The organism is Kordiimonas laminariae, assembly GCF_023008165.1.
GTDB lineage: Bacteria > Pseudomonadota > Alphaproteobacteria > Sphingomonadales > Kordiimonadaceae > Kordiimonas > Kordiimonas laminariae.
On sequence record NZ_JAKQZA010000006.1, the window covers coordinates 1 to 57,671 of the forward strand.

The window sequence follows — 57,671 nt, forward strand, 5'->3', positions numbered from 1 at the left end:
TGGTGCGGGTGGAGGGACTTGAACCCCCACGTCCGAAGGACACCAGAACCTAAATCTGGCGCGTCTACCAATTTCGCCACACCCGCAAACCAAACAATGACCAATGCCTTCGGATGCATATAAACAGGTCATCTATGTAAGTAACAACAAACGTTGTCGTGCCGCGCTCGGCGGCTGTGAGGGGGCTTATAAGCAGCCCTTCAAAAGAGCACAAGTATTTTTTTTAATTATTTCGTAAAAAAGCATAGCTCTTTTCTCGAAACCGCGGAAAACCTTTAAGGTAGCGCAGCGGATAAAAATTTGAGGAGGTCAGAAGCAATCATACCGCGCCCCGCTTTGTTAGCGGCCTCACCGTGAATCCATACGCCCGCCGCAGCTGCTTCGAAAGCCGGCATGCCCTGAACTACAAGGCTGGCGATAATCCCCGAAAGTACATCTCCTGTCCCCCCCACAGAAAGATAAGCCGGCGCATTTGATGTAATGGCCACACGCCCATCTGGCGCAGCAATAAGCGTTGAAACCCCTTTAAGAACAACAACTGCGTTAATTCGCTTAGATGCTGCCCTTACCGCCGCTATTCTATCTACCATAATATCCAGATCCGGGAACAACCGTGCAAATTCACCATCGTGAGGGGTCAACACCTTCTGACAATCATAATCTGCCAATATTTCTGCTCGCCCCTGCAAGCTGGTAAGCGCATCTGCATCCAACACCATATGGCGTTCTTTTTCCCCCGCGTGTTGGATAAGCTCGATAGTCTTCTCACCCACACCTGCGCCGGGACCTAAAAGAACAGTGGTTATTCTTGCGTCAGACATAACCCCAACAAAACCAAAAACAGAATCAAACCTACGCACCATTACATCTGTAAGCACACTTGCTTGAATTGAATAGGTCTCAGATGGAGCAGCTAGAGTAACAAGTCCTGCCCCAGCCCTCAACGCACTAATGCTGGCAAGCCGGGAAGCCCCCAAAGTAGGCTCTCTACCGCCAAGTACTAATAAATGACCACGGTCATATTTATGCGTTGCGGGCCCCATACACGGGTAACATGCGCTCCAAAGCCCCGGTTCGTTTGCAAAATGATTCGAATCGATTGAGTCGTAAACAGCTTTTCCAATGCCGATATCAGCTACATGGACGTTATCAACACCACCGCATAAAAAACGGCCCGGTGCAATCATATGACCAGGTTTTTTACTTGAAAACGTTACAGTAGCATCCGCCGAGAAGCACAACCCAAACGGAATGCCATTTTCTGCATTCAACCCGCTTGGCACATCAATAGCAAACCGAAATGCATCAACTGTATTTGCAGTTTCGATAACATCAACGACAGCACCTTCAAGTGGCCGATCTTGCCCTGTTCCGAATAATGCATCCACAATAACAGACGCTTTACTGCAATCTACGGAAGCCATTGAAATAGTTGGGCCTTCCCAACGCTTAAGGGCCACCGCAGCATCTCCCTTAAGATTAGTTTCAGCACACGAAAGAGCTACTTTTACCGGGTAGCCCCAATCATCTAGATGCCGCGCAATAACAAAACCATCGCCACCATTATTGCCTGGACCACACAAAATGAGTATCTCGCCACCGGCCTCAATTGGGGTGCCAATATATTCTACTAGAATATCAGCGGCAGCTCTACCCGCCGCCTCCATCAGGGACCAACCACTGGTACCATTTTGGATAGCCCATTCATCAGCTTCTCGCGCTTCAGCTGGCGTTAATAAAATATGATCGTGTGGTGACTGTATCACTGTATTTGTTCCCCCTTGGAATCGGGGGCAGTGTACCAAAAGAAAAAAGCCCCGAAAGGGGCTTCTTAAAAAAAACTTTCAGAGTGGGGCGAGTAACCGGATTTGAACCGGCGGCCCCCAGAATCACAATCTGGTGCTCTAACCAACTGAGCTATACCCGCCACGTCTCTGAGAGTGGGCGCTTATGTATTCCCTACTCTCTTATTCGTCAAGCAAGAAATCACACCTTTTTTTATATTTTTTCATTTTTAGCAGAAACCTTGCGTGAGTGAAAGATTACAGTTTTTTGCTCACCCCGTAATCACATGCACATTTTTTAGGCACTTAAATGCACAAACTTTCATAATTCGTTATTAAAAAATCAGTGAAACAAGCCACATCTTATGCATATGATAGTTGGCACATTCCCTGCTAAAGCATTCACTAAATCTGTTAATGGTAAGTAAAATGAAAAAAATCGAAGCTATTATTAAGCCATTCAAATTGGACGAAGTCAAAGAAGCTCTCCACGATATTGGCATTTCAGGCATCACAGTAATTGAAGCAAAGGGATTCGGACGCCAAAAAGGCCATACCGAGTTATACCGCGGTGCTGAATATGTTGTTGATTTTGTCCCGAAAGTAAAAATCGAAGTTGTTATTGAAGATGATCAGGCTGAACGCGCTGTAGAAGCAATTAAAAACGCCGCCCACACAGGCCGCATTGGCGATGGCAAAATCTTCGTTAGCCATATCGAAGAAGCAATTCGCATTCGTACCGGTGAAACCGGCAATGACGCAGTATAATTAACAAGCCCAAAGCTGTATGATAATTAATGTAAGGGAATAAAGCATGTCTAAGTATAGTAATTTAAGTAACGAAGAGTTTCTCGCTCTTGTAAAAGAAACAAATGCAGAATGGGTTGATCTACGTTTTACCGATCCAAAAGGCAAATGGCAGCACCTTACAATGGATGCTGACGTTGTTGACGAAGACATGCTTGAAGAAGGTGTAATGTTCGATGGTTCATCAATCGCTGGCTGGAAAGCTATCAATGAATCCGACATGATCCTGAAACCAGATCTTTCAGCGGTAACACTTGATCCCTTCACAGCAGACGTAACAATCGTTGTATTCTGTGACATCGTAGAACCAGCAACGGGTCAAGGCTATGGTCGTGATCCACGCTCTACAGCAAAGCGAGCTGAAGAATACCTTAAGTTCACTGGTGTTGGTGACACAGCTTACTTTGGTTCTGAGCCAGAGTTCTTCGTATTTGATGATGTGAAATTCCGCGTTGGCTATAATGGTGCATCATACGAAATTGACGATGTAGAAGGCCCATATAATTCCGCTCGTTCATATGATGAAGGCAACTATGGCCACCGTCCACGCGCTAAAGGTGGTTATTTCCCTGTAGCTCCAGTTGATAGCTGTGTTGATCTCCGGGGTGAAATGGTGAAGGTCCTCAAAGAAATGGGCCTTCAAATGGATAAGCACCACCATGAAGTTGCCGCTTCTCAACACGAGCTTGGCATGATGTTCTCTACGCTCGTAGAAACTGCTGATAACGTTCAGATCTATAAGTACGGCGTTCACCAGGTTGCTCACACATACGGTAAAACAGCGACTTTCATGCCTAAGCCTGTAGCTGAAGATAATGGTTCAGGTATGCACGTTCACCAATCAATCTGGAAAGATGGTGATCCAACATTTGCGGGGGGTAGCTATGCTGATCTTTCCGAAACAGCCCTTTATTACATTGGCGGTATCATTAAGCACGCCAAAGCAATCAATGCTTTCACTAATCCAAGCACAAACAGCTACAAACGTTTGGTGCCGGGCTTTGAAGCACCAGTGCTTCTAGCCTATTCTGCACGTAACCGTTCAGCTTCTTGCCGTATTCCTTACGGCTCCAGCCCGAAAGCAAAACGTGTTGAAGTTCGCTTCCCTGATGCAACAGCGAACCCATATTATGCATTTGCAGCGATGATGATGGCTGGCCTAGACGGTATCCAGAACAAGATTCACCCAGGTGAAGCGATGGACAAAGATCTGTATGCCCTTCCACCAGAAGAGCTTAAAGGCGTTCCAACAGTTGCAAGCTCGCTTGATGAAGCGTTAAACGCACTAGACGCTGACCGTGAGTTCCTTAAGAAAGGTGACGTGTTCACAGATGATCAGATCGACGCTTACATTGATCTGAAGCGTGAAGAAGTTGATCGCTTGAACCTCACTCCACATCCGGTAGAGTTTGATATGTACTACAGTGCATAAACGATAAAAATTTCGCGATTAAGGCTCTGATTTCGATCAGGGCCTTATTTTTTTACATTCCGCTAACCATTTCTGGTGTTTACTTATTGCTATCAGAAAAATATAAGCTCGTTGTTTGGGGGAACGAGTAGTTAAGAGCTGTTCCTTGTTAAGGCATATAATTGATGCAACTTGAGTATAACGCAGATCAAAAAGCGCTTCAGCCAGAATTGGTCGCAGCCAATATCAACCCAGAAAGCTTTCTGGCGACAGACTATCTGAACCATTTCAATGAAATTGTTATGCTTCTGGAGATGATTCCAGATATGCCAGATATTGTAGAAGAAGCAGCTGAATGGGAACCCAAAAGCTACCCTCAGCACTTTGAAGATAGCGGTTTTCAGGCCAAACAACTTGCTATAAAAGCATTCGAGATCGCCCCTACTCCAATTCGAAAAGCATTTGACCGGAACAAAACTGAACTGGATCAATTGCTCAGCTCTACAATTGCGGGCCTTATGTCTTTGAACGTAATAGAGCGTGGCTTAGCGCCTGCGGCAGCCGAACTTATCAGAACTCGCATTCAACAGGCCCAAGACCTGCTATTGAAGCTTAATCAGGTGATTCACGGGAAACTTGATGAAGAAATCGAGTATGACGATACTATGCCAATTGAAGAGCATGATGCTGAAGAAGTTCAGTCACAGGCTGATATTGATAAGCTGTTCGATTAATCAAACAGACAAGAACACTTAAAGGCTCTATTGCAGAGCCTTTACAAAACCTTCTTTTTTTCGAAGTACGGAGAGAGACACAGTTTTTGTGAGCTCTGGGTAATCCTCTCTCGCTAAACTGATAAGCGGAAACTCACTCATGTCAACATCACTGATCCGCTTCACCACCCATATAGAAACACCACCTTCTGTCTCAAGATAACGGTCACCAACCTCAATATCGAACACCGACTTTTCCTGAAGAGCTGTATCAAAAGCCCTGCGTATTAAGCTAGCTGGATGGAAACTATTCATGAATTGCCTTTCACGTTCGTTTTCTGCCCAACACATTAGCAGGAAAAGTGTTTAAATAAGGTTTACAGAATGCTGCTAAACTTCAAATTAACAGGCAGCATACACCATATATATTACATTTATATATTAAAAACACAATATATAGACCTTCTTGACGTAACTGCCTAGCTAGTTTACCTCCTAGTTTAAGCATTAATTTTAGGGTGGGTTTATGAGCGATCTGTTTGAAGTACAGCAAACAAAAACAGACTATTCTGCTAAGGACATTGAAGTCCTTGAAGGTCTAGAACCGGTAAGACAAAGACCGGGCATGTATATTGGCGGTACAGACGAACGCGCACTCCATCACCTATTTGCAGAAATTCTTGATAACTCAATGGATGAAGCAGTTGCTGGCCATGCAAGCCGCATCAATGTAACGCTTCACGAGAACGGTTCGGTATCCATTGCTGATAATGGCCGCGGTATCCCAACAGACCCGCACCCCAAATACCCAGGAAAATCTGCTCTAGAGGTGATTCTAACTACCCTTCACTCAGGCGGTAAGTTTAATTCCGACGCTTATGCAACATCAGGCGGTCTTCACGGCGTAGGTATTTCTGTTGTGAACGCTCTTTCCTCTGAAATGAGCATTGAAGTAGCGCGAGATAAGAAACTTTGGAAGCAGACATACTCTCGCGGTAAAACAACCTCTGGCCTAGAAGATATGGGTTCCGTGAGTAACCGCCGCGGCACAAAAATTAACTTCCTGCCGGATACAGAGATTTTTGGTGAAAAAGCCGCCCTTAAGCCTGCTCGTATTTATAAGATGACACGCTCAAAGGCGTATCTTTTCCGGGGCGTTGAAATTAAATTCAAGTGCGATGCTGCACTGCTTCAAGAAGGCGATGAAACACCACAGGAAGCAACACTGCACTTCCCCGGTGGTTTATCTGACTTCCTATCAGAAACGCTGAAGAAGCGTTCATGTGTGACTGAAGAACCTTTTGCGGGATTCGTTAAATTCCCCGATGAAGCGGGGCAGGTAGAATGGGCCGTTCAGTGGCCAGAGTTTGGCGATGGTTTCTCCAGCAGCTACTGTAATACTATTCCTACCCCTCAAGGCGGCACCCACGAAAACGGTATGCGCGGCGCTTTACTTAAGGGCCTTAAAGCTTACGCCGATATCGCAGGTCAGAAAAAAGCTGCACAGCTTACCTCTGAAGATATAACAGGTTCTTCATGTGGTATGCTTTCTGTTTTCATTCGCGATCCGCAATTCCAAGGCCAGACAAAAGATAAGCTTTCAACACCTGATGCGCAGCGTTTAACAGAAAACGCTATTCGTGATGCGTTCGATAACTGGCTTGCAGAGAACCCTGATAGAGCCAACAGCTTGCTTACTTGGGCGCTTGAACGCCTTGAAGAACGCCTCCGCCGCAAGCAGGAACGTGAGATCAAACGTAAGACGGCTGTTGGCAAGCGTAAACTTCGCCTACCGGGTAAACTAACTGATTGCTCAAGCGAAGATCCTGAAGGCACTGAAATTTACATCGTGGAAGGTGATTCTGCGGGCGGTTCCGCCAAGCAGGCGCGTAACCGTAAAACCCAAGCCATTCTTCCCATCCGTGGTAAGATCCTCAATGTTGCAAGCGCTACGCGAGATAAGATTGCAGCCAACCAGGAAGTAAGAGACCTTATCCAGGCTCTTGGTTGCGGTACGCGTGAACATTATGATGGTGATGCACTTCGCTACGAAAAAGTCATCATCATGACTGATGCGGACGTGGATGGTGCCCATATTGCTACACTTTTGATGACCTTCTTCTTCCAGGAAATGCCTGGCATGGTGAAAGAAGGTCGCCTATTCCTTGCCCAACCACCACTTTACCGCTTAGCTAAAGGCGGAAAAGTCCTTTATGCTCGTGATGACGAACATAAAGATGAACTGATGGCTTCTGAATTCAGCGGTAAAGGCAAGGTTGAGATCAGCCGATTTAAAGGTCTGGGTGAAATGCCGCCTGCCCAACTTAAAGAAACCACCATGGAAGTAAAAAACCGTACACTGCTGCGTGTAACACTTCCTCCAGAATATGGTGAACGTGCTGATGTAAACCGCCTCGTTGATGATTTGATGGGTAAGAAACCGGAAAAACGCTTTGAATTCATACGTGACAACGCGGCTGACATTGATCAGCTAGATATCTAAACCAAAGGCAGCTATTCAGCTGCCTTTTTCATTAGCATTTCTTTGGCAGCCGGTGAAAACCGCGAAGTTAATTCCTCTCTTGGAATAACGTCACCCTCAGTATTTCTGATGCCTTGATAAGGTATAGATATACCACTTCTTTTATCTAGCAGTTCAAGTGGCGGTCCACTTTCATGTGGCTCCCACTTGTCACCCCACTGCATCAATGCAACGAGCACAGGCTGCAGGTCCCAGCCCTTTTCTGTAAGAATATACTCACTGTACTTCGACCCATTCCTGTCCGGGATTTTTTTCATGATTCCAGCTTCCGTAAGGTCCTTCAGACGGGCAGATAAAATATTCTTAGCGATACCCAAACTTTCCTGAAACTCGCGAAATCGTGTTTGTCCGTAAAAAGCATTACGTACAATCATGAATGACCACCAGTGTCCCACATGATCAAGCGTTCTAGCTACAGAACACGGCATTTCTGAAAAGGACGTGCGTTTCACACATTGCTCCACTATAACTGGTTGCATTATTAAACAAGAATCAGTACGATCCATTTAGTTTCATTATAAAACCACACTGATCATACTTTGATCCATTGGTTTTATCAATGTGTAGCTTCAAATGACGCTACGTTACGCTTGGGGAATTAAAATGGTAGAAAAAGTTGCCTTAATTATAGGCGCCGGCGATGCAATCGGTAGCGCAATAGTGAGAAAGTTTGCCGCTAAAGGCTTAACCGTATGCGCAGCCCGTAGAAACGGCGACAAACTCACCCCACTTATTCAAGAATTAAATGAAGCTGGCATGAAAGCTCATGCCTTCAGCTGCGATGCTCGCAAGGAAGAAGAAATTACCAACCTCTTCCAACATATTGAAGAAAACATTGGCGAACTGGACGCAGTTATCTTCAATGTAGGTGCCAATGTGCCGATGAGCATTCTTGCAACCGATAGCCGGAAATTCTTTAAGATATGGGAAATGGCATGTTTTGCTGGTTTCCTGAGCGGTAGAGAAGCCGCACGCTACATGACCAAGCGCAAACAAGGAACAATCATCTTTACTGGTGCAACCGCCAGCATGCGTGGTGCTGCGGGCTTTGCAGCATTCGCAAGCGCTAAGCACGGACTTAGAGCGCTTGCCCAAAGCATGGCACGCGAACTTGGCCCTCAGAACATACATGTAGCGCACGTAGTTATTGATGCCGCAGTAGATACAGAATGGATACAAGGCTTCTTGCCGGACTATGCCGATAAGAAAGCAAATGAAGGCATCGTCGAACCATCTGATTTAGCTAAGAATTATATCCACCTATATGAACAGCCGAAAAATGCCTGGACGTTTGAACTGGATGTTCGGCCCTATATGGAAAAATGGTAAGGGAATTTAACATGACAGAACTTGATTTTTACTTTGATTTTGGTAGCCCAACAGCCTTTCTTGCATACAAGCGCCTTCAGCAGTTAAAAAAGCAGTACGACCTGAACATCACATATAAGCCCATGCTTTTGGGTGGCGTCTTTAAAGCTACAGGAAATAGTTCTCCAGCCTTTATCCCCGCTAAAGGTCAATATATGATGATGCATGACCTACCCCGTTTTCAGAAACGCTATGGTGTGAACTTTAATCACAACCCCAATTTTCCAATCAATACACTACCTTTGATGCGTGCAGCTCTGGCAGCAGAACAACTTGGCTGCTTTGATAGCTTTATTGAAGCAACGTTCAATGCCATGTGGATTGATGAAAAAAATATGGGAGATTTAGAGGTAATCAGCTCCGTCCTTTCAGAAGCTGGCCTTGATACCGCGGCCATTTTTGAAGCATCACAGTCACCTGATGTTAAATCAGGCCTGATCAAAGCAACAGAAGCAGCTGTTGAACGCGGAGTGTTTGGTGCTCCAACCATGTTTATTGGTGATGAAATGTTCTTCGGACAAGACCGCCTGGATTTTGTAGAAGATCAACTTAAATAGCGTTAATTAAGAATTACCGCTCTCTCTGAGTGGTAATTCGCACACCCTTTCCTTCTAAAACCTCACTTTTACCCCATATTTCGCACGAAATTGCTTTCATTGATTGACATTCGGATGCGGAAACCTATTCTGCCGCCAAACTGGTTTTGAGAAATGGTAGATTACATGGGTTTTGATCTCTTAGGATTAAGTGAACCAACTTTAGCAGCGGTTTCAGAAGCGGGCTATGATAAGCCTACTCCTATTCAGGCGCAGGCTATTCCGCAATGCCTGATGGGCCGTGATGTTCTAGGGATCGCCCAAACAGGTACAGGTAAAACTGCATCTTTCACTCTTCCAATGATTGATATCCTTACAGAAGGCCGCGCCCGCGCCCGTATGCCGCGCTCTCTCATTCTTGAACCTACCCGGGAATTAGCTGCTCAGGTAGCGGAGAGCTTTGAGAAATACGGTAAGAACCACAAACTATCCATGGCGCTTCTGATTGGCGGTGTAAACTTTGCTGATCAAGAAAAGGCACTAGACCGCGGTGTAGATGTTCTTATCGCGACACCAGGGCGTCTGCTTGATCACTTTGAACGCGGTAAACTGCTTCTTAACGGTATTGATATTCTCGTAATTGATGAAGCAGACCGTATGCTTGATATGGGCTTCATCCCTGACGTGGAAAAAATCTGCGAACGCATTACGAAGAAGCACCAAACACTGTTTTTCTCGGCCACAATGGCAAAGCCAATCCAGAAACTTACAGACCGTTTTCTTGATGATCCTAAAAAGATTGAAGTCGCTCGTGCATCTTCAACTGCCCAAACCATTGAGCAATCCGTTGTAACAGTACATTACCGCGAAAAACGTAAAGCACTCCGCAAGCTGCTTAAGGAAGAGAATATCACTAACGGTATTATCTTTTGTAACCGCAAGCGTGATGTGAAAGATGTATACGATTCACTGCACCGGCACGGCTTCAGCGTAGGTCAATTACATGGCGATATGGCACAAAGTGAGCGCCTGGAAGTTCTTCAAGGCTTTAAAGACAATAAAATTCAAACACTTGTAGCTTCTGATGTTGCGGCTCGCGGTCTTGATGTTGCCGATTTGAGCCACGTATTCAATTTTGATGTGCCAAACCATGCTGAAGATTATGTACACCGTATTGGTCGTACGGGCCGTGCAGGTAAAAAAGGTAAAGCCATCACCTTCTCAACAGGCGGCAAGGACGACACTCGGTACCTTAAGGCGATCGAAGACCTAACAGGAAAGAAAATTCCTGATGGCGGTAAGATTGATCTTACACCGCCAAAACCAAAGCTTGCCTCAGATGATATGCCTAAAGAGCCATTTGTTGGCTTTGGCCCAGCTACTCCTGCCTTTTTCCATACTGAAATAGCTGCATCTAAATAACATTTAGCTTGCCCACAAAGCATGTTGTTCTAGTTCATCTTTTCAGAACGACATGCTCAGGTGGGAGGAACAAGCAAATGTCAAATTATGAAAATATCCTGTTTGATATCAGTGATGGCCTAGCAACTATCACATTAAATCGCCCTGACCGTTTGAATGCATTAAGCAACGGTATGAAAGCAGATATGCTTGATGCCGTCCGTAAAATCGCTCTCCCTGATAGCGGCGTACGCGCCCTTCTGATCACAGGGAATGGTCGAGGTTTCTGCGCAGGAGCAGATTTGGCAGAGGGAGGCCTCGGCGCAGGCACAGCAGACCCTGGTGCCAACTTGATGGAAACCTACCATCCTCTTCTTCTGGAGCTCTCAGAACTTAATATACCTGTTGTTTCAGCTGTAAACGGTGTAGCCGCTGGCGCAGGTATGAGTATTGCTATTTCCGCAGATATCGTACTGGCCTCAACATCCGCATACTTCCTTCAAGCCTTTGTGAATATTGGCCTCATACCAGATGCTGGCAGCACATACATTCTTCCTCGTCTCATTGGTAACGCAAAAGCCAAAGCAATGATGATGCTTGGGGAGAAAGTCCCTGCTGAAACAGCACTTGAATGGGGTATGATTTATGACGTTGTCGAAGATGAAAAACTAACTGACACAGCTTCCACTCTCGCTAGGAAACTGGCATCAGGCCCAACACAGGCTCTCAATGGGATTAAACAATTAATCAAAGGCAGCATGAACAATAGCTATGCAGAACAACTGCAAGCAGAAGCAATGACACAGCGCGGGGCTGGCAGAACAACAGACTGTGTTGAAGGTGTAACAGCCTTCCTTCAAAAACGCGAAGCGAACTTTACTGGCCGTTAAATTGCCACTTTTCCTGTTGACTAAAGGTCAGCTAGGTGCGACTAGCGTTTAGAACATATAGGAAACAAACGGGCATTTTAGTGAATAATCCTCTCGCTACAGTAGGCAGTATCATCTTAGGGGCGCTAGCTGAACTTGGTCGGCTAGCCTCATTTGCAGGCAACAGCATCAGCCATATCGTGCGCCCCCCAATTTATTGGCGTCTTATTGCGCAGCAAATGTGGCTAATTGGGTATAACAGCCTGCCTGTTGTGGGCCTGACAGCCCTTTTCACAGGTGCTGCACTCGCACAGCAAATTTATGTAGGCGGTAGCAGATTTAATGCTGAATCTGTGGTACCCGGCGTTGTAGTGATCGCGATTGTACGAGAGCTTGGCCCTGTACTTGGTGGCTTAATGGTAGCTGGCCGAGTTTCAAGTGCAATGGCAGCTGAGCTCGGCACTATGCGTGTAACCGAGCAAATTGACGCTCTTGTCACCTTATCAACCGACCCGTTCAAATATCTAATTGCCCCGCGTCTTCTGGCAGCAGTTATTACACTGCCAATTCTTGTTCTTATCGCGAATATCATCGGTGTTCTCGGTGGTTACTTGATCGGTACAGAACGTTTAGATCTTAACGCCGCAACTTATATTACAGTAACGGTTGATTTCCTTGAGCAAGCAGATGTCGTTTCTTCACTGGTAAAGGCTGCAGTTTTCGGATTCTTCATTGCACTAATGGGCAGCTATCACGGCTATAACAGCAGAGGCGGCGCCCAAGGCGTTGGTAAAGCAACCACTAATGCTGTAGTCTCTGCCTTTATTGCTATCCTTCTAGCTAACCTCATCATCACAGTAATTGTGTTCGGAGGTGCTGCATAATGTCTTCTATGATCAAACTAGAAAATGTGAAAAAGTCATTTGGAAACAAACACATCCTGCAAGGGGTAAACCTTGAGGTTCAGAAAGGTCAATCGCTTGTTATCATTGGTGGTTCAGGCACTGGTAAGTCAGTAACGCTTAAATGTGTGCTAGGCCTATTGCAGCCGGATAGTGGTGCCATTTATGTAGACGGTAAAGAGGTAACCTCTGCCAGTAATAGCGAGCGAAAAAAAGCACTTCATAAATTTGGCATGCTTTTTCAGGGTGCTGCGCTCTTTGATAGTATCAAAGTTTGGGAAAATGTGGCTTTCGGTCTTATCCAAGGCAAAGGTCTCAACAAAAAAGATGCTAAAGAAATCGCAATTGAGAAACTACGCCGTGTTGGCCTCTCCCCTGATGTAGGCGAACTATCGCCTGCAGAACTCTCAGGAGGCATGCAAAAACGTGTTGGTCTTGCCCGTGCTATTGCAACCGAGCCAGAGATCATCTTTTTTGATGAACCGACGACTGGTCTAGATCCTATTATGGCCGATGTTATCAATGATTTGATTGTTGAATGCGTGAAAGATCTTGGTGCCACCACCATGACTATTACCCATGATATGGCCAGTGCCCGCAAGATAGCAGACCGCATTGCAATGCTTTATAAAGGCGAGATCATCTGGGAAGGCAATAAAGACCAGATCGATAATTCCGGCAATGCATATGTTCAACAATTCATTACAGGCAGTGCCCATGGCCCTATTGAAATGGAGCTTTTGAAACCATAATGGCTAAAGTTCTTAAATCATACGTATGTGGCAGTTGTGGTGCAGCTTACCGAAAATGGCAAGGTAAGTGCGATGAATGCAATGAATGGAACACCATTGAAGAAGAGAAAGCTGCGGTTTCAGGCGCGCCTAAAGGCCTGAGCGGCAAAAAAGGCAGCCATGTAAATCTGGTTTCCCTTGACGAACCAATTGAAGAAGCCCCTCGCCTCCTTACAGGAATTAGCGAGCTTGATCGGGCCCTCGGCGGTGGCCTTGTGCCCGGGAGCGCCATTCTTATTGGTGGCGACCCAGGCATTGGTAAGTCTACCCTGCTTTTGCAGGCTATGGGAGAGCTAGCTAATAAAGGTGAGGACTGCATCTATATCTCTGGTGAGGAAGCAACTGCGCAAGTACAGATGCGCGCAAACCGCCTTGGCCTTAAAGGTGCGCCTCTCAAGTTGGGCTGTGAAACCAGCCTTAGGGATATCCTTACGACACTTGATGAAGGCAAGCCTCCCAAAGTAGTGGTAATCGATTCTATCCAGACCCTTTTCGCAGACCATGTAGAATCAGCCCCTGGTACCGTAAGTCAGGTACGCGTTTGTGCTCACGAACTCATTAGTTTCGCAAAACGCCGTGGTACAGTTGTCTTAATCGTAGGTCACGTAACAAAAGACGGCCAGATTGCAGGGCCACGCGTACTTGAACATATGGTGGATACAGTTCTCTATTTTGAAGGTGATCGTGGCCACCAGTTCCGTATCCTTCGAGCAGTAAAGAACCGTTTTGGTGGCACCGATGAAATCGGCGTCTTTGAAATGACAGGCGGCGGCCTGAATGTGGTGACAAACCCATCAGCCCTATTCCTTGCTGATCATAATAGCCGTGAACCCGGCTCTGCAGTATTCGCAGGCATTGAGGGCTCACGCCCAGTTCTTGTGGAAATTCAGGCGCTCGTTGCTCGATCAAGCGCTGCCAATCCCCGCCGAGCGGTCGTCGGTTGGGACAGTGGTCGTTTGGCCATGGTTCTCGCTGTTCTTGATGCCCGCGCGGGCTTAGGCCTTGCAGGCTGCGATGTATATCTAAACGTAGCTGGAGGCCTAAAGGTTACAGAGCCTGCTGCAGACGCCGCCGTTGCTGCAGCACTTATCTCCAGCCTCTCACAAGTCGCACTTCCCGAAGAAACGGTAGTGTTTGGCGAAATCGCCCTATCAGGCGATATTCGCGCTGTTTCACAAACAGAAGCGCGCCTCAAAGAATCAGCTAAACTAGGTTTTTCTCGTGCAATGTTGCCATCCAGCAAAAAAGCTGATGTAAACGCTATTCAACAACAAGGCATGGCCCGTGTGGGAGACTTGGTTGCACACTTCTTCCCTGAAGGTATAGAATAAGACGAACAGGAGCATATTATGGAAGTTTCAAGCTTAACTGCTTTTGATGTCGGTGTTCTCGCGATTGTTGGCCTCTCTACAATTATGGCCTTTGGGCGCGGCTTTGCCACTGTTGCACTATCTTTTGCAGCATGGGCAGGAGCTCTACTTGCTACCATTTTTGGTACCCAACTTATTCTTCCCTATGCTTCGGAATATATCCAACCTAAGGAACTAGCCGATATTATCAGCTATGTTGGCGTTTTCTTTGTTAGCTTATTCGTTCTTAAGTTTTTAGGGAGCAGTATTGGTTCTGCGATCAAAGACAGCCCTGTTGGCTTCTTAGACCGTTCCCTTGGTGCACTTTTTGGGCTTCTTAGGGGTATGGTCATTGTTTCCATTCTCTATCTAGGTTTCATAAAAATCTTCCCAAATGAGGAGCAACCAGAATGGATGGAACAAGCTCGACTTAAACCTCTTGTGGCCTGGGGCGCTGAAATGCTTGAAGGTTATGCCGCCGAGGCGCTTGGAAAAGACCCTAAAAAAGTGGGTGAAGATTATTTGGAAGCTGCAAGCGATGCGGTGGAAAGCCAGTTCATTGAAGAGGCTCGCGAAAGGCTTGCCAAAGAATACAAAGACTTAGACCGGGAAAAGCTTGATGAGCTTCTCAAAGATGTTGTCGAAGAGAAGAAGAAAAAAGACGGCTCAACGTAATATTTCTGCAAAAGTGCAAAATTGCATCTAGTCATTTCAAGCATCAGCGGATATACGGTGCGGGCGGCAAAGAGCCGCGGGTGAAGGTAACTGCAGGACTAATTTCATGGCGAATCAGCTCCCCCTTTCCACCAACCCGTTTGATGATGACAAGCTGCGGGAAGAATGCGGCGTCTTCGGCATCTACGGTACACCAGACGCTACGGCGCACTGTACTCTCGGGTTACACGCACTTCAACACCGAGGGCAGGAAGCTGCCGGCATTACCGCTTTGGATGGAGAAACTTTCCATACCAAGCGCGTTCTTGGTCATGTTGCTGATAATTTTACCAGTCAGGATGTGATCGATAGTTTACCGGGCAATGCCGCCATTGGTCACGTCCGTTATTCCACCACTGGTGATACAATTTTAAGAAACTGTCAGCCGCTCTTTGCAGAATTTGCATCGGGCGGTTTTGCTATTGCGCACAATGGCAACCTGACAAACGCGACGCATCTCCGTAAATCACTGGTGCAGCGCGGCTCCATTTTCCAGAGCACATCTGATACGGAAACAATCATTCACCTGATTGCGACCAGCAAGTTCAGAACTCTGATTGACCGTTTCGTGGATGCTATTGGCCAGATCGAGGGTGCTTACGCGCTTGTCAGTCTTACAAAAGAAGGTCTAATTGGTTTCCGTGATCCACTTGGCGTTCGTCCTCTTGTGCTTGGTAAACTCGATAACTCATACATCATGTGCTCAGAAACCTGCGCACTGGATATTATTGGTGCTGAATATGTACGCGATGTTGAACCAGGCGAGCTGATCATCATCACAGATGAAGGTCTATCAAGCCATAAACCATTTCCTGAAGAGAATGCTCGCCCTTGTATTTTTGAGCATGTTTATTTCTCTCGCCCGGATAGCCTGACTGACGGTATGAGCGTTTATGAAGCTCGTAAAAACATCGGTGCTGAACTAGCACGGGAATTCCCCGTTGATGCGGATATGGTTATACCTGTGCCGGACTCTGGTGTACCTGCTGCTATTGGATATGCGCAGGAAAGCTCTATCCCATTTGAACTTGGTATTATCCGTAACCATTATGTTGGCCGGACATTTATTGAACCAAGTGACCAGATCCGTCACCTCGGTGTAAAACTGAAGCTAAATGCCAATAGTAACCAGATCAAAGGCAAGAAAATTGTCTTGATTGATGATTCTATCGTGCGCGGTACAACATCGATGAAAATCGTAACCATGATGCGTGAAGCAGGCGCTGCTGAAGTACACATGCGTATTGCTTCTCCTCCAACAGCACATAGCTGCTTCTACGGCGTTGATACACCAGAACGGAAAAAGCTACTTGCCGCTCGTATGGATGTGGATGCGATGAAAGAGCACATTAAAGCTGATTCCCTTGCATTTGTGTCCATTGACGGGCTATATCGCGCAGTGAACCACAAAGAAGGCCGGAATAGCAAATGCCCGGCTTATTGTGATGCATGTTTTACAGGTGAGTATCCAACTTTCCTTACTGATCAAAACCAAAAAGATCAGGGTGAAGATCAATTGGATATGATTGCCTCTACAGGATCGTAAGGAATGAGTAAAACTCTAGAAGGCCGCTTGGCACTTGTGACAGGCGCATCTCGCGGTATTGGTCGTGAAGTCGCTCTTGAACTCGCAAGACAAGGCGCTGATATCATCGCTATCGCTCGCAACCGCTCTCAAGGTGCCCTTGAAGAGTTGGATGATGAAATACAGGCATTAGGCAGCAATTGTACTATTGCACCAATGGATATCCGTGATGGTGATGCGATTGACCGTTTAGGTGCCGCTATCTACGAGCGCTGGGGCAAATTGGATATTATGGTGGCTAATGCTGCTGTACTTGGCCCTATTTCCCCAATTGGCCATATCGGGGTAAAAGACTGGGCTGAACTTGTTGAAGTGAATATAACAAGTAATTTCCGCCTTATTCGTTCGATGGATCTTCTCCTCAAGAAATCTGATGCAGGCCGTGCAATCTTCGTAACATCCGCTGCAGCTGGTAAACACCGTGCTTACTGGGGTGGTTATGCAGCAACAAAAGCAGCTGTTGAAGAGCTTGCGCTGACATACGCAGCAGAATGCGGAATTACATCAATTCGTACGAATGTTATTGACCCGGGGCCAATCCGTACACACATGCGCGCACTTGCCGTTCCTGGTGAAGATCCAAATACTCTGCCAACGCCAGATCAAATTGCGCCGCTCTTTGCTGAATTGGCATCACCAGAATGCGATAAGAATGGCGAAGTAGTTAAATTCTATGATTGGGCGGGTATCAAACGCGCTTAATTAAGAATGAGATAGAGTATAAAAGCCCGGCCAGTTAGCCGGGCTTTTTATTTGGAACTATATAGGGCTAGTAATTTTTCAGTAGCAGTCGACACTGTTGTTTTTCCGTCTTTCACTGCCGCTTCGATACTTTCCCAGTTTCCTGCAACATCTTCAGATGCATAAAAGCTATCCAACAACCTGTCCTGGATTTGGCTTTTGAGCCAATAAAGTCTCTGTTGCTCACGGCGTTGCTGCCTTTCACCAGATGCATCCATTAACTTCCGGTGCTTCTCGACCCGGGCCCATAGTTCCGGCACACCAGTACCAGTAAGGCCAGCACATGCAACAACAGGAGGGTGCCAAGTTGGACTTGCGTCTGTCATGATATGGAGCGCGGATTTATATTCCCGCATCGCTTGCTTGAGTTTCTGCTCAAAGATATCGGCTTTATTGACAGCTACCATATCCGCTAGTTCAAGGATGCCTTTTTTAATCCCCTGTAACTCGTCCCCTGCTCCCGGAAGCATAAGCACAAGGAAGAAATCTACCATATCGGCAACCATGGTTTCCGATTGACCTGTACCAACAGTCTCCACCAGCACGGTATCATACCCAGCAGCCTCAAGGATCACCATCGTTTCGCGGGTTGCTCGAGCGACACCACCCAGCACACCAGCACTTGGACTTGGCCTGATAAAAGCATTTTCATCGGCAGAAAGAAGATCCATCCGAGTTTTATCACCAAGGATTGAACCTCCGGTTCGGGAGCTAGACGGATCTACCGCTAACACCGCTACCTTATGGCCTTCACCTGTGAGCCAACAGCCCAGGTTTTCAATAAAAGTAGACTTTCCAACCCCCGGCACGCCAGAAATACCAACCCTCTGCGCTTTACCCGCGAATGGAAGAAGTTTGTGTAAAAGCTCTTGTGCTTTTTCTTGATGCTTTGCGTTGCGGCTTTCAACAAGTGTAATCGCACGACCAATCATCGCGCGATCACCTGTTCTTACCGCTTCAAAAAGCGTCTCTACTGAAAGCTGGTTAATAGAAACCACGTAGCATTTTCCTATGCTTTATTCGCTATAACCAAGCTTATCACTAAGCTTACCAAGAAGTTCTTCTGCAGCTGCCGTAATAACGGTACCTGGCGGGAAAATAGCTTCCGCGCCAGCTTCATAAAGCGCATCATAATCCTGCGGCGGGATAACGCCGCCTGCAATTACCATAATGTCTTCACGGCCAAGCTTTGCAAGCTCTGCTTTAAGTTCAGGCACAAGTGTTAGATGACCAGCCGCAAGGGATGAAGCACCAATCACGTGCACATCATTTTCAACGCCTTGACGTGCCACTTCAGCTGGTGTCTGGAACAGTGGTCCGATATCAACATCAAAACCGAGGTCCGCATAGCCAGAAGCAACTACCTTCTGGCCACGGTCATGACCATCTTGCCCCATTTTCGCGATTAGAATACGTGGACGCCGACCATCATTTTCTTCAAATGCATCAACTAGCTCATGAACCCGCTTAACTGCTGGGTTATTCTTTCCAACTTCTGCTCTATATACACCTGTCACTGCTCTGATCTCCGCTTTATGACGACCATACACTTTTTCAAGCGCATCGGAAATCTCACCAACAGTTGCTTTTGCGCGCGCAGCATTAATTGCCAGCGCCATCAGGTTACCTTCACCGCTTTCAGCAGCATTGGAAAGCACATTCAAATGGCCATCAACTTCTGCCTGATCACGTTCAGCACGAAGTTTCGCAAGCTTTTCAAGCTGTGCCGCACGTACGGCACTATTATCTACTTTGAGAACATCAATATCTTCGGTTTCATCAAGTTGGTATTTATTTACGCCAACCACTGTCTGGCGGCCACTATCAATACGCGCTTGGGTGCGGGCTGCTGCATCTTCAATACGGAGTTTCGGGATACCAGCTTCAATAGCTTTCGCCATACCACCTTCAGCTTCAACTTCCTGAATGTGTGCCCACGCTTTTTCAGCCAGATCGGCCGTGAGTTTCTCGACGTAATAGCTACCTGCCCATGGGTCGATCACACGGTTCGTACCAGTTTCCTGTTGAATAAACAGCTGGGTATTCCGAGCAATACGCGCTGAGAAATCTGTCGGTAACGCCAGTGCTTCATCAAGAGCGTTCGTGTGCAAGCTTTGCGTATGCCCCTGAGACGCTGCTAAAGCTTCAATACATGTACGAGACACGTTATTGAACACGTCCTGTGCGGTTAGCGACCAACCTGAGGTCTGGCAGTGTGTACGCAAGGATAGAGACTTTGAATTCTTTGGATCAAACTGTTTCACAAGCTTCGCCCAAAGCATGCGCGCAGCGCGCATCTTGGCAACTTCCATGAAATAGTTCATGCCAATCGCCCAGAAGAAACTGAGCCGCGGAGCAAATGCATCAACATCAAGGCCAGCATTCACACCAGCCCGGATATATTCCACACCGTCCGCCAGTGTATAGGCAAGCTCAAGATCAGCTGTCGCGCCTGCTTCCTGCATGTGATAGCCGGAGATAGAGATACTATTAAACTTCGGCATATGCTCCGATGTATAGGCAAAGATATCTGAGATAATGCGCATGGAAGGTGATGGCGGGTAAATATAGGTGTTCCGCACCATAAACTCTTTCAGAATATCATTCTGAATAGTACCGCTCAGCTTTTCTGGGCTTACACCCTGCTCTTCCGCCGCTACTACATAGAGCGCAAGGATCGGCAGTACAGCGCCGTTCATTGTCATGGATACTGACATCTGATCCAGCGGGATACCACTGAAAAGCGTGCGCATATCATAAATGCTATCAATCGCAACACCAGCCATACCAACATCACCAGCCACACGGGGATGATCACTATCATAACCGCGGTGTGTCGCCAGATCGAATGCTACAGAAAGGCCTTTCTGACCGGCAGCCAGATTTCGGCGGTAAAACGCATTCGAATCTTCAGCGGTGGAAAAGCCAGCGTACTGTCGAATAGTCCAAGGACGTGTCACATACATCGTTGGGTATGGACCGCGCAGGAACGGGGCAACACCGGGACGAGTATCTAAAAAGTCAAGCTCGGCAATATCGTTTGCATCATACTGTTGTTTTACAGCGATACCTTCTGGTGTCGCCCAAGCTTCACCGGATACTGTTGATGCAGAAGCTTTTGGAGCAAAGCCAACGTTGGAGAAATCAGGAATACGGCTCATGAATTTTCTCCCATCATATCATAGGCATTTTGTAGTGTTTCGAGCACATTACAGCCCATAAAGATAAAGCTTTCAACACCCGCTGCTTTCAGCGCGTCACCGTTTACAGGCTTACCAGCTAAATAAACATGTTTGGCGTTCTTCAGTGCCGCAGCAACAGCCTCCCCCATTACCTCATACTGACCATCGCTTGAACACAGAATAGCAAATTCAGCACCTGATTTTTCAAATGCCGTTTTAGCAGCTTCTGCTGTCGCGATATTTTCACTTTGAACAGCTTCAATACCGCCAGCTTCAAAGAAGTTTTTCGCAAATGTTGAACGTGCCGTGTAATCAGCCGGTGTGCCAAGATTTGCAACAAACACCTGCGGACGTTTGCCATTGGCCTGTAACATCATATCACTACGATCACGTAGCGCTTCAAAATCCTCTGCAAGGCGGTGATTTGGTAACGGATCAGCTTCACATCTTGCTGGTTTCAAATCAGCCATTACTTCAGCGAAAGCTTCAACTTCCTCTATAGCGTCTTCATGAATGTGCGGGAATTCAGAAACACCTGTCACAGCGTCTTTACGCTTCGAAAGGTTTATACGGCGCTTTTCCCACGCAGTATTCAGTTCCTCTTTCAAATCACCACTGGCCAGCAGTGGCGTTACACCACCATTTGCTTCAAGGCTTTGGAAATACGTCCACGCCTTTGCGGAAAGGTCAGATGTAATAGTTTCAAAAGCATAAGCGCCAGCAGCAGGATCAGCGACTTTGGAAAGGTTACTTTCTTCCTGCAGAACAATTTGAATATTGCGGGCAATTCTGCGTGCGAAGCCGCTAGACATACCGATAAGCGCATCATGCGGCATAATACAAATGGTGTCAGCACCGCCAACAGCAGCAGCAAAACAAGCAGTGGTGCCGCGCAGCATATTCACCCACGGATCCCGAACTGTCATCATACGGGCAGAACCAGCCGCAGTGATACTCATCTTGGTATCTTTAACACCGCAAGCTTCTAGAACCTGTTGCCAAAGAAGACGTGCTGCCCTGATCTTCGCCACAGTCATATAGACATCTGCATCAGCAGCTACAGTGAAATGAATATTTTTCGCAGCATCAGACAGTTCAAGGCCTGCTGTTTCCATGGAGCGCAAGTATGAAACCGCTGTAGATAGCATCAAGCCAATTTCTTGCGCCTCAGTAGCGCCAGCCATATGGTACGGAGTGCCGTCTGCCATAAAGGCCGCCACATGCTGATATTCAGCATACCCTTTAGCAACTTCAACGCCCGTGGCTAACGCTTCATCCATCGGCTGAAGCAAACGCCCTGTTTGTGCGAGGGTCCCAATCGGATCAATACCTAAACAGCCTTTTACTTCCTCAGCTTTGTAAGCTCGCTTTTTGAGAATTCCCAGGAACGCCTTAGATACAGTAGAATATTCCTCACCAGGCACGAGTGAGAAGCCAACCATATTGAGATAAACACCTTCCAAAGCATTACCTAATTCGGCTGGTGCAATCCCCGGTGTCGTGCCAGAAGCAATTTTAAGAGAAAGCGCACTAGCACCACGCTCTAGATCATCAAGAATAGCCTGATTGGTCTTTCCTGCATCTGGGTTTGAATGCGCAGCTAATATCTGCCAATCACCTCGTCGGCTCTCAGGCCGCGAGCCCTGCACCATCGTGTCTCTGGTATAAAGTGCATGGATATTAATATCGTCATACGACTTAGAGATCATAGCGCGGTCGAAATCTCTACCCTTAAGGGTCTTTTCAACAAGCGCGCGCCATGCCTCATCTGAAGCTGGATCAAACTCTGAAGCGAGTTTTAAGCCTTCTTGTGTCATGGGGCCCAGTCCTTTAGCAACTGACAGGTTATTGTCCTTATTGTTTTGCCGGGAACCTAGCCAAATATTTGCTGCGGTGCAATGTTAAACGGACATCAACAATCTGACAGTGGCCAACACAAGAAACAATCCAAAGGCTATACTCAATAGTCTTTTTGGTATGGCATGAGCAACTTTAGCCCCAAATGGTGCACACACGACAGCAGCTATTGCTACTATGACAAGGGATGGAACATGAATAAAACCGACCATTCCAGATGGTAATCCTGCTACATTCAGTCCACCAAACAGATATCCCAGACCACCAGAAACACTAATAACCAGCCCTATCAACGAAGCCGTTCCAACAGCCTTCTGGATAGGAATATTATAGAGTGTAAGATATGGTACAGAGAAGCTGCCCCCACCAATTCCCATAACGGCCGAAAAGAAGCCAATGATCCCTGGATTCACGTAACGAAACGCACCGGAAGGTAAATCTTCACCCAGTTTGTATTTATCCAGTGGTAACAACATTTTGAGAGCAAGCAAAGCGGCTAGTCCTGCAAAAATATAAATAAGCTCTTCTGTTTTTAGTGTTTTCGCAAAAAAAGCACCTGCAACTGCACCAACAGCAATTGCCCACCACCAATCTCTAACGATGGGCCATTCCACACCACCTTTTTTATGATGTGCTCGCACGCTGGACAGGTTAGTTGCTACAATAATAGCAAGCGATGTTGCGATAGACGCATGCATACGCCACTCAATAGGCACACCAATACTATCGAAAACGATAAAGAGAGCTGGAATGGTGACAATTCCACCACCAATCCCAAGCAACCCTGCTAAAAAGCCAGCAACCATCCCTGCCCCAACAAGTGGGAGCAAATGTTCTATCATTTCCATCATGAAACTACCCTTGAACGCCTAACTTCTTTTCAAAATATGCCAACTTTGATGGCGGTATTTCCCTACCCACTTCATCAACCAGAACCTTATCTTCCTTCAACTGAAGCCAAACAGGGATACCACCATTCCAAAACATCTGATAGCTGGCTTTCGCAAGATCGCTATAAAATGCCTCAGGAGTTTTATTGGTGTTGGCAATCACATAACTTTTTTCAAAAGGATTCCAAGATTCCTCATCTTGCGCGAACCGAAACATCACACCCAGCTTATCTGGCCTGCATGCATCTGGCATTGCATCAACCTCTAACCAGGAACATACATAATTTCTGCACCCACCGGGCCGCTTATGGTAACTATCGCACCCACCAGAAGCGCGTATATGCTTACACCTAGTTGCCGGTGGTTTCAGATAATTAGGGAATTCTACAGCAAGGATAATACAGCACTCAGAACATGATCCGCACGATTTGGTCACAGCGCACACCACTTCTTAAAATTTCACTCTAAATATTTAGAATTGAAGAAGTATTTGGTCAAACAAAAACCGCTATAGCCAAGCCATAGCGGTTCTTATTGGTCGGAGAGACAGGATTTGAACCTGCGGCCCCTACACCCCCAGTGTAGTGCGCTACCAGACTGCGCTACTCCCCGATTTCAGAGTTACCTTCTGGATGCCGGCGAATATAACGAGCGACATGGAAGTACGCAATATGGCAAATTAAAGTTTTTAACTTATTCTCGTTCTACATGAAATTTGGCTTGATACGCTTCTCTGGCAGGTACTTTCTGCCTCAAATAAGAATGTAGGTAACGATTAAGTGCCGCCAATAATCTATTTGCTGTGCCTTGCGAAACAAGATCAAGCAAGTACTCAACGGCACACACCATCTTCAATCGATGAACGGAATAAATGTATTCACCATAATCCATATTGAAAAGGTCCGCTTTTTGTTGAGCCATAAATAGCTTCTGATCATCCACTTTCCATTTTTTAAAAGTGGTTTCAGTAAGAAAAGGTTTATTTCGACCTACAAAGCAAGCCATCTGCAAAAGCCCTGATCGCCAATATCTATTCTCAGCCGTTGCATGAACATAAACTGCCCGAGCAAAGGTAATTGCATGGGTGAAATCAAGCCAACCAATGTTACGGGCTATAGGTTGTTCAATAGCATTTTGTAAATTTACATCAAAACGCAGCATGTTTTCTGCGGCAGCCAGCAAAAGCTGCTCCCAAAGCACTTCATTAGGTTGATTAGACTGAACAACAGCCCCCATAACCGCATTAACTGATAACCCTGAAAATGAAAATGCCTGCTCATTTTCTTGAGGCCAATCGCCATTGAGGAAGGAAATGAATTGTCTGAATTCTGGTAATAAATCTTCTCGCGCGGCACCACATAGATGGCGTACAAACTGAATAGCCAAACCACGCTCGACATCTTCACCAAGCTGTTCAATTAACCGTTCAGCATGAACAACATAGATAGCTGAATGACCGAATGCTGAGTAATGCTTAAATACCTGATCTAAGAAAACCGACTTTAGATCAGCAAATCTTAACCCTTCATCAAAAGCAGCCTCACATAAACTCACAGCCATTTCAAAATTCATATCCGCAATTGCTTTGCGAAAAGTTTCTATGTCCCACTCAATTCCAAGGCCTGCTTTGGCAGGGCGGCTTTGTAAACCATCCCAAGAAAAATGCCCTGTGGCTTCAAGAAACGCTACCAGTCGAAGATCATCATCGTTTCCTGCCAAATCAATCCAGTCAGAAAGTCCAGCGTGTGCATGGCCAAACCCTCGCTCAATCTTATCTTCGCTCCACCGGAGCGCTGAAACAGCGTAAGCTTCATATGGCTGCCCTGCTTTTGCACCGCGAGCGAGTGTACGGGCTAGTCTGCTATAATCATGATCATTCAAAGCATCTTCAAAGTCGGCCTCGAGTTTCTTGATCACTTCTTCTTTAGGAGGCGGTGTTACATCAAGCCAAAGTTCTCCATCACGAACTTCCAGCGGATATGTCTGAACAGGGTCCCGCCCCATAAGAGGCACACCATCTTTCAGATTAAAAGTCCAACCATGCCAGTTACAGGAAAGAATACATCCCTCTTTCAGCGAACCTTCCTTAAGGGGGTATCCCTCATGTGGGCACCGATTATCAACGGCATAAAGCCCGTCATCAGCAGCTATAATCAGAATCTGCTTACCCCCTAATTTTACGACCACTCGATCTTCAACCAACAATTCTTCAAGACTGCCGAGATTTTCCCAAATGTTATTTGTCACGATTTCCCTCCTCTTCAGCCTGTGACGTGGCTATATCTGCGCGGTCACGATCAAGCCTTTCAGCGATAAGTTTAGCCCGTGCGATAAAGAGTATTTCCTGCCCCATTTTCAGCCTCCATTAATTAAACAAAAAACTTTAATTAATAACTGTGGGTTCGGCTTGATTTTTTCAAGTAAAAACTTTAAATAAAATTCAGGAGATGGAAATGAGTACACGCGAAACGATTTTGAAAGAGTTGAAAATCAAGGGAAAAGCGCGCGCTGACGAGCTATCAGAACCGCTGAATTTGACGGCGATGGCAGTCCGCCAACACCTTTACCGACTGCAAGAAGAAGGCGCTGTTGAGTGTATCTCTGTTGCGTCTGGCAGAGGTAGGCCCGCGAAATATTGGCGCCTAACAGAGAAATCAAACGTCTATTTCCAAGATGCACACAGGGATCTATCGCTTGATCTGATCTCTGGTATTCGCGATGTACTTGGGGGTGACGCCCTGCTCCAATTGTTAGATCACCGATCAACAAAACAAGAAAAAACTTACAAGGAAGCAATGGCTGAAGCCGATGATCTATCGGAGAAATTAGTTGCCCTCGCGAAAGCGCGATCAAGTGAAGGATATATGGCTGATGTAACCACGGAAGACGGTGATTTGCTCTTCATTGAAAATCACTGCCCTATCTGTGAAGCAGCCAAGGCCTGCAGTGGTATATGTTCTCAGGAACTTCAGTTGTTTCAAAAACTTTTTGAAGATGAAGCTTTTGTCGAAAGATCAGAACACATAGTGGCAGGCGCAAGACGTTGCGCCTACAAAGTATCCAAGAAAAACTAATCCAGTTTTGCTCTTAACGCCTTTAATTGACTTAACACTGCAGAAATTCGCTTATCATCAGACGAGCTTATTGGTTTAGCTTGTTGTTGCACGGGTTGTTTCATAGGTGCGGATGACACTTGTTCTTGCTTTTCAAGAATAGCATCTACAGTCAGTGGCTCATTCTCGCCTTTAGCTAAGGCGATAGTTGCCTTAACACCCTGACTTTTAAATAATTTCTGAACACCGCGGATAGTATAACCGTCGACATGAAGCAGCTGCTTAATAGCAGTAATCAGCTCAACATCTTCCGGCCTATAATAACGTCGGTTCCCACCTCTTTTCAAAGGTTTGATTTGAGCGAACTTGCTTTCCCAAAACCGCAACACATGCTGCGGCAGATCTAAATATTCTGCAACTTCTGAAATTGTACGAAAGGCTTCACGCCCCTTGCCGCTTTTATCACGGCCCGTGGCAGAATCTTCAGCCATTATAGAAACTCCAAAACTCTATGAGTTATCTGAGTTAATTTGGTCTTTCATTACCTGACTTGGACGGAAAACCAATACCCGGCGTGGTTCAATAGGAACCTCTTCACCAGTTTTTGGGTTACGCCCTACACGGCCATTTTTAGAACGAACCAGAAAACTTCCAAAGGAGGAAATCTTCACATTATCGCCCTTAACCAAAGAGTCCGCAATTTCATCCAAAATGCTCTCTACCAAGTCTGCAGATTCATTGCGGGAAAGCCCCACTTCTTCATATACAGATTCAGCTAAATCAGCTCTAGTTAGTGTCTGGTTTGACATGGCACCCTCACCATTCAATGATTAAAGTTAAAAAAACTCCACACAAATGCTACCCAAAGGTTTGCATTCTGTCAATCTAACACTAGTAAATGCGCAAGCTTTTTAAAGGCTTATACAGGAATGCTGACCTTTCACTGCATATAATATAACTCAACTATAAACACACATTTAACAAAACCGATTTTATGGCTTTGTTTCTTCCTCTACGCCAATCTCATGTAAATCCTCACTGATTAAGCGGGTGAGATCATTTTGCGCCATATCAATCGCGGACGTTAAAGCTGATGCAAAACCTTGTGCATTCGCCCCACCGTGGCTTTTCATTACAAGACCATTCAACCCAAGGAACACACCACCATTATGATTATTGGGGTCTAAATGATCTTTAAGCGAACGTAAGCCATGTTTTGACAGTAAATAACCAAGCTTTGTAAGGAAAGATGACCGGAACGCCCGACCTAAAAGGTCAGTAACCAAACGAGCAGTACCTTCGGCGGTTTTAAGCGCCACGTTACCTGTGAAACCATCTGTCACAACGACGTCAACTTCACCGTTTGCAATATCATTACCTTCAACAAAACCCGTAAAAGTCATCGGTAGATGTGTACTTTCCTTGAGAACATCAGCTGCAGCTTTAATGCTATCTTTGCCTTTCAGATCTTCAACACCAACATTGAGAAGAGCAACCGATGGTTTGCTAAGCCCAAGCACGGTACGAACATAAGCAGCCCCCATAATTGCAAACTGCACAAGGTTATTTGAATCGCACTCAACGTTCGCGCCCAAATCAAGCATTACACTTTCACCACGTAAAGTAGGAAGCGGAGAAATAAGTGCAGGACGATCAATACCAGGCATTGTACGTAGCATAAACTTGGCTAATGCCATCAACGCACCAGTGTTACCAGCAGAAATACAAACATCGGCCTTTTCATCTTTCACAGCCTGAATAGCCAGCCCCATAGAAGATTTACGCCCTTTTCGAAGCGCTTGTGAAGGCTTCATATCTGAAGAAACAATCTCATGGGTATGTACAATTTCACTGGCCTTTTTCAGCTCAGGGTATTTTGAAAGGTGTGGCATAATCGCCTTTTCATCACCAAACATCAAAAACTTGGTATTCGGATATAAAGTACGCGCTTTCGCGGCACCTTCAATCACCATATCAGGGGCATGGTCACCGCCCATTGCATCAACAGCGATGGTAATAGTCTTAGCCACAAATAATCCTATCTTATGCGCAAAGTATGCACTTTTTGAGGTGAGCTACACCCCAATAACTTACAGCTCACACCGTTATATTTATACGAACAATAACGTTTTTATTTTTTTGTTCAAGATTGGTCCTTCAGCTTACCAAGGGCAGCAAAAGGGTTCGGCTTCTCCAGCTCAACTTCATTCACTGATACGTTCGCAGATGCAGATACATTCAATTCTACGCCTTCAGCACGTGGATATTGGTTCATGGAAATTGCCAGTGTCTGCGCAACAAGCTCACCTACTTCAACAATATCACCTTCGAGTGCATCATAATCAGGGGCATCCACATCCAGATAAGCTTCATCTTCGTCCATACTGTTTGCCATTTCCGGACTAACCAGAAGGAGAGAGAAGTTTTCAGATACTGTTTCAGCCACTGGCTTTAAGCTGATGGTACATGCCTGTTCCAGTTCTGCATCGATATGCCCCTCCAGCAAAACAGCATCCATATCAGCCTTGCTTTTAACGGTAACTTCAGCACTAAAAGCAGACAAAGACACAAGATTAAAGCGTTCAACAAGAATACTCTTTTCATCATCAGTTGCTTCGATGGCATAGCTTTTCTCATTGCTATCAATTTCAGAAGCTTTAAGGGAAAGGGTCAGGTTATTTGTTTTTGTCATCGGGAGCCTTTAAACAGTCGGATCAGGGAAATTAAAGCTACAAGTTTCAAAGCTTTCAACCACTGTATTCTTTAACGTTTCTACAGAACGTTGGATATAACTTACCATCAAACGTACATCTTTATCCTGATTATCTCGGTATATGTTTGCCATTACCACTTGATCTAGTTGGCGTTCTTCGTCTTCATTTTCAAGAGCAGCCTTATAAGCAGCACTACGACCAAGCCAAGCAGCACCTACCTTTTTCATCTCTTTGCCAACGCTCATATCGCCCACACCAAGCTCACGGAAGGAGCGATCCAGATCGCTTACCATTGCCTCCTGAATAAAACGGCGAAACTCGATATAGCCCTCGCCTTCCTGCTCAAGCCTATGATCTACTAAAAAAAGATGTAATAGAATCATATCAAAACGACCATCAATCGTATCTTCCACGCCATATCTTTCATAGAAAACAGCGTTTCTCGCCTGGCCAACAAGCTCACTATAAACTCGGTAAGCTTCAACTTTGATCGCTTTTTTAGCAAAAAGACGTTTAAACATGGCAATTACCTTTATCTTGCCGCATTTGATCTACAATTTTCAGGCGACAATGAAATTAATTGTGCTCGCTCTAACATGGAGCCTTGCGCAGCGCAATGGGAACAGCTAGTAAAAACACTAATATACCTAATGGGAAAAGTGTGGGATTTTGTTGAATGACTAAAACAGCACCGAGTTCGTTTAAAAAGCATGTTACGCTAGGCTTCTGCGTAGCGGCCAGTATTGCTGTTTCAGCGTGTGGTAATGCTCGCGAAAATCGTGGTTATTTTTTCGATAATGAATTAGCTGATGCTATTGCACCTGGCGTTGACAACCGCCAATCTGTGAATTCAACCCTTGGCTCACCAACTATCCCAGCTCTTTTTGATGATAAAACTTGGTATTATGTCTCATCCCGCATGCGTGTTCGGCCAATTTTTTGGCCAGAAACAGTAGATCACCGAGTGCTGGCAATTACATTTAATGACCGCGGCGTCGTAGAAAATGTTAACAACTTCGACATGTCTGACACGCGCTCAATCAATCCTGCGCCAGGTAAAACACCTACTAAGGGCCGCCACCTAAGTTTCTTCCAACAATTGTTTGGAACTGTGGGCACATTCAGTGGGCAACAAGGTCCAAACGGTAACAACGGCAACCCTACCGGACCTAACGGTTAAAATTAGAGATATGAAATTAAAAGCCCCGAAGCATACACTTCGGGGCTTTCTTCTTTTATGGCTATTTGATCAGTGCGCTAACATCGCCAGTAATAAAAGCGCGACAATATTGGTAATCTTGATCATAGGATTTACAGCTGGCCCCGCGGTATCCTTATAAGGGTCACCAACAGTATCACCAGTTACTGCAGCCTTATGAGCTTCTGAACCTTTACCGCCATGATTACCATCTTCAATATACTTCTTGGCATTATCCCATGCACCGCCACCTGCGGTCATGGAAATAGCGACAAATAAACCACCCACGATCACACCAACAAGCAAAGCGCCAAGAGCCGCAAAAGCAGCAGCTTGCCCGGCAACAGCATTAATCACAAAGTAAGTAGCGATAGGTGCAACAATCGGCAATAAGCTCGGCACGACCATTTCTTTAATCGCTGTTTTTGTTAGTAGATCAACAGATTTAGCATAATCGGGTTTGGAGGTACCTTCCATAATACCCGGATTTTCCGCAAACTGTGCCCTAACCTCTTCCACAACTTCACCGCCCGCGCGGCCAACTGCTGTCATACCCATAGCACCGAAGAGATATGGGAGCATGGCACCAATAAATAGGCCGACGATAACAAATGGATTCGCTAGACTGAAATCAACGGACAAGTCACCGAAATACTCTTTCAAGTCGGCTGTATAGGCACCAAAGAGTACAAGGGCTGCTAAACCTGCAGAACCAATAGCGTAGCCTTTAGTTACCGCTTTTGTCGTGTTACCCACGGCATCCAGTGCATCGGTACGGTCTCGCACTTCGTCATCAAGGCCAGCCATCTCTGCAATACCACCCGCATTATCTGTAACCGGACCATATGCATCAAGAGCAACCACCATCCCTGCAAGAGCGAGCATCGCAGTTGCAGCAAAACCAAGCCCAAGAACACCAGCAAGATTATAAGCAACAATAATACCTGCACAAATAACCAGTGTAGGCAACGCAGTTGATTCAAGCGAAATTGCAAGTCCCTGGATTACATTTGTACCGTGACCAGTTTCAGAAGATTTTGCGATAGACCTTACCGGCCTGAATTCTGTGCTTGTATAATATTCTGTAAGCCAGATGATCACTCCCGTCACCGCAAGTCCGACAAGGCCACAATAGAAAAGCGTTCTTCCCGTAAAGGAGGTTTCACCTGCAGTGAACACACTGTTCATATCTCCAAGTGCCCATTGCATGGCAAACCACATCACCACAGCCGATAGAAGCGCCGTTACAATAAAACCTTTATACAAAGCCCCCATAATAGAGTTGTTACTTCCAAGCTTAACAAAGAAAGTACCAATGATAGAGGTAAGAATACAGCCGCCGCCAATAATTAACGGAAGTTGCATGATTTCCGCTGCACCTGTCTGCATAAAGAGTGCGGCAAGAACCATTGTAGCCCCTACCGTTACTACATAGGTCTCAAACAAGTCAGCTGCCATACCAGCACAATCACCAACGTTATCACCAACGTTATCCGCAATAACTGCCGGGTTTCTTGGATCATCCTCTGGAATACCGGCCTCTACCTTACCTACAAGGTCTGCTCCAACATCTGCACCTTTCGTGAAAATACCTCCACCAAGGCGCGCAAAAATTGAAATAAGAGACGCCCCAAAGCCTAACGATACCAAGCTATCAATAACCAGGCGATCGGTGGGATTAATTCCCATTGGGCCGACCATTACATAGTAAAAACCTGCAACGGCCAAAAGCGCTAGCCCCGCAACTAACATTCCGGTAACGGCACCGGATTTAAAGGCAATAGTCAAACCTTCCTGCAATCCAGTACGGCTTGCTTCTGTCGTACGTACATTGGCACGTACAGAGATAATCATGCCTATGTAACCAGCAGCACCCGAAAGCACAGCGCCAATTACAAAACCAAGTGCTGAAAGCTGACCAAGAGTTAAGAATAAAGCTGCCGTTACAATAACACCCACAACAGCAATAGTTCGATATTGTCTATTAAGATAAGCTTGCGCGCCTTCCTGGATAGCTTGCGCAATCTCTTGCATTTTTTCATTACCCGCACTAGCTGAAAGAATAGAGCTTCGGGTTACAACGCCGTACAACACGGCCACCAGACCACACAGAATGGCAGCATACAAAACTTCCATAGGATATCCTCCCCCTATTAAACCCAACAAAGGAGCTCAGGGGCGGCGATACTCGTGAACAGTCCGCCCACGGACGGCGATACTCAAAATATCCGCCGAGCCCGTGTAAAACACATCATGCAAGGTGCATGTGTCTTGTAACCTTATGTGTGAAAAAGCTTTTTGACAAGCTTATCAATTCAGAAACAAAAAAGGCGGCTCAAAAGAACCGCCCATAAAACCTGTATTTCAAGTATACTAACGCCCCATTCGAACACTCTTGATAATGGATACATTTTCTACAATATCAGCTCCCAATATCTCATCAGCTCTGCTTTTCAAAATCATAGCTGCTTTATCAAAATCGATATCAGAAGTAGATCCTTCAACCATCAGATCCGCCCGGCTCATAGCAGAAAGAAAAGCATGTTGAAGCTGCGTTTCCGCCCGCTTAACAGCAATCTGTTTTTCCTGTCCGTAAACTTGCAAGCGTACATCAACAAAGAAATTGCCAATGAACCGGCGGGAATTATTGCGCATCGAATAAATAGGCACAGTCAGTTTTTCGATATCAATCGGCAGAAGGTCACCTTTAGGCTTCATTTCTTCTACTTTTTCTTCCGATTCCGCGGAAGCATCTTCACCACCACTACCAGACATAAAGTAGCCAGCGCCGCCGCCAATACCAACCCCAAGCACCAGTCCCAAGATTAAAAGAATCTTGCCTGAGCCCCCACCTTCATCATCAACTGCATCTTCAGACATGAAAAATCCTCAATTTCCACTAAAATGATTAAACCCTTGATGGCTAACTTGCACTTTTTTGCCATTAGTATCAATGATTTCCACACCTGAACCCTCTACCACTTTGCCAATTCGGGTGATTTTTACACCATTTTCCTGTGTTAACCGCGCGAGCTCATCCGCATCGCATTCAGAAGCTGTAAAAACAATTTGGTAATCATCCCCACCAGAATAGACAAGCTGAAGAAGTTCATCCTGTTCAATAGTTAACTCATTCACCGCTGTAGAATATGGAAGCAAATCCAACTGTAATGTCACCTTGGCACCAGATGCTTTTGCAATATGGCCAACGTCGGCTAACAAACCATCTGATACATCTGCAGCAGCCGAAGCTATACCACGAAGCGCTTGTCCCGTTAGATGCTGTGCCCTGGGTTTATAATAAGATGCTAAAGAGATATCCGGAGCTTTAATATTCCCCAATATCGCCTGAAGTGCAAAAGCGGCTTCTCCCAAATTACCGGTAACATAAACATTATCACCTGCCTTCGCTCCGTTCCTCCTGATCATTGTACCGTTTGGAACATACCCAATTGCAGTGATACTGATGGTAAGTGGTCCTGAGGTGCTGGTGCTATCGCCCCCCAACAACTGAAGGCCATAAACACGTTGTGCCTCACTTAAACCAGCAACAAATTTCTCCAGCCAGGGTTCTGCATCCAGTGTTTTAGGCAAACTTAAACCAAGCATATAGAAAGCTGGCTCTGCGCCTTTAGCTGCAAGGTCAGAAACATTTACGGAAACAGCTTTAAAAGCCAAAGAAATAGGATCATCACCATTGAAGAAATGGGTCCCGGCAACCAAGACATCTTTGGTAAGAATTTGATCATGCCCTAAACGCATAGGCACGCAAGCAGCATCATCTAAAAGAGAAAGCCCCTCCGGCGCAGCCAAAGGAGCTAAATATTTCTCAATCAGGTTAAATTCATCAGGCATATCTATATTTCCCGCCTGATTATACCTTATGCACGAGCACTTTTCGCCATTTTATCAAGAACGCCATTCACAAAGGAAATCTCGGCTCTCTCATAAAACGCGTGGGCAACATCAATATATTCATTGATGATTACCTTTGTTGGCACGTCAGGACGCGCAGTAAGTTCATAAGCACCCGCACGGAAAATCGAACGAATAAGCGGCTCAAGGCGTTCAAGCGGCCAATCATCCGTAAGACAGGGAATAATCACCTCATCCCACTCTTCTTTCCGCATCCATGCACCACGAGTGATATCAGCGAACAGCTTTTCATCAGCAGCAACATACTGATCACCCTCAATCTCTTGGCCAAGGCGGTGTTCAATATATTCTGTTGAAATCACTTGTGCATTTTTCTCGTCGCCCTGCTCCAACTGGAACAACGCCTGAACTGCACCAAGTCTTGCCGCACTGCGAGGGCCGCCGATTTTTGGCTTACCTGCCATCTTAAACTCCAAACTCTTTCTTAAGTTCGATCATACGAATAGCTGCATTAGCTGCACCACCGCCTTTGTTCATTTCAGAACGTCTTGCACGGGCTCTCGCCTGATCCCAATCTTCAATTGTCAGAATACCGTTACCAATTGCAAGATTATGATCAAGGCCAAGGTCCATAAGTCCGCGGGCACTTTCACCACATACATAATCATAGTGGGTCGTCTCACCGCGGATAACAGCACCCAATGCTACATAACCATCAAACTGCTTTTCGCTACCATCAGCCGCATATTTAATCGCCGCAGGGATTTCCAGCGCCCCCGGTACATCAATACGCTCATAGGTACCGCCCACTGCTTCAATTGCTTCGATAGCGCCTGCTGCTAATTCGTCAGCAAGTTCTTCATAGAAGCGCGCCTCAACAATAAGTAGGTGCATTTTTGACATTGAATAAATCCTTTAAACTTTACTGAAGCTTATTCTACTTCAGGAATCTGGCGCTGTTCTACGATATCTAGACCGTATCCTTCAAGCCCTACTATGTTACTTGGTGTATTTGAATAAAGCGCCATATGTTTAACACCCAAATCCCTAAGAATTTGTGCACCAATACCATAATCCTTTAAAGCACCTTCTTCCTTATCGCTTGAGCCTTCGCCGCTTATAATTTGCGACGGACGTTTTGCTGTAAGCCCTGGGAATACTACAACAACACCTTTACCTTCTTTTTCAATAGCTTGCATCGCACGCTCAAGCTGGCCTGTACGCGGATGATCCATACCCAGAAGGTCCTCAAACGGGTTAAGGCTATGCATACGAACAGGGATTGTTTCCTCTTCGTTGATATTTCCTAGCGTAAGTGCGACAGTTTCCCGGTGATTACCTGTTGATGTGTAAACAGACACACGCCAGTCTTTGCCGGATTGCCTACGGAAAGCAGAATCAGTCACTCGTTCTACCAGAACATCATTCTTGAGACGGTAGGCGATAAGATCACGAATAGTGGCTACCTTCAGGTCATGTTTTTTCGCAAACTCAACAAGGTCAGGCAAGCGTGCCATGGTACCGTCTTCATTCATGATCTCACAAATCACTGCAGATGGATCAAGGCCGGCAAGGCGAGAAATATCAACAGATGCCTCTGTATGACCTGCGCGCACCAATACACCACCATCTTTCGCAACAAGCGGGAATACGTGCCCCGGTGTTGCTAAATCATATTTTGTAGCGTCAGCATCAATCGCTACCTCAATCGTGCGCGCACGGTCAGCAGCGGAAATACCAGTCGTTACGCCAGTTTTTGCTTCTATCGATGTAGTGAAAGCAGTTTCATGACGGCTCTGGTTATTTGTACTCATCAAGTTAAGGCCGAGTTTTTCCACGCGGGCTCTTGTGAGAGGCAAACAAATAAGGCCACGGCCGTATTTAGCCATGAAATTGATTTTATCAGCCGTCGCCATCTGTGCCGGGATAATCAAATCCCCTTCATTTTCCCTGTCTTCATCATCAACAAGGATATACATTTTACCATTTCTGGCATCTTCGATCACATCTTCGATTGGGGATAGAAATCTTTGCGGCACGTTCTTAGCCTTTATCTTGCAGGCGAGCTACATAGCGCGCCAAAATATCAAATTCTACATTCACTTTATCGCCAACTTGCGCTTGGCGGAAATTTGTCACTTCCTGAGTATGCGGAATAACATTGATAGACACCTTTGTACTATCCTCAAGGTCTTCAACTTCATTCACTGTAAGAGAAACACCATTGATGGTAATGCTACCCTTCTTCGCAACATTATGACCAAACGCTTCAGGTACAAGAATCTGTAATAGAATCGATTCGTCTACTGATTCGAAGGTTACAATTTCACCCACACAGTCTACATGACCAGTTACTATATGACCGCCCAGTTCATCACCGACCTTAAGCGAACGTTCGAGGTTCACTTCAGTACCTTTTTCCCAAGCCCCAAGGTTTGTAACGCTTATGGTTTCTCGTGATACATCAGCAGAAAAGAAATTATCGCCTTTAGTTACAACGGTAAGACAAACGCCAGAGCAGGCTATAGATGCGCCAATATCAATACCCGAGGTGTCGTAAGATGTTGAAAGTTTAAGGCGTACATCACCCTCTCCTTCAACTGACTGTACTGTTCCAACGTCTGTTACAATTCCTGTAAACATAGCTCTGGGTTACTCCGGCTTTTTATAAATTGTGAGCATATCATCACCAACGGATAATACTTTCTGGGCCTTTAAATGGGGTGAAGATGACAATTGGGCAAGGCCTAATTCACCAATTCCGTTTTTACTTTCTGCACCAAGTAATTTTCCAGCCTGAAAATGATACAAAGTATCGCACATATTGGCCTTCAAAAAGGAAGCATATACTTGGCCGCCACCTTCAATCAAAACCCGCCTCATACCAGCACCAGAAAGTGTATCTGATAGAGTTTTCATATCACGGTTTACCAGCAATTCTATTATCTTGGCTCCTGCCTTCTCTAATTCAATCGCGTCTCTATTCGACTTACCACCTAAAATATAGAGATCTATTTTATTAGCTGATTGTACTAGCTTGGAGGAAACGGGCGTTTGATATTTGCTATCCAGAACAATACGCGCTGGGGACCTGTCTTCCAGCCCCTCTATTCGGCAATCCAGCATTGGGTCATCAGCAAGAACTGTATTCACACCAACAAGGATACCATCATGCTGTGCTCGCAACATGTGACCATAACGTCGGGCCTCGGAACCAGTAATCCATTTACTTTCCCCGCTCGCCAACGCGATCTTGCCGTCTAGGCTTGTAGCTAGTTTTATTGAGAACTCTGGTCTGGCATCGGTATTGGAAAGGAAAAAACCCTTATTGAGTTCGAAGGCCTTTTCAGAGAATAACCCAACATCTACCTGAACACCCGCTTCATGAAGCATCTTCAGACCTGTGCCCGAAACACGTGCATCATTATCGTCAACCGCAGCGACAACGCGCATCACCCCCGCATTAATTAATGCTTCTGAACATGGTGGTGTTTTCCCGTAATGAGAACAAGGCTCCAAGGTGACGTATGCAGTGGAACCTTTTGCCTTAGTGCCTGCCTGCCGAAGAGCAACTACTTCAGCATGAGGGCGGCCTCCAAGCTGCGTGTTACCACGCCCTACAACAATTCCATCCCTTACTAAAATGCACCCAACCGAAGGATTGGGTGCAGTCTGTCCGAGGCCACGGCGTGCCAGCCCAAGTGCGGCACGCATCCATTTTTTATCTTCCGGAGAAAAAGAAGCCACTATTCGCCCTTCACTGCGTCCTCTTCATGATCTTCCATACCACCAAGGAATTTCTCAAAATCCTTCGCTTCGCGGAAGTTACGGTACACAGACGCATAACGCACATAAGCAACCTGATCTAGGTTCTGCAGGCCCTCCATTACAAGAGTGCCGATCTGATCAGATTCAATTTCGCTTTCCCCCATTGATTCCAGTCGGCGCACAATACCATTAATCATGCGGTCTACCTGATCTGGGTCTACTGGTCGTTTCCTGAGGGCAATATCGAGAGAGCGCTCTAGCTTATCACGCTCAAAAGGAACTTTGCGGCCAGTTTTCTTAAGCACCGTTAGCTCACGTAATTGCACACGTTCAAATGTGGTAAAACGAGCACCGCAACCAGGGCAAAAACGGCGACGACGAATAGAAGATTTATCTTCCGTAGGTCGACTATCTTTTACCTGCGTATCTTCGTGTTGACAAAACGGACAGCGCATACATTCCCCCTTGGTAAAGATGGTAGCAGCGCGAGTGTCTCGCGCTACTTTATTATTTTTGAAGCTAGCTTAGCCCAATTCTTCATAAATTGGGAACTGCTTGCAAAGATCTGCTACCTTTTCACGCACAGATGCTTCAGCAGCTTCATTATTCTCTGGGTTAGCCGCAAGACCATCTAGTACCTCAGTGATCATGTCAGCGATCTGAACAAACTCTTTCACACCGAACCCACGTGTTGTGCCTGCTGGTGTACCAAGGCGAATACCAGATGTTACAAACGGCTTTTCTGGATCAAACGGTACACCGTTTTTGTTACACGTCATCAGTGAGCGTTCAAGTGCTTCATCCGCGGCTTTACCTGTTAGACCTTTCGGGCGCAAGTCAACGAGAACAACGTGCGTGTCTGTGCCTTCCGACACGATATCAAAACCATTTTCCTTAAGGCGTGCTGCCAGAGCTTGCGCATTTTCAACAACTTGTGCAGCATATTCCTTAAATTCCGGGCGAAGCGCTTCACCGAATGCAACTGCCTTTGCAGCGATCACATGCATAAGCGGACCACCTTGCAAGCCAGGGAATACTGCTGAATTGATCTTCTTAGAAATCGCTTCATCGTTGGTAAGGATCATACCACCACGTGGGCCACGAAGTGTTTTGTGTGTTGTTGTTGTAACAATATGTGCATGCTCAAGAGGGTTTGCGTGTACTTTACCAGCAACCAAGCCAGCAAAGTGCGCCATATCCACCATCAAAATAGCACCAACACTATCAGCAATTTCGCGGAAACGCTTAAAGTCAATTTCACGTGGATATGCTGAACCACCAGCAATAATAATAACTGGTTTATGCTCTTTTGCCATTTCTTCAACTTGATCATAGTCGATCAACGCATCTTCACGGCGTACACCATATTGGACAGCGTTATACCATTTACCAGAAAGTGCAGGAGCAGCACCGTGTGTAAGGTGGCCACCGGCATCAAGAGACATTCCCATAATGGTATCACCCGGCTTGGTAAGCGCCAGCATCACTGCTCCATTTGCCTGCGCGCCAGAATGAGGCTGCACATTTACAAATTCTGCACCAAAGATCTCTTTCGCACGTTCAATAGCAAGACTTTCAGCAACATCGACATAATGACAGCCCTGATAATAACGACGATTTGGGTACCCTTCTGCGTATTTATTTGTGAGTACTGAGCCTTGAGCTTCAATTACTGCTCGGCTGACAATATTTTCAGATGCGATCAGTTCGATCTGATTTTGCTGGCGCTCAAGTTCACCGCTTACTGAAGCCATTAGTTCTGGATCAGACGCAGCTAGACTTGCAGAGAAAAAACCATCCTGAGTAAATTTAGACATGGCAAATACCTTCACATAAAAACTATCTAAAAACCTATCCCATTATTTTAGATAGTTTGTTGTCCCAAAAGTGATTATTAGTTTTTTAAGAAGAAAGTTTGTCTACTCTTCTTTGGTGACGTCCACCTTCAAAATCTGTTGCTAAAAACGCATCTACACAGTCATACGCTGTTTCAACACCAATCAACCTTGCGCCAAGAGAAATTACATTCGCATCATTGTGTTGGCGCGCGAGCTTTGCTGCCAGACCAGACTGTACAAGTGCTGCTCTCACAGCGGGGTTTCTGTTTGCAGCAATGGAAATCCCGATACCTGATCCGCAAACAAGTATCCCTTTATTTGCTTTACCTTCAGCAATAGCATCCCCCATAGCTTTGCCAAAGTCTGGATAATCAACGGATTCGAGACTATGTGCCCCTAAATCCAAAACTTCGTAACCTTGTTCAGAAAGATATGTTTTAAGCGCTTCTTTTAGCTCAAAACCTGCGTGATCAGATGCAAAGGCAATCGTTTTGTCTGCCATCAGCTTACTCCAATTCAGGCACAAAAAGCTGCGCCTAGCCATTCATTTGCCGCTGAATATCATAGATATAGTCGCAACCCAAGAAAAGCTTCCAAAATCTAGTATTTATTTGAATATTACTAAATTATTAAGTTTTCCTTCTTAATTACAGGGATAATTAACCATTTGTTAAGAATAAAAAGATCACATATCAACTATTAGGTGTTGTAATTAGTAATGTTCTTCTGCAATAAGCATAGCTAGGCATAAGAATAAGTCGGAGCCATAATTTAATGACTACTGAATCTGTTAATATTAATTCTTCAAACGAGCTGCTTGGACTTGCCGCAGAGATAGTAACTGCCTATGTAAGTAACAACACGGTAAATTCGTCTGAACTTCCTGATGTCATTAAAACGGTCTATAGCACACTCAGCACTCTAGGACCTGATCAAGTCAACATACACAGTCCTAAACCAGCTGTGCCTCTCAAGAAATCTTTCACCAACGAATATATTGTGTGCCTAGAAGACGGCAAGAAACTTAAAATGCTCAAACGCTATCTTCGTTCCCATTATGATATGTCACCGGAAGAGTATCGTGCAAAATGGGGCTTACCTGCAGACTATCCAATGGTAGCACCTGCATATGCAGCAAAAAGATCAGAGTTCGCGAAGAAAATTGGTCTAGGCAAGAAACGCTAAAGTTGATTTAGAAAATTAAATCACAATACCCCGCTGTGCAGGCCCCACCTGTGCAGCGTCTTTTTTCATAACATACTTGAGCTTATCAATAGCTATCTTCTCAAGTTGCGCTCGAGGTGCTTTAGGATCCCCAGCAATACTGACTTCTCGACCAGTACGTGCACAGACAGCAGACACCTTAAGCATGTTACCTATTCTAACAAACTCAACAATTATATCACCTGCCATCAGAAGTCTCTTTAAATCGCAATCGCACGAGTAAGATGCAAACGCCCCCACACCTCCGTCAATGCTTCCACAAGAGCATCCATCGAAGAATCATCGTGAAGCGGGCCCGGGGTAAAGCGAAGGCGCTCTGTACCACGAGGAACGGTTGGGTAGTTAATTGGCTGAACGTAAATACCGTATTCATTCAACAGTAAGTCCGATGCCTCTTTACAAAGAACAGGATCACCAATGAACAAAGGCACAATATGGCTCACACTGTCCATAACCGGAAGGTTAGCATCAGCCATACGCTTTTTAAGCTCATTTGCACGAACTTTTTGTTCATCCCGTTCTATACTACTTCCCTTAAGGTGACGAATACTTGCTAACGCACCAGCAGCCAGTACTGGACTAAGAGCAGTTGTAAAGATAAAGCCTGATGCATAGCTGCGCACAACATCAACAAGAGCTTTGGAGGAAGCAATATAACCGCCCATTACACCGAAAGCTTTACCTAGCGTACCTTCAATAATAGTCAAACGGTGAGCAACTTTGTCACGCTCCGAAACACCACCACCACGAGTCCCATACATGCCAACCGCATGTACTTCATCTAGGTATGTCATGGCACCGTATTTATCAGCCAAATCACAGATTGCTTCAATTGGTGCAATATCTCCATCCATCGAATAAACAGATTCAAAGGCAATAAGCTTTGGTGCGTTCGGATCAGCTGCTTTCAGCAGTTCCTCAAGATGCTCAAGGTCATTGTGGCGGAAGATATGCTTCTTGGCACCACTATTGCGAATACCCTGGATCATAGAGGCGTGATTAAGTTCATCTGAAAACACAATACAGCCGGGAAGTAACTTCGCTACTGTTGAGAGTGTTGCTTCATTGGAAATATAACCTGAAGTAAATAGAAGAGCTTGTTCTTTACCGTGTAAATCAGCAAGTTCTTCTTCAAGAAGAACGTGATAGTGGTTAGTACCTGAAATATTACGTGTACCACCTGCTCCTGCACCGGTTTCATCCAGCGCAGTATGCATCGCTTCAAGAACTTTTGGGTGTTGGCCCATTCCAAGATAGTCATTTGAACACCAGACAGTTATGGATTTAGCGTTATCCCCAGCGTCATGGCGAATAGCCCGTGGGAATTGACCTCTTTCACGCGAGATATCCGCAAAGACCCGATATCGGCCTTCATCGCGAATTGCATCAATCGCATCAGCAAAGATCTTTTCATAATCCATAACGTTACCTGTCCACTAATTTCTTGCACTAATTTACAAGCGTGGCCTTCATAACGCAATGTTTAGCTTGGTGTCTATAGACGAAAATGTCGCACATAATCATCGATTTAGTCGATTTTTAGTGATAATAATTCGCACTATTAAAGGCCAAAGTGAATTTTATCAGACCAGAAGCGCTCAAGGTTACGCAAATTCTTACGTAGGCTCTTCAGCTCTTCATGATTAATCAAATCATCATGCATAAGTTCTTCAAGATGTTTCTGATAAAGTTCGTCCACCATTTTGCGGATATCATACCCTTGATCAGTTAATGAAATACGAACAGCTCTGCGGTCATAATCAGAACGTTCATGGCGTAAATACCCCATTTCAACTAACTTCTTCAGGTTATAGGAAACATTTGAACCCTGATAATAACCTCTGGTTTTAAGCTCACCAGCCGTCATTTCATTTTCGCCAATGTTGTAAATCAACAGTGCCTGCACTGGGTTCAGGTCATTTTTGCCGATAGCTTCAAGATGGTTCTTAATTACATCGAGCAAGCGACGGTGAAGCCGCTCCACAAGAGAAAGAATGTCGAGGAACAAAAAACTGGGATCATTAAAGTCGTAACCGCTCATCTTACTTCGCCTGATTTCTATATTAGGTGCTACTTTAGTCAATAATTAATCGATTTTTCATCGAATCTGTCGGAAGTACTTTCTTCCAAAAGTCCCTAACGCTTTGTTAATGATAAAATTCTACTTAATTTGTGCACAAATACACATGCGACAATTGGGTCTATAATTGCGAGTGACACCGCTAAACCATTTCGATAAGGTGCCCTAAACAATAACAGGATACCTTAATGACTGCTAGTTTTCCAAATACGCGCCTTCGCAGACCACGTGCTACAGACTGGTCACGTCGGCTGATGCGCGAAACAGAAATTTCAGCGAACGACCTGATATGGCCAATGTTTATCCGCGAGGGAGAAAACCAAAGAGAGCCTGTTAGCTCTATGCCTGGCGTTGATCGCCTATCAGTAGATCAGGCTGTCAAAGAAGCAAAGGAAGCCAGAGATCTTGGTATTCCGTGCATTGCCCTCTTCCCCAGCACTCCTAAAGGTATCCGTTCTGAATACGGTGATGAAGCACTAAACTCAGATAACCTGATCAATACAGCAATGCGTGCCATCAAAACTGAAGTTCCAGAGATCGGCTTACTTGCTGACGTTGCGCTTGATCCTTACACAAGCCACGGACAGGACGGCATATTGCAAGACGGCATTATTCTGAACGACGAAACCATTGGCGTTCTTGTGCAGCAAGCCGTTGTGCAAGCTCAGGCTGGTGCAGATATCGTGGCGCCATCAGATATGATGGATGGCCGCATTGGTGCCATCAGACAGGAACTTGACCGAGCTGGCTTTGCGCATGTGCAAATTATGGCATACAGCGCTAAATACGCATCAGCTTTCTATGGCCCCTTCCGGGATGCAGTTGGTAGCTCAGGCGTGCTGGCGGGCGATAAAAAGACCTACCAGATGGATCCTGCAAACAGGCTGGAGGCGCTACGCGAAGTGGAGCTAGATATTGCCGAAGGTGCAGATAGCGTGATGGTTAAGCCTGGCATGCCGTATCTAGATATTATTCGCGAAGTAAAAGATAATTTCGGAGTTCCAACCTACGCATATCAGGTATCGGGTGAATACGCGATGATTATGGCTGCATGTCAAAACGGCTGGTTGGAAAAGGAACCCGCTATGCTTGAAGCACTTCTGGCATTCAAGCGCGCCGATTCTGACGGCATTTTAACCTATTTTGCTAAAGACGTAGCAAAGCTACTTGCGAAATAAAATTATTGGCCAGTAGCAGTTTCTGTTGCTGGCTCTGTTTCTTCAACTGCTTCTTCAGGTGCAGGGAACTCCACCATCATATATTTGATGTTGATACGCGGGTCTCTAACATCCCAGCGGACACCAAATTCTGTAGGATCATAATAAACAGGTAGTGTGCGTCCGGTATCCTTATTGCTGCGGCAAAACTCTCTTATTTTTTGCTGCGTCCCGGCATTCCATGCGCGGAAAGTTTGATCTTCCAAGGTAGTTTCATCAGTCCAGATATAATCTGTATATTCATTGCACTGTGCGCGAAGGCCAATCCACATTGGTTTTTCCCGCATCTCAGGAAACTCCAGCAGCAAGAAATAATGAACCGCGTTTGATTTGATGGTAGCTAGACGCCCTTCTCGCTCATTATCATGCAAATAACCACGTACCATACGTGATGCATGCTCCCATGTATGAGGAGGACGACCATGGAACTCGAAAATCTGGAAATAGCTACCAGTTGTTGGTTCAAGGTGCGCTTTACCTGTTGGCCGCGCTACAGCAATACCAGTCGCATCTTGAATAAGAAACGAGGACGCAAGCATTAATCCGGCAAACAACATAAAATTCTCCTTGAAAAGCTCACAGCAATTCTAGCGCAAAGGTTTGTAATTACAATAAATTACCGTTTTTGCCCCTTTGCTAAGGCTTTCACAATACCACGCATAGTCTGAACCTCTTGTGAAGAGAACCCTGCGTTTTGTATTAAGTTTCGGATAGTACGGCGCTGGCTATCTCGGCGACCTTCACTTCGGAAATATCCCTTTTGCTCAAGCTCGCCTTCAATATGCTCCATCAGGCCAACAATCTCACCTTTATCAGCCAACCCCTCTGGATGTGAAGGCTGGTGCTCTGGCGTTGCATCGCCACGTTGGAAAAACTCGTATGACACTAGAATAACCGCCTGCGCGAGATTAAGGCTGCCATAATCAGGGTTTACCGGTGCTGTAAGAATAGTATCCGCAAGTGCTATATCATCATTGGTCATACCCGAACGTTCCGGGCCGAAAAGAATAGCTGGCCGTTCACCACCGCTGATCATGCCGTGCATCTGTTTGGCCGCTTCAGCAGGTGTTACCACCGCTTTGGGCATCCCACGTTCCCGCACCGTTGTCGCATACACATGCGTACAGTCAGCCACCGCTTCTTCAACAGTTTCAAAAACTTTTGCTTCGTCTATGACAACACCAGCGCCCGCAGCTGATGGGCCTGCATCCGGGTTTGGCCAGCCATCACGCGGAGCCACAAGGCGCAGGTCAGTAAGGCCAAAATTATACATAGCCCGCGCGGCCTTGCCGATATTTTCGCCAAGTTGTGGCCGCACGAGAATAATTGCAGGCTTAATTGCTTTATTTGACATCTTTACTGCGCTTTAAACTTAATTTCGCCGCCAGCAGCGATTTCAATAACCAGTCCCTGCCCAGCAGCTTCATCACGAATACGGTCAGCCTCAGCGAAATCTTTTGCGGCCCGTGCTTCAGCATATTTTACTGAGTTTTCAGCAATCCAAGCATCGTGCTCTGCACTAAGTTCAGTTTTGAACCAATCTTCGGCTGATTGCATCAAAAGCCCGATAAACTGCGCACCCGCCAAAAGCTGATCAGCAGTTTCTTCTGATGCCAGTGCGTCAAGAGCTGCAATAGCTTTTGGTGTATTTAGATCATCTGAAAGCGCTTCAATCACCGTCGCTGGAACAGTTTCAGCCGCAGCAGCACCGGCAGTTATGCGGTACCAGCGGTCAAGCCTACGCTTCTGTTCTTTTGCATTACTGTTTGAGAAATCAACTGGTTGCCGATAGTGCGCGGTTAAAAGCGACAAACGCATTGGCTCACCACCATGCTCCTCAAGAAGCTCACGGATTGTATAGAAGTTGCCTAAGGATTTAGACATTTTCACACCATCCACGGTCAGGTAACCATTGTGCATCCAGTATTTGACGAACTCTTTGCCGTGCGTACATTCACTTTGAGCAATCTCATTCTCATGGTGTGGGAAAATAAGATCCTGTCCACCAGCATGAAGATCAATCGTTTCGCCCAGATGCTTTTCAATCATGCATGAACATTCGAGATGCCAGCCTGGACGACCTTTCCCCCACGGGCTACCCCATCCCACTTGCTCTTCAGTTGACGGCTTCCAAAGAACAAAGTCTGCAGGGTCTTTCTTATACGGCGCTACTTCAACACGAGCACCAGCAACAAGTTCATCACGAGAATGCCCTGAAAGGCGGCCGTAGTTTTCCATGGATGTTACATCAAACATCACATGGCCTTCAGCCACATATGCATTCCCTTTAGCAATCAAATCCTGCATCATCTTAATCATCTGAGGCAGGTGTTCTGTGGCTTTTGGCTGAATATCAGGCTCTAGATTACCAAGAGACCTCATATCTTCCTGATAAATCTTGGTATAGCGGTTCGTAATGGTTTTGATGCTCACGCCTTCCTGCGCAGCACGATCCATGATCTTATCTTCAATATCAGTGATATTGCGCGCATAAGTTACGTGCTCCGTGCCGTACACATGGCGCAGAAGCCGGTAAAAAATATCAAACACAGTATAAGGGCGCGCATTACCAATATGGGCATGGTCATAAACCGTAGGACCACACACATACATACGTACGTTCTTAGGATCTATCGGCTCAAATTTTTCCTTACCGCGCGCTGCAGTATTATAAACATAAATGTCCGTCACGCCGCATTACCTTCCAGACGTGCGATTACTTTATCACGGCCAATAAGCGGAAGAAGCATACCCATATCAGGACCATGGTTCTGACCTGTAAGTGCCTGACGCAGCGGCATAAAGAGACCTCTGCCTTTCACACCTGTTTCCGTCTTAATCGCGTTTGTCCATTCCTTCCAAGTGTCAGCTGTAAGCTCGCCCTCAGGAAGCAGATCACGAGTTTTGGCAATGTGATCAGCATCTTCAATAACTGGCGTTACCGGGCCTGCAATAATGGCCTGCCATTCTTTGATATCAGATAGCTTGTTGATATTTGGCTTTACGGTTTCCCAGAAGGTTTCATCAACACCGTCAAGGCGACCTTCAACATCAGCAAAAGGTGTTGCATGCAAGATTTTTGCGTTCAGCATTTCAAGCTCATCGCTATCTAGCTTTGATGTCGATTTACCAAATTTCCCAAAATCAAAACCATCTATAAGCGGCTTGATATCTGCGAAGGCTTCAATCGGCTCACTTGTACCCACGCGACCAATCAGTGACACAATAGACATTGCCTCAAGGCCAGCTTCATCACGGTACTCTTCAATAGACATAGCGCCGTGACGCTTCGAAAGACCTTCACCGCCCTTGCCCGTTAGAAGCGCGAAGTGAGCCATTTCTGGTGATTTACCTCCAACAGCTTCAAAAATCTGTATTTGAACTGCAGAGTTTGTCACATGGTCTTCACCACGCACAATATGCGTAATGCCGTAATCCACATCATCAATCACACTTGGAAGCGTGTAGAGGAAACTACCGTCTTCACGGATAAGGATCGGGTCAGAAACCGCACCAAGGTCAATTGATACATCACCACGGATAAGGTCTGTCCATTCAGCACGCCCCGGCACATTAAGTTTAAAGCGCCAGTGTGGTCTGCGGCCTTCAGCTTCGTAAGCAGCTTTCTGTTCATCTGTAAGATCAAGTGCAGCACGATCGTATACTGGCGGCTTACCACGACCCATCTGAATTTTACGCTTCATATCAAGCTCATCAGATGTTTCATAACATGGGTAAAGGCGGCCTTCAGCCTTCAGCTTCTCAACAACTTCATTGTAACGGTCAAAACGTTCGCTCTGACGGAATGTTTCATCCCAATTAATACCAAGCCACTGAAGGTCAGCCTTAATAGCATCTTCGTTTTCCTTGGTAGAACGCGCTGTGTCCGTATCGTCAATACGTAGCACATAGGTTCCACCCTGCTGGCATGAGAACAACCAGTTCACAAGAGCAGCGCGAATATTACCCAAATGGAGCTTACCAGTTGGAGATGGTGCAAAACGTACTTTAACAGTCATTCTTTTATCCTAGCCTAACGGCACACATATATTAGTTGTTGTAGCGAGCGCTGCGGAACCCGTTCGTAATCGGGTAACGGCGATCTCGGCCATAATTCTTACGCGTAATTTTTACACCCGGAGGTGCTTGACGCCTTTTATACTCGGCGATGTACAGCAGGTGCTCGATCCTTGCAACCTCTGATGCATCGTGCCCACGCGCAATAACATCTGCAACGGACATTTCTTCATCGACAAGACACCTGAGCATATCGTCCAATTCTTCATAGGGAGGAAGGCTATCTTCATCCTTCTGGTCTTCCCTTAGTTCAGCTGTAGGTGGCTTAGTGATGATGTTTTCCGGAATAACTTCCCCGCCCGGGCCAAACGCTCCCACAGGAACATTTTCATTCCGCCAGCACGAAAGCGCGAATACATCCAGTTTATACACATCCTTGAGGGCGTTATAGCCACCGCACATATCACCGTAGAGCGTGGCATAACCAACAGACAACTCGGATTTATTGCCTGTTGTCAGTACCATCTTACCAAACTTGTTGGATACAGACATAAGAATAAGCCCACGCAGGCGTGACTGAATATTCTCTTCTGTTGTATCCGCTTCAGTACCAGCAAACACACCACCTAGCATGTTATCGAAGGCGTCAACGCCCTCTTTAATGGCGATAGTATCGTAGATCGCACCTAGAGCCTGAGCGCATTTTTCAGCATCTCCAACACTTTCACCGGTTGTGTATTTAGACGGCATCATAATACAGTGCACTTTATCAGCGCCTAATGCATCAACCGCAACCGCAGCCGAAAGTGCACTATCAATGCCGCCAGACATACCAAGCACAACGCCAGGAAAGCGGTTTTTGTTAACATAGTCCCTCAGGCCCAACATCATCGCCTGATACATAGAAGCCATTCGGTCTGGGATTTCAGCTTGAAATTCTGTTTCACAGGTAAACTTACCATCTACTTTCTGCCAAACGGTATTCACCCCACCTTCGGCCCATGAAACCATCTGCACAGGCACACTACCATCTGCGGCGATCACATAACTTGCACCGTCAAAAACAAGCTCATCCTGTCCGCAAATCTGGTTACAGAACACTAGCGGCAAACCTGTTTCTTTAACACGAGCAAGTGCATGCTCCTGACGTTCCGGATGTTTATCCAGCTCAAAAGGGCTGCATGTTGGCACAAGAAGGATTTCTGCTCCTCGCGCTTTCAACCCTTCAGCCACCGCAGTGAACCACATATCTTCGCAGATCATTACACCAAGTTTATGGCCTCTGAATTCCATCGGTGAAGGGATTGGCCCCTCTTCGAAAACCCGTTTTTCGTCAAACACACCGTAGTTTGGTAGCTCATGCTTGAAACGAATTTCTTTGACCTCCCCACTTTCAAGTAAGAAAGATGCATTTCTAAGAGCTTCACCATCATGCCAAGGCGCGCCAACAATCAAGCCCGGTGCATTATCACCAGCTGTAATTTCAGCAAGACCTTCAATCGCATGCTTGGATGCGCGAGCAAAGAATGGCTTCAGCACCAAATCTTCAAGCGGATATCCCGTTACTGAAAGCTCTGGTGTAAGCACTAGGTCAGCGCCATCAGCCACTGCATTTGCATAAGCTTCAGCGATCTTTTCGCAATTTGCCTGAATAGCCCCAACCGTTTGGTTAAGCTGTGCAATATATATGGAAAGCGTATCTGTCATGCCTGCCTTTTACCGTGCTTCACGCGTGTGTACAAGTTAAAGAAAAAGGGCGAGAACCAATCTATCTGGCCTCGCCCTCTTTAAAGAGATTTAGCTAAGAGTTAAGCAGCGTTTTCTGCTGCTAGCGCCTCTCTTTCCTCTTTAAGAGCTTCGGCAATCTGGAATGCAAGTTCAATTGATTGACTTGCATTCAGGCGCGGGTCGCAGTGAGTGTGGTAGCGAGATGAAAGCCCATCCTCTGTCACAGCGATCGCGCCGCCGGTACACTCTGTTACATCACGGCCTGTAAGCTCCAGGTGGATACCGCCAGCATATGTGCCTTCGGCACGATGGCAGGCAAACACCTGCTTTACCTCTTTAAGCACACGTTCGAACGGACGAGTTTTGTAGCCTGATGACGCTTTCACCGTGTTACCGTGCATCGGATCACACGACCAAACAACCTTGCGGCCCTCTTCTTTCACGCGGCGTAGTAGGCGCGGCAGGTATTCTTCCACTTTATCAGCACCAAAACGACTGATAAGCGTTAGGCGCCCAGCCTCATTATTCGGATTGAGGATATCAATCAAACGAATAAGATCATCAGGATCCGTCGTTGGCCCCACCTTTGAAGCAATCGGGTTACCAATACCGCGCAAAAATTCAAGATGCGCGCCATCTGTCTGGCGTGTGCGGTCACCAACCCAAAGCATGTGAGCGGAGGTATCGTACCATTCGCCTGATGTAGAATCGACGCGCGTTAGAGCCTGTTCGTATCCAAGAAGTAATGCCTCATGAGATGTGTAGAATTTAGTACCCTGAAGCTGACGAACATCGTTCGGGTTCACGCCACACGCTTCCATAAAGTTAAGTGCTTCGCCTATACGGTCAGCAAGCTCGGCATATTTAGCACCAGCACCACTTTCCGATACGAAATCGAGGTTCCAGCGGTGTACATCCATAAGGTTAGCGTAACCGCCTTGTGCAAACGCTCTAAGAAGATTCAGCGTCGCGGCAGACTGACTGTAAGCGCGCAGCATACGGCGTGGGTCTGGCACACGGGATTCTGCATCAAAATTAATACCATTAATAATATCACCACGGTAGCTTGGTAGCTCTACACCATCGACAGTTTCAGTATCAGCGGAGCGTGGTTTCGCAAACTGACCAGCAAGACGGCCAACTTTTACAACAGGGCTACTTGCTGCATATGTAAGCACCACAGCCATCTGCAAAAGCACACGGAATGTGTCGCGGATATTATTCGGATGAAACTCGCGGAAACTCTCTGCACAATCGCCGCCTTGCAACAAAAATGCGCGGCCTTCAGCAACTTCACCAAGAGACGCTTTCAGATCACGTGCTTCACCAGCAAATACGAGCGGTGGATAGCTTGCAAGTTCTGTTTCTACTTCCTGCAATACTTTTTTATCTGGATAATCTGGCACCTGTATAATCGGGCGTGTTTTCCAGCTTTCAGGGCTCCACTCACTCATCACTTTGACCTCTATAAACTCTCAGGGGCTTGTATTATTATTTCAACATTGCATCATTTTTAGCAATTAAGTTGCAATGTTAAATCATGCATTTCTAACAATAGCAAGCGCAAAAACTCTATTACTATAATCGATGTTTGGCCTTTATAACAAATGTCTATATTAAGTGGTCATAACATTTCTAACCTTTGTATTCAGAAGAGCTTGATACTTACATATGAAAGTATTTTCCGTTCAAAAAATCCTCTTTGACCTTGATGGCACACTGGTAGATACGGCTGCTGATTTGCACGCTGCAACAAACCACGCGCTTAGGATAGCAAGCCGGCCAGATGTGCCTCTTTCTTCCGTTCGACATTTAGTTGGCTTTGGCTCACTCCGGCTTATCAAAGAAGGGCTAAAGCTCACTGGTGGCTCGGAAGGTATTGACAGCACGAATCTTCAAAAAGAGTTTTTAGATTTCTATACCGATAATATAGCCGTACATTCAGCCCCCTACCCCTATTGTGTGCAAACACTCACCGACCTTAAGGGAAAGGGCTTTGAATTAGCTGTCTGTACGAACAAACCAGAACGAATGGCTAAATCCTTACTATCGGAATTGGATTTATTAAAATACTTTGGCGCTATTGTGGGCGGTGACAGTCTGCCATACAAAAAGCCCGATGCACGCCATTTGCAGGATACAGCGACCCTTCTAACCGGCACTGGCCCCACTCTTATGGTTGGAGATGCATCACCTGATATATTAGGTGCCAAAGCAGCAAATATGCCCGTTGTTGCAGTAAGCTATGGTTTTGCAGATACAGATATCAAAGCGCTCGAGCCAGATATGATTATTGAATCTCTGGCAATCTTACCGGATGTGGTTTCGCTCCAATCCGTTTAAAGGCTTTCACAACTAGATGCGGTAATAGCTTGTATAGAGGCATCCGAAGCAGATGAGAACGCAGGTAAAGCATCGCTTTAGTGGATTTACGAGTTTGGTTGCCATTCAACCTATCGACAAACCAATCAAGAACAGTTTGAGACGGTACACCACCAAGTTCTTTCAAAAGAACATCTGCTCGCTCGCTATCCAGAACCTTAGCAAGAAGCCCGAATGCGTAAGCACACGGCTTTTCAGCACCGATCATCTTTATGCGCTCTACTAGCGCCAAACCCTCATCAGGATTTAGATCGTTCAATAACAAATTAAGTTCAATCAAACTACGGACAGGCGTTTCGAATGTTCCATCAGCGAAAGCATGGATAGCTGAATGAATGATCAGGTCCTGCGGCGACAATACTTTTAGAAAACTACCCACCAGAGGCATAGCTGCCTCAAAAAAGGGCTTATTATTTATATTTAGTCTGGACGTTGGTGGAAGAAGGCGGTGGTGAACATCCAAAATTGTGAACCGAGCTGAATGCCTGAAAGGCGGCAATTCATGCATATGCTTGCGGTAATAATTCTGATCATACTCTTCAGCCGCACTTTCATCAAAATTCCAACCGGCAGCAAGCAGAATTTCTTCAGCCTCTTTAACATTCTGCTCCGGTACAAGAATATCAAGATCGCTTACTCGCCGACCTTTCGCAGCCTCCAGCCCCAAAGCGACATAAGCCCCACCTTTTAAAAGGATTGGCTGAATACCCGAACCAACAAAAGCCCGCTCAAGACGCTCCTTTTCATTATGAAGCATATGATGATCATAAGCGGCGCGTGTTACGCCGTTTTCAAGGACCGACTGCATTTTTTCGCTAACCATATCGCCCGCAACCAAAGCAAGGCGGCCAAACACATGATTAACATCCGCAAACTCAAGCAGCAGAGCGCGCTCAGTTACATTTTCAGGAATGGGTTCAAGGCCTGCTATAACACGTGTAAAATAACGGCTCATAACCCTGCCTCCCCAGCAAAGTCACGCACCATCTGCATACATTCCTCCGTATCACCATAAGTGATATCATAGGCTTCAGCGCCCACAACCATATCAGTAAGTGCTTTATAGGCTGCTTCACCAAGTAGCTTGTAGTTAGTGGCGGATTCAATGAGCCGCATAATCGTTTCAGCTTTAGTAAGCTTTTTAGCACGCGGACTTATATTCTCTGCAAAGCTAGGAAACAGAATTAACTTAACAGGCGCAGGAACATTCGCTTGTTCAATATCAGAACGTCGGGCTCGTCTGTAAGCAATTTCACCTTTGGGGGTATTCATAATAGATTTAGAAACCCATTCGGCACCAACCATATCTCTGACAACAGAAATTGAATTCCCCTTAAGTGAGACAGGCCTTGGGTAGGGATTAATTTCTGCTTTATCCAATGAAAGCAAACCAAACTCATCCGAAAACAAGCGGTAACCTTCCTGCATCAAGGCTGTTGTAAGTGTGCTTTTTCCGCTGCCCGATGCACCAGAAATCAAAACACCGCCATTTTCATTGGCAACCGCACCAGCATGAAATGTTAAAAACCTACAACACTTCAGCGCAACAGAAAGATTCATCCCCATTTCTAAACTGAGTGGTGCCATTTTTTTGGGGAGTGGTACAGCAGGTACTTTAAATCCCGGATCAGGAATAACCTGTGGGCGCAAATACTTCCTGAACACATTCGGCGGTCTGACATTCAGAGCAATATCAGTTACTTCCTGCAACTCGAGGTTAGCAGGTACATCGCGGTACACATCAAAAAGAAAATCGACCAATTCAGGTGATTGCGAGGCGAGCCTAGCGGAGAATGCGCCGAGAATTAGTTCAAACTGCCCTTCCTTCAGAGAAGAAAACACATCAGCTCTATTTAAGTCGGAGATAAGCGTTTCAGGCATTGCTATATTCTTTTGGCTTCAGTAATCCAACCTCATCTAATTGAACAACAGAGCTTTCAAATAACTCAGAGGGGCAATCTTCTGCATCCAGCTCAAGATCATTAAGAACTCGATCATATAAGTCCTTCATATTCCCTGGCTTATCAACTGCATTTTTGACAATAGACGCGGTAAGGAAATTGAGGAGATGCGTTGTTCCCGCAGATTTACAGAAAACAAAATATACATCCTCAAACTGCCGGATAACAAAATCATCAGCTTCCGCAATCCAAATTGTCTGGGAAGTATATGGGCCTACTGCCATTATAAAAACTCAAATTGTGGAGATAGGTTGAATTACCCCTAACCGAGGTAATTCAAAATTGACACGATACAAGAAATACCCGGCCAGCTGGAATTCGGGCTAAGATCTGCCTGTCTTGCCGAAAGTGCGACATACAAACTAGCTGCATCGGACCCTAAGTTCCAAGAACCGTTAACGTCTACATAATCACCGGGTGTAATCAATTGGTAAGCGTCAAGCGAGTATAGTTCATAACAACTACTTGAAGAATCGCCATCACCGTCGCCATCACCATCACCTGAACAGCTACCTGGTCTGAATTGACTTGGCGCGCTGCTAGAAGGGAAGGAAAAGTCGGCGTTGTCTTTAAAGTTGTTGATATCTTTACTTTTATACTTGCCTTTTTTCTTTTTAAGGTTGCCATTACCAACCCACGCAGCCCCGTCATCATCAACGAGAATACGAATACTTCCAGGCAATGTAATGACACATTGAAGCTGGGAAATGAGTGGACCACCTGAAGCGCCTGCTCCAAGTGTTAAAACCATAGGCATACCAGCAGCGCCCAATCGCAAAAGCTGCCGACGCTGATCTCTGAACTTAGTTTTGCTATCTTCAGTACTACTCATAAGACCTCAACATCTCCAGAACTGAATATTACTCACCCCAAACAATTTTATTAAACAATGTTTTATGCTTTAGGTAAAGCGTGATTTCACGTTTATTTACGCATATACGCATGTAAAAATTGCAATTTTACTACATTTTTTTTATCAGAGTTCAGTTTTCAGGGTGAAAGCTTCATAAAAACGCAATACATTTGTTTTTAAATCCGCGCAAATTTCATATCTTGGCGTTATCGCTAATCAGTATAAACTTAGGCAACATTAATCATGTCCGAGTCCTTTAAAGAATATCAAAGTTTACTCACCGAACGCGCTATTATTATTGTTATCGCTATTACTTTGATATTTCTTTGGTCTGTGAACCAAATCAGCTTTATTGCTGTTGCTGTAACAACAAGCATTGCTGCTGGTCTTCTTGTTCAGCTCGAAATAAAGCGCCGTATGGAGACCCTTCGAAGTAAACGTGTCGCCGAAACTGAAAAACGAAAGAAAGCAAAGCAAGGCGCACAATCGCTAAGAGCAAACGCGCTCAATGGTGTGCCTTCAGCTATTTTACTCATTGATTCAAATCACAAGATTATCTTTGCCAACAAAACGGCGAAGGAACTTCTTGGCGACGGCATCGTTGATAACGATGCATTCCTTTACCTGCGTCAATCCAACTTTGTAACAGCGCTTGATAAGGTGTTAACAGGTGGAAAAAAAGCAAACGATCTAATCCGCTACACGACAAGCCAAGACCGTAGTTTTGATGTTACTGTCGCTGCTGTTACCAGTACCGAACCAGGCAAAGAAAAGCAGCGGCAAGCAATGGTTTTCTTCTACGAAGTTACAAGTTTGTTACGCACTGAACAAATGCGTGTCGATTTTGTTGCAAATGCTAGCCATGAACTACGTACTCCGCTCACATCCATTACCGGCTTTATCGAAACTCTGCTAGGGCCTGCAGCTGAAGATAAAACCGCACAAGATAGATTTCTTGGTATCATGCAGCGTGAAGCGGATAGGATGATCCGCCTTATTGATGACCTTTTATCACTTTCAAAAATTGAAATGTCACGGCATGTAAGCCCAGACAGCGATGTTGATCTCAGCAACATTCTGCAAACAACCGCCACGACACTCTCAAGGAAGGCTGCGAAACGAAACATAGAGTTTAATCTAGATATTTCAGAGAATTTACAAAATGTCAGAGCAGATGCTGACCAAATAACACAAGTATTGATGAATCTGGTTGGCAATGCAGCTAAATACGCCGATCAAGACACCCGAGTTCATATCTCGGCTTTTCCAACACCAAACAACCGCCACATGCAGGTTACTATAAGAGACGAAGGCCCTGGCATTTCCCCAGAACACCTGGGCCGGTTAACTGAACGTTTTTACCGTGTAGATACAGCTCGTTCTCGAAAAATGGGTGGTACTGGCCTTGGGCTGGCAATTGTAAAACATATTCTTCTACGTCATTCATCTCAGCTGGATATTAAAAGCAAGATGGGTGAAGGCACCTCTTTTAGTTTCAAACTACCCATCGCTAAGTAATACTTTAGAGTTTACACTGTTATAAATTTGAAACAAATCTGTAATAATTACAGTCTTATTCCGTTCATTAAGATGTAACAGAGGCGCTGTATCCGTCTTTGAAACTTAATAGTATTCAAGATCGAAATACTAAAAACCCTAATAAAACCAAGGTAATTAGGATAATGATGACGAATTTAAAACTTATGGCAGTTGCTTTAATAAGCACTGTAATATTGTCATCAGAAGCCTTGGCCCAATCACGCAATCAGATCCGTGTTGTTGGTTCCAGTACAGTTTTTCCTTTTTCCACAGCAGTTGCAGAGGAATTTGGTCGTACATCTTCTTATAAAACACCAATTGTTGAAGCCACAGGTACTGGTGGCGGTTTTAAACTTTTTTGCAATGGCATTGGTACCAAATACCCAGATATTACAAATGCGTCACGGGCTATAAAACCAAGTGAGAGATCCCTATGCGCCGCACGCGGTGTAACAGAAGTTGCGGAACTAAAAATAGGATATGATGGCATCGTACTTGCTCAAAAAAAGCAAACGCCAGCCCTTTCAATCACTGTAAGAGAACTTTATCTAGCACTTGCATCGCGCATTCCTGCTGCCGGTTCTGACGGTAGAATAGAAGATCTTATAGAAAACCCATATGTTTTGTGGAGCGATATAAACCCCGCCCTACCAAAACGTAAAATTTCTGTTATGGGCCCTCCTCCGACGTCTGGTACAAGAGACGCCTTTAATGAACTTGCTATACAATCAGGCTGTAAAACATTCCCGGAAATGGCAGCTCTGGAAACTACAAACCCACA

Annotated in this window: 58 protein-coding genes, 3 tRNA genes and 2 pseudogenes (1 of these 63 running past the window's edge); 22 read left to right on the forward strand and 41 right to left on the reverse strand. The window is 45.7% G+C overall.

Annotated features, from left to right (window positions below; genetic code table 11):
• The 3 genes from MF542_RS12965 to MF542_RS12975 form a co-directional block, all read right to left on the reverse strand.
• Positions 1-86 (reverse strand) — tRNA-Leu (locus MF542_RS12965).
• A 189-nt stretch (positions 87-275) separates the two neighbouring features.
• Positions 276-1,766, reverse strand: coding sequence for an NAD(P)H-hydrate dehydratase (locus MF542_RS12970; RefSeq protein WP_247020132.1), 1,491 nt, complete (start codon positions 1,764-1,766; stop codon positions 276-278).
• A gap of 84 nt (positions 1,767-1,850) precedes the next feature.
• Positions 1,851-1,927, reverse strand: a tRNA-His gene (locus MF542_RS12975).
• A 286-nt stretch (positions 1,928-2,213) separates the two neighbouring features.
• Between MF542_RS12975 and MF542_RS12980 the strand changes: the two genes are divergently transcribed.
• The 3 genes from MF542_RS12980 (at position 2,214) to MF542_RS12990 (ending at position 4,736) form a co-directional block, all read left to right on the forward strand.
• Complete coding sequence (locus MF542_RS12980; protein ID WP_247020134.1) at positions 2,214-2,552, forward strand: P-II family nitrogen regulator; 339 nt, start codon at positions 2,214-2,216, stop codon at positions 2,550-2,552.
• A gap of 46 nt (positions 2,553-2,598) precedes the next feature.
• Positions 2,599-4,023, forward strand: coding sequence for a type I glutamate--ammonia ligase (gene glnA / locus MF542_RS12985; protein WP_247020136.1), 1,425 nt, complete (start codon positions 2,599-2,601; stop codon positions 4,021-4,023).
• Positions 4,024-4,187: 164 nt separating this feature from the next.
• Complete coding sequence (locus MF542_RS12990; protein WP_343264892.1) at positions 4,188-4,736, forward strand: hypothetical protein; 549 nt, start codon at positions 4,188-4,190, stop codon at positions 4,734-4,736.
• Between the two features lie 27 nt (positions 4,737-4,763).
• Here the strand turns inward: MF542_RS12990 and MF542_RS12995 are convergent, their stop codons facing one another.
• Positions 4,764-4,964 (reverse strand): hypothetical protein, encoded by a 201-nt coding sequence (locus MF542_RS12995; protein WP_247020139.1) that lies wholly within the window; start codon positions 4,962-4,964, stop codon positions 4,764-4,766.
• A gap of 277 nt (positions 4,965-5,241) precedes the next feature.
• On the opposite strand from MF542_RS12995, the gene parE reads away from it, so the two are divergent.
• Positions 5,242-7,218: a DNA topoisomerase IV subunit B gene (gene parE, locus MF542_RS13000; protein ID WP_247020141.1), complete on the forward strand. Its 1,977-nt coding sequence runs from the start codon at positions 5,242-5,244 to the stop codon at positions 7,216-7,218.
• Between the two features lie 11 nt (positions 7,219-7,229).
• Here parE and MF542_RS13005 read toward each other — a convergent pair whose 3' ends face one another.
• On the reverse strand, positions 7,230-7,709 hold the full coding sequence (locus MF542_RS13005) for a winged helix-turn-helix transcriptional regulator (RefSeq protein WP_247020143.1): 480 nt from the start codon (positions 7,707-7,709) through the stop codon (positions 7,230-7,232).
• A gap of 151 nt (positions 7,710-7,860) precedes the next feature.
• On the opposite strand from MF542_RS13005, the gene MF542_RS13010 reads away from it, so the two are divergent.
• The 10 genes from MF542_RS13010 to MF542_RS13055 all read left to right on the forward strand — a co-directional run bounded on the left by MF542_RS13010 (position 7,861) and on the right by MF542_RS13055 (position 17,474).
• Positions 7,861-8,586 carry an SDR family NAD(P)-dependent oxidoreductase gene (locus MF542_RS13010; protein ID WP_247020145.1) on the forward strand — a complete coding sequence of 242 codons (726 nt, stop codon included), beginning with the start codon at positions 7,861-7,863 and terminating at the stop codon, positions 8,584-8,586.
• An 11-nt stretch (positions 8,587-8,597) separates the two neighbouring features.
• Positions 8,598-9,182 carry a 2-hydroxychromene-2-carboxylate isomerase gene (locus MF542_RS13015; protein ID WP_247020147.1) on the forward strand — a complete coding sequence of 195 codons (585 nt, stop codon included), beginning with the start codon at positions 8,598-8,600 and terminating at the stop codon, positions 9,180-9,182.
• 165 nt (positions 9,183-9,347) lie between these two features.
• On the forward strand, positions 9,348-10,583 hold the full coding sequence (locus MF542_RS13020) for a DEAD/DEAH box helicase (protein WP_255832766.1): 1,236 nt from the start codon (positions 9,348-9,350) through the stop codon (positions 10,581-10,583).
• A gap of 77 nt (positions 10,584-10,660) precedes the next feature.
• Positions 10,661-11,452, forward strand: coding sequence for an enoyl-CoA hydratase-related protein (locus MF542_RS13025; protein ID WP_247020151.1), 792 nt, complete (start codon positions 10,661-10,663; stop codon positions 11,450-11,452).
• 80 nt (positions 11,453-11,532) lie between these two features.
• Complete coding sequence (locus MF542_RS13030) at positions 11,533-12,315, forward strand: MlaE family ABC transporter permease (RefSeq protein WP_247020153.1); 783 nt, start codon at positions 11,533-11,535, stop codon at positions 12,313-12,315.
• Complete coding sequence (locus MF542_RS13035; RefSeq protein ID WP_247020156.1) at positions 12,315-13,085, forward strand: ABC transporter ATP-binding protein; 771 nt, start codon at positions 12,315-12,317, stop codon at positions 13,083-13,085. The genes MF542_RS13030 and MF542_RS13035 overlap by 1 nt, the downstream gene beginning before the upstream one ends.
• Positions 13,085-14,455, forward strand: coding sequence for a DNA repair protein RadA (gene radA / locus MF542_RS13040; RefSeq protein WP_247020158.1), 1,371 nt, complete (start codon positions 13,085-13,087; stop codon positions 14,453-14,455). Before MF542_RS13035 ends, radA begins: the two co-directional genes overlap by 1 nt.
• 18 nt (positions 14,456-14,473) lie before the next feature.
• On the forward strand, positions 14,474-15,148 hold the full coding sequence (locus tag MF542_RS13045; RefSeq protein ID WP_247020160.1) for a CvpA family protein: 675 nt from the start codon (positions 14,474-14,476) through the stop codon (positions 15,146-15,148).
• A gap of 106 nt (positions 15,149-15,254) precedes the next feature.
• On the forward strand, positions 15,255-16,733 hold the full coding sequence (gene purF, locus MF542_RS13050; protein ID WP_247020162.1) for an amidophosphoribosyltransferase: 1,479 nt from the start codon (positions 15,255-15,257) through the stop codon (positions 16,731-16,733).
• 3 nt (positions 16,734-16,736) lie between these two features.
• Positions 16,737-17,474 (forward strand): SDR family NAD(P)-dependent oxidoreductase, encoded by a 738-nt coding sequence (locus tag MF542_RS13055; protein WP_247020164.1) that lies wholly within the window; start codon positions 16,737-16,739, stop codon positions 17,472-17,474.
• A gap of 47 nt (positions 17,475-17,521) precedes the next feature.
• On the opposite strand, the gene meaB is transcribed toward MF542_RS13055, so the two are convergent.
• The 7 genes from meaB to MF542_RS13090 all read right to left on the reverse strand — a co-directional run bounded on the left by meaB (position 17,522) and on the right by MF542_RS13090 (position 25,689).
• Positions 17,522-18,511, reverse strand: a complete 990-nt coding sequence (gene meaB / locus MF542_RS13060; RefSeq protein ID WP_247020166.1) for a methylmalonyl Co-A mutase-associated GTPase MeaB — start codon at positions 18,509-18,511, stop codon at positions 17,522-17,524.
• An 18-nt stretch (positions 18,512-18,529) separates the two neighbouring features.
• Positions 18,530-20,674, reverse strand: a complete 2,145-nt coding sequence (scpA, locus tag MF542_RS13065; protein ID WP_247020168.1) for a methylmalonyl-CoA mutase — start codon at positions 20,672-20,674, stop codon at positions 18,530-18,532.
• Positions 20,671-22,512, reverse strand: a complete 1,842-nt coding sequence (locus MF542_RS13070) for a methylmalonyl-CoA mutase subunit beta (RefSeq protein ID WP_247020170.1) — start codon at positions 22,510-22,512, stop codon at positions 20,671-20,673. Before MF542_RS13070 ends, scpA begins: the two co-directional genes overlap by 4 nt.
• A gap of 84 nt (positions 22,513-22,596) precedes the next feature.
• Positions 22,597-23,403 carry a sulfite exporter TauE/SafE family protein gene (locus MF542_RS13075; protein ID WP_247020172.1) on the reverse strand — a complete coding sequence of 269 codons (807 nt, stop codon included), beginning with the start codon at positions 23,401-23,403 and terminating at the stop codon, positions 22,597-22,599.
• Positions 23,404-23,407: 4 nt separating this feature from the next.
• Positions 23,408-23,695: a hypothetical protein gene (locus MF542_RS13080; protein WP_247020174.1), complete on the reverse strand. Its 288-nt coding sequence runs from the start codon at positions 23,693-23,695 to the stop codon at positions 23,408-23,410.
• 282 nt (positions 23,696-23,977) lie between these two features.
• Positions 23,978-24,054: transfer RNA gene (locus MF542_RS13085), tRNA-Pro, on the reverse strand.
• Between the two features lie 81 nt (positions 24,055-24,135).
• Complete coding sequence (locus MF542_RS13090) at positions 24,136-25,689, reverse strand: Rieske (2Fe-2S) protein (protein WP_247020176.1); 1,554 nt, start codon at positions 25,687-25,689, stop codon at positions 24,136-24,138.
• A 206-nt stretch (positions 25,690-25,895) separates the two neighbouring features.
• On the opposite strand from MF542_RS13090, the gene MF542_RS13095 reads away from it, so the two are divergent.
• Positions 25,896-26,516, forward strand: coding sequence for a helix-turn-helix transcriptional regulator (locus MF542_RS13095; RefSeq protein ID WP_247020178.1), 621 nt, complete (start codon positions 25,896-25,898; stop codon positions 26,514-26,516).
• Here MF542_RS13095 and MF542_RS13100 read toward each other — a convergent pair.
• The 5 genes from MF542_RS13100 to MF542_RS13120 form a co-directional block, all read right to left on the reverse strand.
• Positions 26,513-26,986 carry a MerR family transcriptional regulator gene (locus tag MF542_RS13100; RefSeq protein ID WP_247020180.1) on the reverse strand — a complete coding sequence of 158 codons (474 nt, stop codon included), beginning with the start codon at positions 26,984-26,986 and terminating at the stop codon, positions 26,513-26,515. The two genes, MF542_RS13095 and MF542_RS13100, sit on opposite strands and share 4 nt — an antisense overlap.
• A gap of 18 nt (positions 26,987-27,004) precedes the next feature.
• Positions 27,005-27,304, reverse strand: a complete 300-nt coding sequence (locus MF542_RS13105) for an integration host factor subunit alpha (protein WP_247020182.1) — start codon at positions 27,302-27,304, stop codon at positions 27,005-27,007.
• Positions 27,305-27,487: 183 nt separating this feature from the next.
• Positions 27,488-28,525 (reverse strand): phosphate acyltransferase PlsX, encoded by a 1,038-nt coding sequence (plsX, locus tag MF542_RS13110; protein WP_247020184.1) that lies wholly within the window; start codon positions 28,523-28,525, stop codon positions 27,488-27,490.
• 113 nt (positions 28,526-28,638) lie between these two features.
• Positions 28,639-29,187 (reverse strand): YceD family protein, encoded by a 549-nt coding sequence (locus tag MF542_RS13115; protein ID WP_247020186.1) that lies wholly within the window; start codon positions 29,185-29,187, stop codon positions 28,639-28,641.
• A 9-nt stretch (positions 29,188-29,196) separates the two neighbouring features.
• On the reverse strand, positions 29,197-29,730 hold the full coding sequence (locus tag MF542_RS13120; protein WP_247020188.1) for a ubiquinol-cytochrome C chaperone family protein: 534 nt from the start codon (positions 29,728-29,730) through the stop codon (positions 29,197-29,199).
• A gap of 155 nt (positions 29,731-29,885) precedes the next feature.
• Between MF542_RS13120 and MF542_RS13125 the strand changes: the two genes are divergently transcribed.
• A complete protein-coding gene (locus MF542_RS13125; RefSeq protein WP_247020190.1) occupies positions 29,886-30,389 on the forward strand; it encodes an outer membrane protein assembly factor BamE in 504 nt (167 codons plus the stop codon).
• Positions 30,390-30,458: 69 nt separating this feature from the next.
• Here the strand turns inward: MF542_RS13125 and MF542_RS13130 are convergent, their stop codons facing one another.
• The 11 genes from MF542_RS13130 to rpiB all read right to left on the reverse strand — a co-directional run bounded on the left by MF542_RS13130 (position 30,459) and on the right by rpiB (position 40,391).
• Positions 30,459-32,543: a sodium-translocating pyrophosphatase gene (locus tag MF542_RS13130; RefSeq protein WP_247020192.1), complete on the reverse strand. Its 2,085-nt coding sequence runs from the start codon at positions 32,541-32,543 to the stop codon at positions 30,459-30,461.
• Positions 32,544-32,780: 237 nt separating this feature from the next.
• The gene (locus MF542_RS13135; RefSeq protein ID WP_247020194.1) at positions 32,781-33,287 is read right to left on the reverse strand and encodes a hypothetical protein; all 507 of its coding nucleotides are present in this window, start codon (positions 33,285-33,287) and stop codon (positions 32,781-32,783) included.
• A gap of 9 nt (positions 33,288-33,296) precedes the next feature.
• On the reverse strand, positions 33,297-34,262 hold the full coding sequence (gene thiL, locus MF542_RS13140; RefSeq protein ID WP_247020196.1) for a thiamine-phosphate kinase: 966 nt from the start codon (positions 34,260-34,262) through the stop codon (positions 33,297-33,299).
• A 26-nt stretch (positions 34,263-34,288) separates the two neighbouring features.
• Complete coding sequence (nusB, locus tag MF542_RS13145; protein WP_247020198.1) at positions 34,289-34,747, reverse strand: transcription antitermination factor NusB; 459 nt, start codon at positions 34,745-34,747, stop codon at positions 34,289-34,291.
• Between the two features lies 1 nt (position 34,748).
• A complete protein-coding gene (locus MF542_RS13150; RefSeq protein ID WP_425531255.1) occupies positions 34,749-35,195 on the reverse strand; it encodes a 6,7-dimethyl-8-ribityllumazine synthase in 447 nt (148 codons plus the stop codon).
• 20 nt (positions 35,196-35,215) lie between these two features.
• On the reverse strand, positions 35,216-36,322 hold the full coding sequence (ribB, locus tag MF542_RS17840; protein ID WP_247020202.1) for a 3,4-dihydroxy-2-butanone-4-phosphate synthase: 1,107 nt from the start codon (positions 36,320-36,322) through the stop codon (positions 35,216-35,218).
• 4 nt (positions 36,323-36,326) lie between these two features.
• Positions 36,327-36,926 (reverse strand): riboflavin synthase, encoded by a 600-nt coding sequence (locus tag MF542_RS13160; protein WP_247020203.1) that lies wholly within the window; start codon positions 36,924-36,926, stop codon positions 36,327-36,329.
• Positions 36,927-36,935: 9 nt separating this feature from the next.
• Positions 36,936-38,030, reverse strand: a complete 1,095-nt coding sequence (gene ribD, locus MF542_RS13165; protein WP_247020205.1) for a bifunctional diaminohydroxyphosphoribosylaminopyrimidine deaminase/5-amino-6-(5-phosphoribosylamino)uracil reductase RibD — start codon at positions 38,028-38,030, stop codon at positions 36,936-36,938.
• A complete protein-coding gene (gene nrdR / locus MF542_RS13170; RefSeq protein WP_247020207.1) occupies positions 38,030-38,506 on the reverse strand; it encodes a transcriptional regulator NrdR in 477 nt (158 codons plus the stop codon). The genes ribD and nrdR overlap by 1 nt, the downstream gene beginning before the upstream one ends.
• 69 nt (positions 38,507-38,575) lie before the next feature.
• Positions 38,576-39,868, reverse strand: a complete 1,293-nt coding sequence (gene glyA / locus MF542_RS13175) for a serine hydroxymethyltransferase (RefSeq protein ID WP_247020209.1) — start codon at positions 39,866-39,868, stop codon at positions 38,576-38,578.
• Positions 39,869-39,953: 85 nt separating this feature from the next.
• On the reverse strand, positions 39,954-40,391 hold the full coding sequence (rpiB, locus tag MF542_RS13180; RefSeq protein WP_247020211.1) for a ribose 5-phosphate isomerase B: 438 nt from the start codon (positions 40,389-40,391) through the stop codon (positions 39,954-39,956).
• A 272-nt stretch (positions 40,392-40,663) separates the two neighbouring features.
• Here rpiB and MF542_RS13185 point away from each other — a divergent pair, with 272 nt between their 5' ends.
• Positions 40,664-41,074, forward strand: coding sequence for a Ros/MucR family transcriptional regulator (locus MF542_RS13185; RefSeq protein ID WP_247020213.1), 411 nt, complete (start codon positions 40,664-40,666; stop codon positions 41,072-41,074).
• 15 nt (positions 41,075-41,089) lie between these two features.
• Here MF542_RS13185 and MF542_RS13190 read toward each other — a convergent pair whose 3' ends face one another.
• The 3 genes from MF542_RS13190 to MF542_RS13200 form a co-directional block, all read right to left on the reverse strand.
• Positions 41,090-41,302 (reverse strand): DUF6898 family protein, encoded by a 213-nt coding sequence (locus MF542_RS13190; protein ID WP_247020215.1) that lies wholly within the window; start codon positions 41,300-41,302, stop codon positions 41,090-41,092.
• Positions 41,303-41,313: 11 nt separating this feature from the next.
• Entirely contained in the window at positions 41,314-42,534 is a 1,221-nt protein-coding gene (gene hemA / locus MF542_RS13195) for a 5-aminolevulinate synthase (protein ID WP_247020217.1), read from the reverse strand.
• A 140-nt stretch (positions 42,535-42,674) separates the two neighbouring features.
• Complete coding sequence (locus tag MF542_RS13200) at positions 42,675-43,154, reverse strand: MarR family winged helix-turn-helix transcriptional regulator (protein ID WP_247020219.1); 480 nt, start codon at positions 43,152-43,154, stop codon at positions 42,675-42,677.
• 227 nt (positions 43,155-43,381) lie between these two features.
• On the opposite strand from MF542_RS13200, the gene hemB reads away from it, so the two are divergent.
• On the forward strand, positions 43,382-44,371 hold the full coding sequence (gene hemB / locus MF542_RS13205; RefSeq protein WP_247020221.1) for a porphobilinogen synthase: 990 nt from the start codon (positions 43,382-43,384) through the stop codon (positions 44,369-44,371).
• Between the two features lie 2 nt (positions 44,372-44,373).
• Here hemB and MF542_RS13210 read toward each other — a convergent pair whose 3' ends face one another.
• From MF542_RS13210 to MF542_RS13235, 6 genes are all read right to left on the reverse strand, one after another.
• Complete coding sequence (locus MF542_RS13210; protein WP_247020223.1) at positions 44,374-44,967, reverse strand: C-type lectin domain-containing protein; 594 nt, start codon at positions 44,965-44,967, stop codon at positions 44,374-44,376.
• Positions 44,968-45,026: 59 nt separating this feature from the next.
• On the reverse strand, positions 45,027-45,764 hold the full coding sequence (locus MF542_RS13215) for an RNA methyltransferase (protein ID WP_247020225.1): 738 nt from the start codon (positions 45,762-45,764) through the stop codon (positions 45,027-45,029).
• A gap of 2 nt (positions 45,765-45,766) precedes the next feature.
• The gene (gene cysS / locus MF542_RS13220) at positions 45,767-47,101 is read right to left on the reverse strand and encodes a cysteine--tRNA ligase (RefSeq protein WP_247020227.1); all 1,335 of its coding nucleotides are present in this window, start codon (positions 47,099-47,101) and stop codon (positions 45,767-45,769) included.
• A complete protein-coding gene (gene gltX / locus MF542_RS13225; RefSeq protein WP_247020229.1) occupies positions 47,098-48,429 on the reverse strand; it encodes a glutamate--tRNA ligase in 1,332 nt (443 codons plus the stop codon). Before gltX ends, cysS begins: the two co-directional genes overlap by 4 nt.
• 31 nt (positions 48,430-48,460) lie before the next feature.
• A complete protein-coding gene (locus tag MF542_RS13230; RefSeq protein ID WP_247020231.1) occupies positions 48,461-50,134 on the reverse strand; it encodes an NAD+ synthase in 1,674 nt (557 codons plus the stop codon).
• Positions 50,135-50,235: 101 nt separating this feature from the next.
• A complete protein-coding gene (locus MF542_RS13235; RefSeq protein WP_343264890.1) occupies positions 50,236-51,612 on the reverse strand; it encodes a class II 3-deoxy-7-phosphoheptulonate synthase in 1,377 nt (458 codons plus the stop codon).
• 214 nt (positions 51,613-51,826) lie between these two features.
• Here MF542_RS13235 and MF542_RS13240 point away from each other — a divergent pair, with 214 nt between their 5' ends.
• Complete coding sequence (locus MF542_RS13240; protein WP_247020235.1) at positions 51,827-52,498, forward strand: HAD-IA family hydrolase; 672 nt, start codon at positions 51,827-51,829, stop codon at positions 52,496-52,498.
• Here MF542_RS13240 and MF542_RS13245 read toward each other — a convergent pair.
• From MF542_RS13245 to MF542_RS13260, 4 genes are read right to left on the reverse strand one after another with little or no spacing between them, the layout of a single operon-like run.
• Positions 52,446-53,492, reverse strand: a complete 1,047-nt coding sequence (locus MF542_RS13245) for a nucleotidyltransferase family protein (RefSeq protein WP_247020237.1) — start codon at positions 53,490-53,492, stop codon at positions 52,446-52,448. The genes MF542_RS13240 and MF542_RS13245 overlap by 53 nt on opposite strands.
• A complete protein-coding gene (locus MF542_RS13250; RefSeq protein ID WP_247020239.1) occupies positions 53,489-54,418 on the reverse strand; it encodes an HprK-related kinase A in 930 nt (309 codons plus the stop codon). The genes MF542_RS13245 and MF542_RS13250 overlap by 4 nt, the downstream gene beginning before the upstream one ends.
• Positions 54,411-54,722 carry a hypothetical protein gene (locus MF542_RS13255; protein ID WP_247020241.1) on the reverse strand — a complete coding sequence of 104 codons (312 nt, stop codon included), beginning with the start codon at positions 54,720-54,722 and terminating at the stop codon, positions 54,411-54,413. The genes MF542_RS13250 and MF542_RS13255 overlap by 8 nt, the downstream gene beginning before the upstream one ends.
• 38 nt (positions 54,723-54,760) lie before the next feature.
• Entirely contained in the window at positions 54,761-55,330 is a 570-nt protein-coding gene (locus tag MF542_RS13260) for a hypothetical protein (RefSeq protein ID WP_247020243.1), read from the reverse strand.
• A gap of 438 nt (positions 55,331-55,768) precedes the next feature.
• Between MF542_RS13260 and MF542_RS17895 the strand changes: the two are divergent.
• From MF542_RS17895 to MF542_RS13270, 3 genes and pseudogenes are all read left to right on the forward strand, one after another.
• Positions 55,769-55,945 (forward strand): annotated as a pseudogene (locus tag MF542_RS17895) (PAS domain-containing protein); the annotation flags it as partial.
• Positions 55,946-56,170: 225 nt separating this feature from the next.
• Positions 56,171-56,869: pseudogene (locus MF542_RS17900) on the forward strand (sensor histidine kinase); the annotation flags it as partial.
• A 164-nt stretch (positions 56,870-57,033) separates the two neighbouring features.
• Positions 57,034-57,671, forward strand: partial view of a PstS family phosphate ABC transporter substrate-binding protein gene (locus tag MF542_RS13270; RefSeq protein ID WP_247020247.1) — the 5' portion only. The gene runs 442 nt beyond the window's last position; the window shows 638 of its 1,080 coding nt (coding positions 1-638); its start codon is at positions 57,034-57,036; the stop codon falls past the right edge of the window.

Excerpts from the sequence above, each read along its gene's own strand:
- MF542_RS13160 (WP_247020203.1), bottom strand. The coding sequence starts at position 36,926 with ATGTTTACAGGAATTGTAACAGACGTTGGAACAGTACAGTCAGTTGAA.
- MF542_RS13025 (WP_247020151.1), top strand. The coding sequence starts at position 10,661 with ATGTCAAATTATGAAAATATCCTGTTTGATATCAGTGATGGCCTAGCA.
- MF542_RS13115 (WP_247020186.1), bottom strand. The coding sequence starts at position 29,187 with ATGACAAAAACAAATAACCTGACCCTTTCCCTTAAAGCTTCTGAAATT.
- MF542_RS13010 (WP_247020145.1), top strand. The coding sequence starts at position 7,861 with ATGGTAGAAAAAGTTGCCTTAATTATAGGCGCCGGCGATGCAATCGGT.
- MF542_RS13045 (WP_247020160.1), top strand. The coding sequence starts at position 14,474 with ATGGAAGTTTCAAGCTTAACTGCTTTTGATGTCGGTGTTCTCGCGATT.
- MF542_RS13020 (WP_255832766.1), top strand. The coding sequence starts at position 9,348 with ATGGGTTTTGATCTCTTAGGATTAAGTGAACCAACTTTAGCAGCGGTT.
- MF542_RS13185 (WP_247020213.1), top strand. The coding sequence starts at position 40,664 with ATGACTACTGAATCTGTTAATATTAATTCTTCAAACGAGCTGCTTGGA.
- MF542_RS13190 (WP_247020215.1), bottom strand. The coding sequence starts at position 41,302 with ATGGCAGGTGATATAATTGTTGAGTTTGTTAGAATAGGTAACATGCTT.
- MF542_RS13135 (WP_247020194.1), bottom strand. The coding sequence starts at position 33,287 with ATGTCTGAAGATGCAGTTGATGATGAAGGTGGGGGCTCAGGCAAGATT.
- MF542_RS13245 (WP_247020237.1), bottom strand. The coding sequence starts at position 53,492 with ATGAGCCGTTATTTTACACGTGTTATAGCAGGCCTTGAACCCATTCCT.
- MF542_RS13260 (WP_247020243.1), bottom strand. The coding sequence starts at position 55,330 with ATGAGTAGTACTGAAGATAGCAAAACTAAGTTCAGAGATCAGCGTCGG.
- MF542_RS13105 (WP_247020182.1), bottom strand. The coding sequence starts at position 27,304 with ATGTCAAACCAGACACTAACTAGAGCTGATTTAGCTGAATCTGTATAT.
- rpiB (WP_247020211.1), bottom strand. The coding sequence starts at position 40,391 with ATGGCAGACAAAACGATTGCCTTTGCATCTGATCACGCAGGTTTTGAG.
- MF542_RS13200 (WP_247020219.1), bottom strand. The coding sequence starts at position 43,154 with ATGAGCGGTTACGACTTTAATGATCCCAGTTTTTTGTTCCTCGACATT.
- gltX (WP_247020229.1), bottom strand. The coding sequence starts at position 48,429 with ATGACTGTTAAAGTACGTTTTGCACCATCTCCAACTGGTAAGCTCCAT.
- thiL (WP_247020196.1), bottom strand. The coding sequence starts at position 34,262 with ATGCCTGATGAATTTAACCTGATTGAGAAATATTTAGCTCCTTTGGCT.
- MF542_RS13125 (WP_247020190.1), top strand. The coding sequence starts at position 29,886 with ATGACTAAAACAGCACCGAGTTCGTTTAAAAAGCATGTTACGCTAGGC.
- MF542_RS13250 (WP_247020239.1), bottom strand. The coding sequence starts at position 54,418 with ATGCCTGAAACGCTTATCTCCGACTTAAATAGAGCTGATGTGTTTTCT.
- MF542_RS13210 (WP_247020223.1), bottom strand. The coding sequence starts at position 44,967 with ATGTTGTTTGCCGGATTAATGCTTGCGTCCTCGTTTCTTATTCAAGAT.
- MF542_RS13070 (WP_247020170.1), bottom strand. The coding sequence starts at position 22,512 with ATGACACAAGAAGGCTTAAAACTCGCTTCAGAGTTTGATCCAGCTTCA.
- MF542_RS13055 (WP_247020164.1), top strand. The coding sequence starts at position 16,737 with ATGAGTAAAACTCTAGAAGGCCGCTTGGCACTTGTGACAGGCGCATCT.
- MF542_RS13255 (WP_247020241.1), bottom strand. The coding sequence starts at position 54,722 with ATGGCAGTAGGCCCATATACTTCCCAGACAATTTGGATTGCGGAAGCT.
- scpA (WP_247020168.1), bottom strand. The coding sequence starts at position 20,674 with ATGAGCCGTATTCCTGATTTCTCCAACGTTGGCTTTGCTCCAAAAGCT.
- radA (WP_247020158.1), top strand. The coding sequence starts at position 13,085 with ATGGCTAAAGTTCTTAAATCATACGTATGTGGCAGTTGTGGTGCAGCT.
- MF542_RS13100 (WP_247020180.1), bottom strand. The coding sequence starts at position 26,986 with ATGGCTGAAGATTCTGCCACGGGCCGTGATAAAAGCGGCAAGGGGCGT.
- parE (WP_247020141.1), top strand. The coding sequence starts at position 5,242 with ATGAGCGATCTGTTTGAAGTACAGCAAACAAAAACAGACTATTCTGCT.
- MF542_RS12990 (WP_343264892.1), top strand. The coding sequence starts at position 4,188 with ATGCAACTTGAGTATAACGCAGATCAAAAAGCGCTTCAGCCAGAATTG.
- glyA (WP_247020209.1), bottom strand. The coding sequence starts at position 39,868 with ATGTCTAAATTTACTCAGGATGGTTTTTTCTCTGCAAGTCTAGCTGCG.
- MF542_RS13120 (WP_247020188.1), bottom strand. The coding sequence starts at position 29,730 with ATGTTTAAACGTCTTTTTGCTAAAAAAGCGATCAAAGTTGAAGCTTAC.
- MF542_RS13080 (WP_247020174.1), bottom strand. The coding sequence starts at position 23,695 with ATGCCAGATGCATGCAGGCCAGATAAGCTGGGTGTGATGTTTCGGTTC.
- purF (WP_247020162.1), top strand. The coding sequence starts at position 15,255 with ATGGCGAATCAGCTCCCCCTTTCCACCAACCCGTTTGATGATGACAAG.
- MF542_RS13075 (WP_247020172.1), bottom strand. The coding sequence starts at position 23,403 with ATGATGGAAATGATAGAACATTTGCTCCCACTTGTTGGGGCAGGGATG.
- nusB (WP_247020198.1), bottom strand. The coding sequence starts at position 34,747 with ATGGCAGGTAAGCCAAAAATCGGCGGCCCTCGCAGTGCGGCAAGACTT.
- glnA (WP_247020136.1), top strand. The coding sequence starts at position 2,599 with ATGTCTAAGTATAGTAATTTAAGTAACGAAGAGTTTCTCGCTCTTGTA.
- MF542_RS13015 (WP_247020147.1), top strand. The coding sequence starts at position 8,598 with ATGACAGAACTTGATTTTTACTTTGATTTTGGTAGCCCAACAGCCTTT.
- MF542_RS13095 (WP_247020178.1), top strand. The coding sequence starts at position 25,896 with ATGAGTACACGCGAAACGATTTTGAAAGAGTTGAAAATCAAGGGAAAA.
- MF542_RS13215 (WP_247020225.1), bottom strand. The coding sequence starts at position 45,764 with ATGTCAAATAAAGCAATTAAGCCTGCAATTATTCTCGTGCGGCCACAA.
- MF542_RS13130 (WP_247020192.1), bottom strand. The coding sequence starts at position 32,543 with ATGGAAGTTTTGTATGCTGCCATTCTGTGTGGTCTGGTGGCCGTGTTG.
- MF542_RS13230 (WP_247020231.1), bottom strand. The coding sequence starts at position 50,134 with ATGACAGATACGCTTTCCATATATATTGCACAGCTTAACCAAACGGTT.
- MF542_RS12980 (WP_247020134.1), top strand. The coding sequence starts at position 2,214 with ATGAAAAAAATCGAAGCTATTATTAAGCCATTCAAATTGGACGAAGTC.
- nrdR (WP_247020207.1), bottom strand. The coding sequence starts at position 38,506 with ATGCGCTGTCCGTTTTGTCAACACGAAGATACGCAGGTAAAAGATAGT.
- MF542_RS13035 (WP_247020156.1), top strand. The coding sequence starts at position 12,315 with ATGTCTTCTATGATCAAACTAGAAAATGTGAAAAAGTCATTTGGAAAC.
- MF542_RS13240 (WP_247020235.1), top strand. The coding sequence starts at position 51,827 with ATGAAAGTATTTTCCGTTCAAAAAATCCTCTTTGACCTTGATGGCACA.
- hemA (WP_247020217.1), bottom strand. The coding sequence starts at position 42,534 with ATGGATTATGAAAAGATCTTTGCTGATGCGATTGATGCAATTCGCGAT.
- hemB (WP_247020221.1), top strand. The coding sequence starts at position 43,382 with ATGACTGCTAGTTTTCCAAATACGCGCCTTCGCAGACCACGTGCTACA.